Origin of the sequence: Rhizobium sp. WYCCWR 11146 (genome assembly GCF_013591995.1) — a bacterium.
Taxonomy (GTDB): domain Bacteria; phylum Pseudomonadota; class Alphaproteobacteria; order Rhizobiales; family Rhizobiaceae; genus Rhizobium; species Rhizobium indicum.
This window is the reverse complement of sequence record NZ_JACCEY010000007.1, coordinates 169570-227240: the sequence shown is the minus strand read 5'-3', so window position 1 is coordinate 227240 and position 57671 is coordinate 169570. Positions and strand designations below refer to the sequence as shown.

Annotated in this window: 50 protein-coding genes (2 of these 50 only partly in view); 15 read left to right on the top strand and 35 right to left on the bottom strand. The window is 61.3% G+C overall.

All coding sequences use genetic code 11. The features are described from left to right. From HX899_RS04105 to HX899_RS04085, 5 genes are all read right to left on the bottom strand, one after another. Positions 1–1166, bottom strand: the 5' portion of a protein-coding gene (locus tag HX899_RS04105) for an amidohydrolase (protein WP_181291680.1). 214 nt of this gene lie to the left of the window's left edge; 1166 of the gene's 1380 nt are visible here — the first part of the coding sequence; the start codon lies at positions 1164–1166; its stop codon lies beyond the left edge, outside the window. Position 1167: 1 nt separating this feature from the next. Further along, positions 1168–1827, bottom strand: a complete 660-nt coding sequence (locus HX899_RS04100) for a glutathione S-transferase family protein (protein WP_171600088.1) — start codon at positions 1825–1827, stop codon at positions 1168–1170. Next, the gene (locus tag HX899_RS04095; protein ID WP_171600089.1) at positions 1824–2669 is read right to left on the bottom strand and encodes an aromatic ring-hydroxylating dioxygenase subunit alpha; all 846 of its coding nucleotides are present in this window, start codon (positions 2667–2669) and stop codon (positions 1824–1826) included. Before HX899_RS04095 ends, HX899_RS04100 begins: the two co-directional genes overlap by 4 nt. After that, positions 2666–3319, bottom strand: a complete 654-nt coding sequence (locus tag HX899_RS04090; protein WP_171600090.1) for a Rieske (2Fe-2S) protein — start codon at positions 3317–3319, stop codon at positions 2666–2668. Before HX899_RS04090 ends, HX899_RS04095 begins: the two co-directional genes overlap by 4 nt. Positions 3320–3474: 155 nt before the next feature. Next, a complete protein-coding gene (locus tag HX899_RS04085; RefSeq protein ID WP_181291679.1) occupies positions 3475–3744 on the bottom strand; it encodes an acylphosphatase in 270 nt (89 codons plus the stop codon). A 468-nt stretch (positions 3745–4212) separates the two neighbouring features. Here HX899_RS04085 and HX899_RS04080 point away from each other — a divergent pair, with 468 nt between their 5' ends. Genes HX899_RS04080 through fhuB form a run of 3 tightly spaced genes read left to right on the top strand, consistent with a single transcriptional unit; the run spans position 4213 to position 7869 of the window. Then, on the top strand, positions 4213–5007 hold the full coding sequence (locus HX899_RS04080) for an ABC transporter ATP-binding protein (RefSeq protein ID WP_138334736.1): 795 nt from the start codon (positions 4213–4215) through the stop codon (positions 5005–5007). A gap of 13 nt (positions 5008–5020) precedes the next feature. Next, positions 5021–5899, top strand: coding sequence for an iron-siderophore ABC transporter substrate-binding protein (locus HX899_RS04075; protein WP_138334638.1), 879 nt, complete (start codon positions 5021–5023; stop codon positions 5897–5899). Further along, the gene (fhuB, locus tag HX899_RS04070) at positions 5899–7869 is read left to right on the top strand and encodes a Fe(3+)-hydroxamate ABC transporter permease FhuB (RefSeq protein ID WP_181291702.1); all 1971 of its coding nucleotides are present in this window, start codon (positions 5899–5901) and stop codon (positions 7867–7869) included. The genes HX899_RS04075 and fhuB overlap by 1 nt, the downstream gene beginning before the upstream one ends. A gap of 229 nt (positions 7870–8098) precedes the next feature. Here fhuB and HX899_RS04065 read toward each other — a convergent pair whose 3' ends face one another. The 8 genes from HX899_RS04065 to HX899_RS04030 form a co-directional block, all read right to left on the bottom strand. After that, the gene (locus HX899_RS04065; RefSeq protein WP_138334637.1) at positions 8099–10243 is read right to left on the bottom strand and encodes a TonB-dependent siderophore receptor; all 2145 of its coding nucleotides are present in this window, start codon (positions 10241–10243) and stop codon (positions 8099–8101) included. 278 nt (positions 10244–10521) lie between these two features. Then, positions 10522–11403 carry an alpha/beta hydrolase gene (locus HX899_RS04060; protein WP_181291678.1) on the bottom strand — a complete coding sequence of 294 codons (882 nt, stop codon included), beginning with the start codon at positions 11401–11403 and terminating at the stop codon, positions 10522–10524. A gap of 513 nt (positions 11404–11916) precedes the next feature. Further along, positions 11917–12789, bottom strand: a complete 873-nt coding sequence (locus HX899_RS04055; RefSeq protein ID WP_181291677.1) for a sugar phosphate isomerase/epimerase — start codon at positions 12787–12789, stop codon at positions 11917–11919. 75 nt (positions 12790–12864) lie between these two features. Then, complete coding sequence (locus HX899_RS04050) at positions 12865–13782, bottom strand: zinc-binding dehydrogenase (RefSeq protein WP_210273693.1); 918 nt, start codon at positions 13780–13782, stop codon at positions 12865–12867. Between the two features lie 151 nt (positions 13783–13933). Beyond that, complete coding sequence (locus tag HX899_RS04045) at positions 13934–14749, bottom strand: carbohydrate ABC transporter permease (protein ID WP_181291676.1); 816 nt, start codon at positions 14747–14749, stop codon at positions 13934–13936. 37 nt (positions 14750–14786) lie between these two features. Then, positions 14787–15851, bottom strand: a complete 1065-nt coding sequence (locus tag HX899_RS04040; RefSeq protein ID WP_210273692.1) for a carbohydrate ABC transporter permease — start codon at positions 15849–15851, stop codon at positions 14787–14789. Continuing rightward, complete coding sequence (locus HX899_RS04035) at positions 15793–17127, bottom strand: extracellular solute-binding protein (protein WP_181291674.1); 1335 nt, start codon at positions 17125–17127, stop codon at positions 15793–15795. Before HX899_RS04035 ends, HX899_RS04040 begins: the two co-directional genes overlap by 59 nt. 357 nt (positions 17128–17484) lie before the next feature. Next, on the bottom strand, positions 17485–18516 hold the full coding sequence (locus HX899_RS04030; RefSeq protein ID WP_138390076.1) for a substrate-binding domain-containing protein: 1032 nt from the start codon (positions 18514–18516) through the stop codon (positions 17485–17487). A gap of 243 nt (positions 18517–18759) precedes the next feature. Here HX899_RS04030 and HX899_RS34950 point away from each other — a divergent pair, with 243 nt between their 5' ends. The 4 genes from HX899_RS34950 (at position 18760) to rsgA (ending at position 22006) form a co-directional block, all read left to right on the top strand. Next, the gene (locus tag HX899_RS34950; protein ID WP_348647896.1) at positions 18760–19032 is read left to right on the top strand and encodes a hypothetical protein; all 273 of its coding nucleotides are present in this window, start codon (positions 18760–18762) and stop codon (positions 19030–19032) included. A gap of 59 nt (positions 19033–19091) precedes the next feature. Continuing rightward, positions 19092–20276, top strand: a complete 1185-nt coding sequence (locus tag HX899_RS04020) for an MFS transporter (RefSeq protein WP_173883720.1) — start codon at positions 19092–19094, stop codon at positions 20274–20276. A gap of 465 nt (positions 20277–20741) precedes the next feature. Beyond that, complete coding sequence (locus HX899_RS04015) at positions 20742–20918, top strand: hypothetical protein (RefSeq protein ID WP_018071841.1); 177 nt, start codon at positions 20742–20744, stop codon at positions 20916–20918. A 35-nt stretch (positions 20919–20953) separates the two neighbouring features. Then, on the top strand, positions 20954–22006 hold the full coding sequence (gene rsgA / locus HX899_RS04010; protein WP_181291673.1) for a ribosome small subunit-dependent GTPase A: 1053 nt from the start codon (positions 20954–20956) through the stop codon (positions 22004–22006). An 86-nt stretch (positions 22007–22092) separates the two neighbouring features. Here the strand turns inward: rsgA and HX899_RS04005 are convergent, their stop codons facing one another. The 9 genes from HX899_RS04005 to HX899_RS03965 all read right to left on the bottom strand — a co-directional run bounded on the left by HX899_RS04005 (position 22093) and on the right by HX899_RS03965 (position 31038). After that, positions 22093–22341, bottom strand: coding sequence for a hypothetical protein (locus HX899_RS04005; protein WP_173883718.1), 249 nt, complete (start codon positions 22339–22341; stop codon positions 22093–22095). 370 nt (positions 22342–22711) lie between these two features. Further along, positions 22712–22927 carry a hypothetical protein gene (locus tag HX899_RS04000; RefSeq protein WP_138390289.1) on the bottom strand — a complete coding sequence of 72 codons (216 nt, stop codon included), beginning with the start codon at positions 22925–22927 and terminating at the stop codon, positions 22712–22714. A gap of 46 nt (positions 22928–22973) precedes the next feature. Continuing rightward, the gene (gene lpdA, locus HX899_RS03995; RefSeq protein WP_181291672.1) at positions 22974–24371 is read right to left on the bottom strand and encodes a dihydrolipoyl dehydrogenase; all 1398 of its coding nucleotides are present in this window, start codon (positions 24369–24371) and stop codon (positions 22974–22976) included. Between the two features lie 3 nt (positions 24372–24374). Next, positions 24375–25604, bottom strand: a complete 1230-nt coding sequence (locus HX899_RS03990) for a dihydrolipoamide acetyltransferase family protein (protein ID WP_181291671.1) — start codon at positions 25602–25604, stop codon at positions 24375–24377. Between the two features lie 3 nt (positions 25605–25607). After that, positions 25608–26621 (bottom strand): alpha-ketoacid dehydrogenase subunit beta, encoded by a 1014-nt coding sequence (locus HX899_RS03985; RefSeq protein ID WP_017958371.1) that lies wholly within the window; start codon positions 26619–26621, stop codon positions 25608–25610. A 1-nt stretch (position 26622) separates the two neighbouring features. Then, positions 26623–27855 carry a 3-methyl-2-oxobutanoate dehydrogenase (2-methylpropanoyl-transferring) subunit alpha gene (locus HX899_RS03980; protein ID WP_138334633.1) on the bottom strand — a complete coding sequence of 411 codons (1233 nt, stop codon included), beginning with the start codon at positions 27853–27855 and terminating at the stop codon, positions 26623–26625. 63 nt (positions 27856–27918) lie between these two features. Further along, entirely contained in the window at positions 27919–29046 is a 1128-nt protein-coding gene (locus HX899_RS03975) for an acyl-CoA dehydrogenase family protein (RefSeq protein ID WP_138334632.1), read from the bottom strand. A 13-nt stretch (positions 29047–29059) separates the two neighbouring features. Continuing rightward, on the bottom strand, positions 29060–30247 hold the full coding sequence (locus tag HX899_RS03970; RefSeq protein WP_181291670.1) for an acetyl-CoA C-acyltransferase: 1188 nt from the start codon (positions 30245–30247) through the stop codon (positions 29060–29062). Between the two features lie 23 nt (positions 30248–30270). Next, positions 30271–31038 (bottom strand): 3-hydroxyacyl-CoA dehydrogenase, encoded by a 768-nt coding sequence (locus HX899_RS03965; RefSeq protein WP_138334630.1) that lies wholly within the window; start codon positions 31036–31038, stop codon positions 30271–30273. Positions 31039–31121: 83 nt separating this feature from the next. Here HX899_RS03965 and HX899_RS03960 point away from each other — a divergent pair, with 83 nt between their 5' ends. The 6 genes from HX899_RS03960 to HX899_RS03935 are packed head-to-tail and all read left to right on the top strand — an operon-like array spanning position 31122 to position 38161. After that, complete coding sequence (locus HX899_RS03960; RefSeq protein WP_138390281.1) at positions 31122–32207, top strand: AraC family transcriptional regulator; 1086 nt, start codon at positions 31122–31124, stop codon at positions 32205–32207. A gap of 43 nt (positions 32208–32250) precedes the next feature. Further along, entirely contained in the window at positions 32251–33396 is a 1146-nt protein-coding gene (locus tag HX899_RS03955; RefSeq protein WP_138334628.1) for an isovaleryl-CoA dehydrogenase, read from the top strand. Further along, positions 33393–35003 carry a carboxyl transferase domain-containing protein gene (locus HX899_RS03950; RefSeq protein ID WP_181291669.1) on the top strand — a complete coding sequence of 537 codons (1611 nt, stop codon included), beginning with the start codon at positions 33393–33395 and terminating at the stop codon, positions 35001–35003. Before HX899_RS03955 ends, HX899_RS03950 begins: the two co-directional genes overlap by 4 nt. A 7-nt stretch (positions 35004–35010) precedes the next feature. Then, positions 35011–36876 (top strand): acetyl/propionyl/methylcrotonyl-CoA carboxylase subunit alpha, encoded by a 1866-nt coding sequence (locus HX899_RS03945; protein ID WP_181291668.1) that lies wholly within the window; start codon positions 35011–35013, stop codon positions 36874–36876. After that, entirely contained in the window at positions 36876–37328 is a 453-nt protein-coding gene (locus HX899_RS03940; RefSeq protein ID WP_181291667.1) for a MaoC family dehydratase, read from the top strand. The genes HX899_RS03945 and HX899_RS03940 overlap by 1 nt, the downstream gene beginning before the upstream one ends. Then, positions 37325–38161 carry a CoA ester lyase gene (locus tag HX899_RS03935; protein WP_181291666.1) on the top strand — a complete coding sequence of 279 codons (837 nt, stop codon included), beginning with the start codon at positions 37325–37327 and terminating at the stop codon, positions 38159–38161. Before HX899_RS03940 ends, HX899_RS03935 begins: the two co-directional genes overlap by 4 nt. Positions 38162–38195: 34 nt before the next feature. On the opposite strand, the gene HX899_RS03930 is transcribed toward HX899_RS03935, so the two are convergent. The 3 genes from HX899_RS03930 to HX899_RS03920 all read right to left on the bottom strand — a co-directional run bounded on the left by HX899_RS03930 (position 38196) and on the right by HX899_RS03920 (position 41796). After that, positions 38196–39650: an efflux transporter outer membrane subunit gene (locus HX899_RS03930; protein WP_181291665.1), complete on the bottom strand. Its 1455-nt coding sequence runs from the start codon at positions 39648–39650 to the stop codon at positions 38196–38198. Between the two features lie 167 nt (positions 39651–39817). Further along, entirely contained in the window at positions 39818–41107 is a 1290-nt protein-coding gene (locus tag HX899_RS03925) for an ATP-binding protein (protein ID WP_181291664.1), read from the bottom strand. A 2-nt stretch (positions 41108–41109) separates the two neighbouring features. Beyond that, complete coding sequence (locus HX899_RS03920) at positions 41110–41796, bottom strand: response regulator (RefSeq protein WP_105010368.1); 687 nt, start codon at positions 41794–41796, stop codon at positions 41110–41112. Positions 41797–42004: 208 nt separating this feature from the next. Between HX899_RS03920 and HX899_RS03915 the strand changes: the two genes are divergently transcribed. Continuing rightward, positions 42005–43105 carry an efflux RND transporter periplasmic adaptor subunit gene (locus tag HX899_RS03915; protein ID WP_181291663.1) on the top strand — a complete coding sequence of 367 codons (1101 nt, stop codon included), beginning with the start codon at positions 42005–42007 and terminating at the stop codon, positions 43103–43105. Further along, positions 43105–46251, top strand: coding sequence for an efflux RND transporter permease subunit (locus HX899_RS03910; protein ID WP_181291662.1), 3147 nt, complete (start codon positions 43105–43107; stop codon positions 46249–46251). The genes HX899_RS03915 and HX899_RS03910 overlap by 1 nt, the downstream gene beginning before the upstream one ends. Positions 46252–46843: 592 nt before the next feature. Here the strand turns inward: HX899_RS03910 and HX899_RS03905 are convergent. The 10 genes from HX899_RS03905 to HX899_RS03860 form a co-directional block, all read right to left on the bottom strand. Then, positions 46844–48265 carry a mandelate racemase gene (locus HX899_RS03905; protein WP_181291661.1) on the bottom strand — a complete coding sequence of 474 codons (1422 nt, stop codon included), beginning with the start codon at positions 48263–48265 and terminating at the stop codon, positions 46844–46846. Next, positions 48262–49278 carry a hydroxyacid dehydrogenase gene (locus tag HX899_RS03900; protein ID WP_180195868.1) on the bottom strand — a complete coding sequence of 339 codons (1017 nt, stop codon included), beginning with the start codon at positions 49276–49278 and terminating at the stop codon, positions 48262–48264. Before HX899_RS03900 ends, HX899_RS03905 begins: the two co-directional genes overlap by 4 nt. A 4-nt stretch (positions 49279–49282) precedes the next feature. Beyond that, the gene (locus tag HX899_RS03895) at positions 49283–50101 is read right to left on the bottom strand and encodes a sugar phosphate isomerase/epimerase (protein ID WP_180195869.1); all 819 of its coding nucleotides are present in this window, start codon (positions 50099–50101) and stop codon (positions 49283–49285) included. 29 nt (positions 50102–50130) lie between these two features. Then, positions 50131–51996: a GH39 family glycosyl hydrolase gene (locus HX899_RS03890; RefSeq protein ID WP_180195870.1), complete on the bottom strand. Its 1866-nt coding sequence runs from the start codon at positions 51994–51996 to the stop codon at positions 50131–50133. Positions 51997–52065: 69 nt separating this feature from the next. Next, positions 52066–52899 carry a 5-deoxy-glucuronate isomerase gene (locus tag HX899_RS03885; RefSeq protein ID WP_180195871.1) on the bottom strand — a complete coding sequence of 278 codons (834 nt, stop codon included), beginning with the start codon at positions 52897–52899 and terminating at the stop codon, positions 52066–52068. Continuing rightward, the gene (locus HX899_RS03880) at positions 52899–53957 is read right to left on the bottom strand and encodes an ABC transporter ATP-binding protein (protein ID WP_181291660.1); all 1059 of its coding nucleotides are present in this window, start codon (positions 53955–53957) and stop codon (positions 52899–52901) included. Before HX899_RS03880 ends, HX899_RS03885 begins: the two co-directional genes overlap by 1 nt. Then, on the bottom strand, positions 53957–55006 hold the full coding sequence (locus tag HX899_RS03875; RefSeq protein WP_246697058.1) for an ABC transporter ATP-binding protein: 1050 nt from the start codon (positions 55004–55006) through the stop codon (positions 53957–53959). Before HX899_RS03875 ends, HX899_RS03880 begins: the two co-directional genes overlap by 1 nt. Next, positions 54996–56129, bottom strand: coding sequence for an ABC transporter permease (locus tag HX899_RS03870; protein ID WP_181291658.1), 1134 nt, complete (start codon positions 56127–56129; stop codon positions 54996–54998). The genes HX899_RS03875 and HX899_RS03870 overlap by 11 nt, the downstream gene beginning before the upstream one ends. A gap of 12 nt (positions 56130–56141) precedes the next feature. After that, positions 56142–57128, bottom strand: coding sequence for an ABC transporter permease (locus tag HX899_RS03865; RefSeq protein WP_138390265.1), 987 nt, complete (start codon positions 57126–57128; stop codon positions 56142–56144). A gap of 102 nt (positions 57129–57230) precedes the next feature. Further along, positions 57231–57671: the 3' end of an ABC transporter substrate-binding protein gene (locus HX899_RS03860; protein ID WP_180195874.1), read on the bottom strand. Its footprint extends 1485 nt past the window's final position; 441 of the gene's 1926 nt are visible here — the last part of the coding sequence; its start codon lies off the right edge, out of view; its stop codon occupies positions 57231–57233.

The window sequence follows — 57671 nt, the reverse complement described above, 5'->3', positions numbered from 1 at the left end:
GCCATGCCGGGCGCCAGCCGGCCGATATCGCGTCGGCCGAGCAGACTGGCACCCCCTGTCGTGCAGTAGCCGAGGAAATCGACCGGCGGCGGCACGGGATGGGCGCGGCCGGAGGCGACGAGGCATTGCAGCATGTAAGCGGAATGCAGGCAGTGCATCAGGTTGGAATTGTCGTTGGAGGCAGCACCGTCGCAGCCGAGGCCGACGCGCAGGCCGAAGGCTGCCATGGCGGGAATGTCGGTGACCTCAGCGCCGACCAGATAGACCGGTTCCGGGCAATGCGCGACACCGGTGCCGCTGGCCGCCATCTTCCTGAGCTCGTCGTGGGTCAGCTCCCAGCAATGGGCATAGAAGGTATCAGGCCCGGCAAAGCCAAGTTCTTCCAGATAGTCGACCGTGCGCATGCCGTGGCGCGCCTGAATGACCGGGCTTTCGCCTTCGCCGACATGGGTATGCATCATGACGCCGCGATCGCGCGCCAGTGCCACCGATTCCAGGAAAGTCTCGCGGTAGCAATTGACCGGCTGACAGGGGGCGACCACGACCTGGCGCATGCTGAAGGGGCTGGTATCGTGATAGGTGTCGATCAGCCGGGCGCAGTCAGCGATGAATTCGTCGGTCGTTTCCAGCATCTCGTCGGGAATGGTCGAGCCTTCCGACTTCGGCAGGGTATTGCCGCCGCGGCCGGCATGGAAACGCATGCCGAGCAGTTCGGCCGCTTCGAACTGGCGGTCGATCAACCGCTTTCCGGCGTGCCGGGGGAAATTGTACTGATGATCCAAGGCTGTGGTGCAGCCGTGCTTGACCATCTCGGCCATCGCCGTGACGGAGGAGTGGTAAAAGCATTCCTCGTTGAGCTGCGAAAAGATCGGGTAGATGCGGTCCAGCCACTCGATCACCGAGAGCTTCGTCCAGTCGAGATCGGCGCGGTTGCGCACGAAGCACTGGAAGAAGTGATGGTGGGTGTTGACGAGACCCGGATAGACAAACCAGCCCGCAGCATCCTGAACGGTCGTGCCGGCAGGCAGTGCGTCCGCCGCCAGATTTTCGCCGATCGCCAGGATCGCCGGACCGTTGGTAAGGAGATCGACATTGCGATGGACGGCCGGTCCCTTGCCCTCGTCGACAATCACGGCTGCGCAGTTCTTCAGGAGATAGCCAGCCATGTCACGCCTCGCCCGGTTCGATATGAGGTTCGGGCTTCAACTCGTGCAGCCGGTGGATACCAGGCATTTCGATAAATTTGTCGAGGGCGCGCAGCGCCCGCGACCAGAGCCGGATCGCGGGATAAGCATCCAGCGTAACGCCGCCATCGGGAGCCAGTGCCACATAGGGAAAGCAGGCGATGTCGGCAATTGTCGCCCGGTCGGCGGCGAGGAAGCGCATGCCGCGAAGGCCCTGCTCGACAAGCCCAGCTTCAAGCTCGCGAAGCGCGGCGATGCCCTGGGCCTGCAGCGCGCCGATATCGCCCGGCCGCAACAGCATTTCATGGAGTCGCGCTGCCCCGAGGCTTGCCGTCAGCCGGCCGGAGAACGACAGCCATTGCTGCACCCGCGCCGCTTCCTCGGCCTTACCACTGCCGAGCCATTCGGGTGCTGCCTTGGCGGCGAGATAGACGAGGATCGCCGACGATTCCGTCAGGATCAGATCCCCATCTTCCAGGATCGGAATGGAGCCTGCCGGGTTGAGCGCAAGCAGCTCGGGGCCGCGATGCTCGGCGCCGGGATGGAAATCCACCGGGCGCAGGTCAAGCTTCACGCCGGTCAGCGCCGCCATCAGGCGCACCTTGTAGCAACTGGGCGAGAGAATGTAGTCGTAGAGCTTCATTGCGCCACCAGCTGTGCGCCGTAGGTATAGTTGTGGCGCTTCAGCCAGCGCCGGTAAGCGATCGATGTCAGATCGGCCCGCGTCGGAATTTCCATGCCGGGGTCGAGCGGCAGCAGCCGCGGGATCTGGTTTTCGAGGATCGAACGGTCCTGCAGAAAGATCGTCTGCTGGAAATGAATGAGGTCGGTCATCGCGGTTTCGTCGTCGAAGAGCGCCATCCACGGCCAGACGTCGCAGAGGTCTTCGGCCAGCGGCTGCACGAAGAGCGTGATGACATCCCATTCGCTCGGGCGCGGCGGGCAGGTCTTGTAAAGTACGGAGCAGGTGGGCGCCGGCACGCGGTACATGTATTCCGTCGTGATCCCGCCGCTTGCCGACTTGGCGGCCTGCGGCTGGTAGAATTTCACCTGCGTTGCCCAGACCTCGTCTTCCTCCTCGCGGATCTCGACCTTGTAGTTCTGGACCTCTGTATGCGGCTCCGCGCCGAGAATATCGGTGTGGACGAAGGGGAAATGGGCGATATCGAGGAAGTTCTCGACGGCGCGCAGCGGCGAGCAGCGCACCCGCACCACGCCGACATCGACGAAGCGGCGACCGGGCTGATCTGCCTCGGGAATGGGGAAAAGGTCCTTCTTCGGCTGGCCGAGGGAGGACCAGACATGACCGTAACGCACACGCACCGGCAGAACGCGGCCATCGCCGCCCGTCACCCTCGCATTGCCATCGGCATCGCGCGCCACGTCGATCGGCTCGCCCATCAGCGCCGTCTTGCGGCTGGCGCTGTCGAGCTGGCTGAAAAGCCCGACCGGATACCATTCATCGATCATCGCCTGCATGGTCATTGCGCGATCTCCTTTTTCTGAAGACCCTCAGCCCGGCGGCGCAGGCTTTCGGCGGCCCGTGAAGCGCCGATGCCCGCAGCAAGGCCGGTGTCACCCTTCAGCAGCACATGGATCAGCGTCTGTCCGTCTTCTTGGGCGGATAATAGCAGACAGATGGTCCCGGTGGATGCATCGAACTCGACAAGACCATCAGGGCTCGCCTTGCCGCCGGCCGCCGCCTCGATCGCGGCGATGCCGGCGAACGCCGTCAGCGAGCGCAGGGGAATGAGGCCCTCGAGCCCCGGCGGCTTCGATGCGGGCGTGCCCACGGCCACCCAGATCACGCTGTCCGCTTCCTCGACATCATGGGTGGCGACGCGGATGGTTTCCGGTGGTGTCAGCCCCGGATGGGCGGGGATGCGGAGACAGTTTCCGGCCTGGCCATAGCTCCACCCGTGATAGATGCAGGAGAGCGCCTCGCCGCGCACGAAGCCGTGAGACAGGCGCATGCCGCGATGCGGACAGCGATCCGCCGATGCCGATATGCGCCCCGAAGCGCTGCGCCACAGGGCAATCGATCCGGCTGCCGTCCGCACCGGCATGACGGTTCCGGCCGGCAAATCCCGGGAGAGGGCGACTGGCGTCCAAAAGCCCGTCGTATCGGAAGGCATGACTAGAATTCCCAAACAAAACCAAATGCTTGCCGATCAAGTCCCACGTCGGCGCCGAGGCAATTCCGCCGCAACCTTATCAGGTTTGCATAATTATTTCGCATTGGCAACATTGAGTAAATAATATGCACGGGTGAAATACGCCACAGCCCGGACTAGGTCCTTTCGCCGCTGATCGTCGTTCGATCTATCCTCTCGACCCACACGTCGATAGGCCCGAGAGAGCATCCCATCTCCATCATGTCGATCAGCTCCTCCGGCCCAGCAACCTCAAGTTCGATCCGCATGGAACTCGTATGAGATATGGTGTGCGAGAGCCCAAGCTTGGCAGCGTGGCGCCGGATCCAGGGAACGAAGGAGGCAGCCTCCAGTTCACCGACAATCGTCATCCGCTCCAGAAGGTGGCTTGTCTCTTGTTCTGTCATGAGGATTGTTCGACCTCGCCTCGCCTCGCCTTGCCTTGCCGCACCATAGCGCCTGATTGAACTTACGAAAGAAGTTATCGCAAGGCGAGGATATGCGCCGCGGCAGATCCTGAGAATTCAAGTAGCGAGTAAGTTCCATAATTCAGATTATGCCATATTGCGCAATCTAGAGTTGATAGACCTCGTTCGGACGAGTCGCGATGAGTATGTCAACAAACTGATAAATAACGATAATCACGAAATTTTCTCGGAAACATGCACGCCGGAGAGGATTCTTGCTTCCTCATTTCCTCAATCGCTTTTAACGCAAGGCGGCACAGGAGCCAGCCTTGTTGGCCGAAAGGTTGGCCGCTTGCAAGAGCATGACGAGGACCTAGGCGGAGGACTAACGAAAATAGTTGATTGCCGCTCTCATCTTTAGTACCGACCTATCACCCGGTTAAAGGATGTCACGTGGCTATACTCCCGATGCAAGATCCACCTCGCACGGCTGAAACTTTTGTCGCCGAAAATATAGGTCTTCTGATAGAGCGGAACGAAATTCTCTGCGACGTCAGTCTTAAATTTCCGGCAGGAGAAGTTGTCGCGTTGGTCGGCCACAACGGCTCCGGAAAATCCAGTCTTCTCAAAATGTTAGCTCGCCAGCTTGCGCCGAGCACTGGATCGATCTCTTACGGGAACCAGGATCTGAGGATGTATAGCGAACGCGCCTTTGCGCGTTCGGTCGCATATCTGCCCCAGGATGTCACGACCGGATCGGAAATGACGGTCCGCGAGCTTGTGGGATGCGGTCGTTATCCGTGGCACGGAGCGCTCGGCCGGTTCACCAAGAACGATGAAGAGAAAGTCGAGGAAGCCCTTCGAGCCACGCATATCGAAACGTTCGCCGACCGTATCATGGGAACACTATCGGGCGGTGAGCGGCAACGGGCCTGGATTGCGATGCTGATCGCTCAGGATGCTCGCTGCCTGTTGCTCGACGAACCGACTGCGGCACTCGACGTTGCTCATCAGGTCGAGGTGCTCTCACTTGTGCGACGCTTGGCGCATGAGGGTGGAAGGAGTGTCGTCATCGTTCTCCACGACATCAACATGGCCGCCCGCTTCTGCGATCGGATCCATGCATTGAAACGCGGTCGCGTGGTTGCCAGCGGAACGCCGAGCGCGATCCTCGCGCCGAACACGCTGCAAGAGATCTATGGGATCGACATGGATGTGATCTCCGCGCCCAACCTGCCCTATCCGCTCGCCTATGTTTGCTGAGGCCGGCCGATCAATGGGGGTTTCGCGGCGCACCTTTTTGCATTTCGCGGCGGCCTCACTCATTCCAGCTCCGCTGTTTGCACAGTCGATGGGCCCAAGGATCGTCAGTCTCGACTACGGCCTTGCGTCCACTCTTTTATCCCTCGGATTGCCTCCGGTCGGGATTTCAGACCTCGCCGATTGGGACAGATGGGTTGTCGAGCCGCCGATGCCAAAATCCGTCGTCGATATCGGCAGTGCGTTCGAGGTCAATTTTGAAATTCTCGTCACGCTGAAGCCCGACATTATCTTGACCACACCCTACCTGGATGAGCTGTTGCCCAAGCTGCAGTCGGTGGCGAAAGTCGTTCGGCTGGAAATCTTTACGCCAGGCATTGGACCTATTCTTACCGCTGCCATCGCGGCGACGCGTAAATTGGCCGTTGAGCTTGGCCGTGAGAATGAAGCAGAGCAGTTTCTCGCGCGCGCCGACGTCTTCTTTGCGCAATGCCGCAGTCGCCTGGAGGGCAAGAACCTGCCGCCGGTCGCCCTAGTGAATTTCATGGATGCCCGCCATGCCCGCATCTACTCGAGTCCCGGACTGTTCCACAATGTGCTCGAGCGCATCGGTGTCCGGAACGCCTGGACCAGAGAGTCGAATTACTGGGGCTTTGAAACGATCGGGATTGAAGATCTCTCCAAGGTCACCGATCCGGACGCGCGTCTAATCGCCTTTGAGCCAATTCCTCCGGACGTTCTTCCAAAGCTCGCTCAGAGCCCGCTGTGGAACAGGCTTTCGTTTGCGCGTCCAGGCCATCTGTCAATTCTGCCGCCAGCCCTGATGTTCGGGATGGTGAACGAGGCCATGCGCTTCGCGGGCCTTTTGACAGATCTTCTGGAAAAGGACGCTTGATGGTATCCCGCCGCGACAATATCGGGCCAGCAATTGTCCTCCTCCTCCTGATGTGCGGTGGAGGCGTGGCATCGTGGTTTCTTGCCGCTCCTGCGATGTCAGAAATGGCTCGACCGGATTACGATGTCACGCGAATGGTGTTCACCTATTCGACGCTTCCCCGTCTTGCGACAGCGCTGATTGCTGGAGCCGCGCTTGCCTTGTCCGGTGCGCTGTTTCAGCAAGTTTTGCGAAACCCGCTCGCCGATCCTACCACCCTTGGCGTGTCGGCCGGAGCAAACCTGGCGCTGGTGGTAACATCGCTGTTTCTTCCCGACTTGCTTGGCGCCGGCCGCGATCTTGTCGCTCTGATCGGCAGTGCGACCGCTGCCGCGATCGTCGTCAGCCTGGGCGCGCGCCGCGGTTTTTCGCCTTATTCGCTTGTTTTGTCGGGGCTGGTTCTCAGTCTTTGGTGCGGCGGCCTCGCTGCCATCCTGACCTATTTGAACCAGCGCTACCTCTCGAGCCTGTTCATCTGGGGCGCCGGCTCGCTGGCACAGCAAAGCTGGGTCATTCCCCTGTCGCTTCTTTGGAAGTTAGCTGTCATCGCCATCGGCTGCGCGTTCGTAATGAGACCGCTTTCGCTGCTCGATCTTGGCGAGAGCAGTTCCACGGCACTCGGCGTCAGATTGGTCCGCCTGCGTTTCGTTGTCGTCGCCCTTGCCGTAGTACTTGCTGCATTTGTCACCAGCGCCGTTGGGGTCATCGGTTTCATTGGACTGGTCGCGCCGACGATTGCGCGATTGTCCGGAGCACGGCGTCCCGCGCAGCTCATCCTCTGGTCTCCCCTGATCGGCGCCGGACTGCTGTTCTTCGCCGACTCCATCCTGCAACTCGTCGCCGGCGGCCTTGGTGATTTTTTGCCGACGGGGGCGGTGACAGCCATCTTCGGTTCGCCGCTGCTTCTCGCCCTCCTGCCGCGGCTGAAGATCCGTCATAGACTACAGCAATCGTCGGCGTTCAGACGGCCACGTCGATGGGAGGGAACCCGACCGGTCATCATCGCGGCCGCCGGCCTGCTCGTCCTGTTGATGGTCAGCGCTTTTCTCGGACGCGACGTCAATGGCGGCTGGGCCTTTACATCAGGCGAATTTTCGGTCGATGTCCTCGCGATCAGGATACCTAAAATCCTCGCCGCCCTGACATCGGGCGCCATGCTTGCGGTCGCGGGCTCGATCCTTCAGCGACTGACCGGAAACGAAATGGCAAGTCCCGAAGTTCTGGGAATCAGTGCCGGTGCGACCTTCGGTGTTGCTATTGCCCTGTTTGCCGTCGCTCCAGGATTTTCCGGACAATTTGCATTTGCCGTGGCCGGTGCGATCAGCGTTCTTTTTGTCATCTTCGCCAGTTCCCGGCGATCGGCGTTCGCGCCTGAACGAGTCCTGCTGGCGGGCATTGCCTTAAGCGCGATGGTCGATGCTGTCGTCGGCGTGTTGAGCTCGACGGGAGATCCGAGAGCAGTTCTGCTGATGCGGTGGATGAGCGGGTCCACCTATCTTATCGAGGGGTCGACCGCCGCAATGGAGGTGGCGCTCGGCGCCGTGCTGATTGCCGTCTCTCTCGCCGCTCGCCGCTGGCTTGACATCCTTCCTCTTGGGCCATCGCCTTCGGCGGCGCTCGGCATACCCTTGGCAAAATCGCGATTTGCGCTCTTTGGCCTCGCAGGATTGTTGACGGCTGCCGCGACGCTCACGGTTGGCCCGTTGTCGTTCATCGGCCTCATGGGACCTCACCTTGCGCGCGAGGCGGGATTGGCGCGCGCGCTGCCGCAAATGGTTGGCGCCGCTCTGATCGGAGGGGGGCTTATGGTTGCGGCTGATTTCGTCGGCCGCACGATCGTATCGCCCTACCAGATCCCGGCCGGTCTTGTTTCCGCACTCATCGGAGCGCCGTTCTTAATGCTGATGATGCGGAAGCGCGGCGCCAGCTGAGGGTTGCGCGCAGGGCGGTGGGCGTCATCGCGGTGATGAAAGTCCGCCATGAATAGGAGCGTTTTTGCTCCGTCAGCGAAGATCCGCAGACAAGCGGTCATCCACGACGCCGACTACAGCGCCGCGCGTCTTTTCAGAGGCGCGGCGCTGAAACAGTCGGAATTACAGCATATTTCGACGCTCAGATTGCGGACGCCGCTTTGATCGGACAAAGGCGGCGTCCGGCACTTTACCAGGAATACTTCAGCGTGCCGACGACCTTACGCCGATCGCCGTAGAACTCAGTTCCGAAATAGCTGGTGGCGACATACTTATGGTCAAAGAGGTTCGTCGCATTGACGGCCAGCGTCACGTCCTCGGTCGCCTTGTAGCTGACCGCGGCATCAACCAGCGTATAGCTGGCAAGCGACACCGTATTTGCATCGTCACCGTAGGTCTGACCGATATAGCGGACACCTCCCCCGATCGTCAGGTCACCGCGCCATCCATCTCCCGGAATCTTGTAATCGAGCCAGGCCGATGCCAGATGTCGCGGCACGCGGGAAGGCCGGTTACCGACATTGCCGCCTGTCCCGTCTTCACGGATTTCAGCATCCCAATAGGAATAAGCAAGCGTCAGATTGAGCCTGTCGTTGATTGCGGCTTTCCCTTCAAGTTCGATGCCGCGCACACCGACCTTGCCAATCTGCTCCTGCACCAGAGGGCTGACATAGCTCGGCACATTCGTTTGGGTAAGATCAAACAGCGCCAAGGTGAAGAGACCGTCAAACCCATCCGGCTGATATTTGAGGCCAACCTCGTATTGTTCACCCTGCTGTGGTTTCAACGATCCTGTCACAGCGTAGCCGTTTGCGGTCTGCGCGACGAGCGGCTGGAAGCTTTCCGAATAGTTCGCATAAGCTGCGAGATTCGGCGTAAATTTATACGTCAGTCCGGCACGCTTGGTGAAAGCTGACGCCGTGTCGTCGTCGCTTGTCCCGCTATCGAGGTAATCCGCAGTCGTGTGAACCTGGTCCCATCGTCCGCCCAGGGTAACGATCCATCGGTCGTCGAACGTCAATTGCTCCTGAGCATAGATCCCGAGCGCCTGCTGCTTGACGCGCCAGTTCACGTAAGGGCCAAGGTTAATGCAGGAAAGACCGCAATAGACCGGATTATCAATATCGATCGGCCCGGCCGTGCCGAACAGGATGTTTTCGCGCGTATTGTCACTGGTGTAATCGACGCCGACCAGCGTCTTGCTGTCGATCCCGTCCCATCCAGTATCGTACTGGAGCTGATTGTCGAAGGCATAGCGGTTGGACATGCCGTCAACCGAGAACGCCGTTCGATTGGCCGTCGGATCCAGCGATGCGCCATAAACTTCAGCATAGTCGAGCTCGAGATGCGTATAGCGGGCATTCGAGCGGAAGGTCAGGTTGTCGTTGATCTCGTGCTCGAACTGATATCCGATGTCGACCTGCTCCGTATTGAAGCGATTGAAGTCTGGTTCGCCGAGGAAGGTGTCGATATCGATATTTGCGCCGGTCGGAACGCCCCGTGCGCCCGTTCCATCGCGTTTATAATAATCGGTCAGAATGGTGAGCGAGGTCCCCTCTTCCGGCTTGATCGTCAATGCCGGTGCAATGTAGGTGCGGTCGTCGTTCGAATAATCCAAGCCCTGGTCACCGTCCTTGGCAAGTCCGGTAAGCCGGTAGGTCCATACGCCATCGGCATCGATTGGGCCGCCGAAATCCGCACCCACTTCCTTGGTGCCATCCCCATAAGACGTGTAAACTTCGCCATGCTTCTCATCCAAGGGACGCTTGGTGATCGCATTGACGAGTCCTCCCGGACCGTTGAGGCCAAAGAGGGTCGACGTCGATCCCTTCAGGACCTCGACGCGCTGAAGACCATAGGGTTCGAGGCGGCTGGCCGTGAACCAAGCGGGAATACGCGCCGCCAGTCCATCCCGATAGGTGCCGAGCGCCGTCTGATCAAAGCCGCGAATTCTGATATAGTCGTACCGGTCGTCGTTGCCGAACTCATCTGAAAAGACGCCGGCGGTATAAGCGACCGCCTGCTGAAGATTGTCCACATGACGCTCTTCCAACTCTTTTTGCGTCACCACCGACACGGACGCCGGTACATCGACGACCGGAGTATCTGTTTTGGTGCCTGTGGCGGTATCCTTGGCAACGATGGTGCGATCAGGGCCAACCACACGATCCGACTTGCCGGTTATGACGATCGGAGCCAATTGCGTTGCCTCTTCGGCCGAATTGTCTTGTGCCCAGCCGATACCTGCCGATCCGAACGACACCGTTATTAAAGCGCTGCTCGCAACCAATCGGCTTGTGAACACGCGCAATTTTCCCTGTAGTCCCACTGTCATACTATCCCCTGTCAGACCAATATCGGGCAGTGTGCCGGCCGCCCCCTCCGGCCACTGCTAAAAGTCGTTTACTCAAACAGGAGAATTGGAGTCAACTTAATAATCACGCTTTTGTGACCATCTTTGCACCCGGTCGGGACCATGAGGTTTCGGGGCAACACGGAGAGACGATGTAATCCTGAACGCCCCATGTGGGCATTGACGTTACGAGTGCACGCCACGAGGATGTTCGTTTCAAATACGATCGTCTAACCGCCGGATCGTACCTGCAGAGAGCGTCACCTGTCGGTCAAATCCTGGACGGCGAACGCAATGCTCACCGCGCGATTGACGGCCGCCGCAAGAACGGACATGTGGGTCTCACCGGCATAAAGCTCAAATTCGGTACGCAATCCGTCGGCAGTGCCGTTTAATCGCTCCGCCATCTCCCGCGCCAGGAGGACGGTCCGTTCCGTCTTCCTCTTCTCCAGGCGTGCAGTGGCATCCTCGTTCCGGTACTGGAAGGGTGCCAGCTCATCGCCTTCGTATTCTCCGGCGGACAAATGCAGGAAAGGTGCATTCCCCGGTGCGTCTTGACGCTGCGCCTCATTCTTGAGGATTTCACTGTTCTCCCAATAAATGGTTGGGCTGGCCGCAATCCAATTGGCAAACAGACCTGGACGCTCGAACAGGGCATAGAGAGTAAAGAGGCCGCCGAAGGAATGTCCGAAAAGCGATCGGCGCATCGGATCCAGGATCACCATCTCCGCAATCCGCGGTATAAGCTCGTTCTCGATGAAATCCACCAGCTTGCCGGTCCCTCCGATCACCACCGGCGGACCGCCCTCAACGAAGGGCGGATAGGATTTGACCGGCGGAGGCCCCAGGTCCCAAGACCGGCGGAGCGGATCATAGGGCTCGTCGGAGGGGTAGCCGATCGCCGCAATCACCCCCCAACTGACATTCGTCCCCGTCGGATAAGGTGCCTGCGTGACCAAGCTGGCGACCGCGAAAGGGATAGTGGCGTTGCCGTCGGTCATGATGAGAAGCGGCCATCCACCCGCCGGCGGTTTCTCCGCCGGAATGGAAAGGAATATGCGATAGGGCTCGCCGCCCACAGCAGGAGCCAGATCGAAAAAACACGTTCCGGGCATCGAATAGACGCTGATAGGATTGGTCATGAGAAAATTTTCTGATGGTTGAGACGATAGGGGAAGGGAAATTGATGGCGGTGCTGTTCACCAGCAGGTTTCGAAGCTTTCCAAGGTCGGTGCAACTCTTTGCTGATATCCCGGCTTCCACGAAAGCGCATCATGGCAGTCACGGTTCGAAAAACGTTTGCAGAGGCTGATCTAACCTCGTTCCGGCATGATTTGAAGACCCGGAGCTAGCGACCCGCATTTCGATCCCACAGATGAATTCAAAGGGGGCCTCAATTTCAATCATCTCCGAACACCGCTAAGCCGACGTCTGTTTCGCAATTTCCCCGAGTTTGCAACCTTCCGCAAGCGGGCACGATGCAGTCGCTGGCGTCGTTATCCCAGTGGACCGGCTGCGAACCACTGGCGGGTGTCACATGTTGGGTATCGGCATACATAGGCTTTGCCGTGGCTTCTCTGCCGCTTGGCCTTCCCGGCTGCTGATCCGCTTAGAACAGCGCTTTGTTACGATTGCTTGCGCCGCCGTGACGGCCTCTAAACAACCCCTGCGCTGCGTGCGACCCTCCTGATGTGTGCAAGGCCGCGCCGATAGCCGGGCACATCGAAGTGCTCGAGCATGAGCGGAACTTCGCGCCCGAGTTTTGCAATCTCGGTGACATAAGCCGTGTAGTCGAGATTCCCTTCGCCAGGCACGACTTCATCCAAATGGAAAGAGATCGTTCCAGGTCCGCCTTTCATCACCAGATCCTTCGCGTGGCACGAAACGATCCAGGGTCCGAGAAGGGCGAAACAATCTTGGATCATCTTTCCTGTATTGAAATAGAGCCGCGGCGAGATGATCATATTTGCCGCGTCGATATGGGCTCCGAACTGCGGCCGATCTATCGCCTTTAGCAATTTGAGATAGTTTTCCGGCGTATCGGTCACCAGCCACGGCACCATCTCCAACGAGAACTTAGTGCGCTTGGGCTTTACCATATCGATGATATAGCGGGCTGTATCGACCGCACGTTGGAATCCAGCCTCGCTTTGATTGTCTGGATGCGGGCCATAGTCGTAATTGTCGCTCAGCTGCCACGGGTCGGCTGGATGACCGACGGTTCCGTGGTAGGCGACGATGGCGCCTGCTCCCAGCTCGTCCGCCAGAGCCAGTTGATGCACGGCATGTTCGAGATTGGCTTTCCGCGTCACGTCATCATGGGCAATGAGGTTTTTCCAGGCCCCTCCTTCAGCAAAAACGAGATCGGCGGCAGCGAAGCTTTTCACCAGATCGGCGATTTCTTGGCGGTTCTCGAGCTTGATGTTCGGCATGTAGGCCGCGTTGTACCCGAATTCGACATGTGCGCGTGCATAAGCTTCGGGATCACCCCCGTATTCGATCCCATAGCCACCGAGTCTGAACGTCATGAATAGTCTCCCAAATTGATTCTGTTGGCGGGCGGCGGCCACCGCGTCCCCGGCCGCATCTTGTCTCTGAGGCCCTCAAGCCTGAGCAGTTTTGCCCGGATAGAGCAGCACTTTTCCGCAATTGCCGGTTTCCTGAAGAGCAAAGGCAGACGCGACCTCCGACATGGCGAAGCGATGCGTGGTCAATCTGTCGAGAAGCGGCCTGGCATCGCGCACGCGCTGCAACAACTCTTCGGCGAAGACGTCATGGTTCCAGTGCCAAGCGCCGAAGATGTCGATACCCTTGCCGGTGATGCGGTTGACCGGTAGCGAACCGCTCCAGGTGACGAAGGCCAGCCTTCCCCGCGCCCGCAGCAACTCCAGGACAACCGCTGGAGCGCCCTCATTGTTACTGGTGTCAAGGGCGGCGTCCACACCATAACCGCCGCTTGCGGCCCGCACCTGCTCGATAAGGTCCGGCGCACGGGGGTCGATGACCAGCTCTGCTCCCAACTCCTGTGCCAGCGCAGCGCGATATGGGTTCAATTCGAGCGCGATGACGCGCGCGCCAATTGTTCGCGCATTGATGATCGCCCCAAGACCGACGGCGCCGCAGCCGGAAATCAGCATGGTATCCTGTGGGCTTACCTGCATGCGGTGCATCGCCGTGAAGCTCGGACCGAGGGCACAAATCGCCATTGCGGCGTGATGCGTCTCAATGTCGTCAGGGACAGGTTGCAGCAGGTAATCCGGCTTCAACAAAAATTCGGCGTAACAGCCGATGCCGGACGATGAACCCGTCTCGTCCAAAAGATCGCGCTGCGAGGTGCAGTGGATATGTTCCCCCGAGCGGCAAGCCGGGCAGACGCCACAACCGGCATGCGGCATGACGATGACGCGGTCGCCGACCTTCAGGCGCTTTGATTGTGCGGCATCGACAACAACGCCGACCGCCTCATGACCGAGCTCACACGAAAGCTTGCCAGAACGCCAGGATTGCCATTCCGTGCACATGGGCGCGACCAGGATCTGGATCTTGACGATGTCGCCGGACGCTTGCGGATCCGGCCGTTGGGAGACCTGCGCCTGACGCGGTCCAAGGATTTCTACACAAAGAATGTTCGTTACTCCCGCTTTTGAAAATTAGTGACGACACGGGCTGGGCCTAGCCCTTGACCGCGCCCATGGAGAACCCGGCCTGAAGGTGTTTTCTGAACAGAAGGTAGAGGACGAGCAGCGGCAGGCTGGAGATCACGACCGCCGCAAAAAGAAAGCCGAAATTGAATGAGAGCTGCCCCTTGAGGAGACTCAACCCGACCTGCACGGTGCGGATCGTTGCGTCCGAAGACAGCATGTAGACGAGTACATATTCCACCCAGCAGGCATGGAACGTAAAAATGGCGATCGTCGTGATGATCGGTCGCGCCATCGGCAGCACGATCGCCGTGTAAATTCTGAGATAGCCGGCGCCATCCATCTTGGCAGCCTCGATCAACTCATTCGGAATCGAACGGACGAACGCCGCCGCTAGATAGACGGCAAACGAGATGTTGAAGGCGACGTAGGGAATGATGATCCCGAGATGTGTGTTGGTAAGTCCAAGGAAATTTTCGGCGATAAATAGCGGTACGATCGACGACGAGATCGTCACCAGAAGCCCCATGACGATAAACGAGAATATGATCGGGGTCAGCTTGGAAGGAATCTTGGTAAAGGCGAATGCTGCCGAAACAGAGAACAAGACGACGATGACGGTCGTCATCACGCAGAAGATCAGACTATTGACGAACAGATGAGAAAACTCGCCCAATTTCCAGGCCTGAATATAGTTATTCAGCGTCCAGTTGACCGGCAGGGCCACCATGTTGGAAACGATCTCCGTCTCCGGCTTGAACGACGTATAGGTAAGCCAGATAAGCGGAAACGTCGTGAATATGGTGAAGAAGCCGAGCGCCGCGTAGGCCGCAACTCGAAACGGCATAGGAACCATCGCCTGGCTAGATGTGAACCTCGACATCCTAGTGGGTCCCTTCTTCGTAGACGCGCGTGAACCGCGCGGCGATGGCCGACAGTATCAAGATGAGAAATACGCTGAGCAGGATGAGGACCACCGAAATGGCGCTGCCGAAGCCGTATTTGTAGAATGAGAAGGTATTCTGGATCATATAGAGGCCGAGTACGCTGCTGTAGTAACTCGGACCGCCATTTGTCATGATCCAGAGGATCTCGAAGCTTTTGAGGCTTCCGGCGACTGCATAGATCGCTGAGGTCAGGAATACAGGGACCTGCTGCGGCAGGATAAGGGACTTCAGGATGTGCCACTCGTTTGCGCCGTCAAGCACGGCTGCCTCCAGCATCTCTGGGCTCGTCTTCTGGAGGTTGGCAAGAAAGATAATGAAATAGATGCCCGTATACATCCAAAGCAGCACGATCAGATAAGGCAGAATTGCCGTGTTCTTCGAGTTGAATATGGTCAGCGAGAACATTGGGTCATTGATCGCACGGCCGATGATCTGCGAGACTAGGCCCGTCGGGGCGAAGACGACCCCGAACAGCAAAGCCACCACCACGGGGCTAAGCAGCGCCGGAAAAAATATGACCGCTTCGAAGAAACCCGCACCTCTGACCAGACGCCGATAAATGACATAGGCGAGAAAGAAGCCCAGCGGGATCTGGCCGATCAGCGACACGAGTATGACAAGGCCGTTGTTGCGCAGGCCCCACCAGAAGATGGGATCGGAAAACATCACGACGTAATTGGTAAAGCCGATGAAGTTCGGAATGCCCGCGCCCGCCCAGTCAGTGAAGCTGAGCACGAGACTGTAGACGACCGGGATGACGATCACGAGCCCGTAAATGAGCAGGGCCGGTGCGGTCAGTATCGCATAGCTGATGCGATCAGATTTTGCTGCGGAAGCCACGTCAGGCTCTTTCTCATCGATGCGGATAGGTTTTGTGGAATACTCCCGCCAATTGTCTTGGCGGGAGTATTCCCCGCGGCTGCTTGGGAGTTCACTCGGGTGACTACTTGGTCTTTCGGTTGCTGTCGTTCGCAGCGACCCAAGCTTCGTATTTCGCAGCAAGTTCCTCTGGCGTGACTGAACCCAGAACAAGCTCCTGCAATCCGGCATTGACGACCTGCATCACCCCTTCGGCGTCCAGGCGATCATCAAGAACCGGTAGCACATGGACGATGGACGACGAAAAGGCGTAACTCTTCTTCGCCAACGGATCGCTCAGCATGTCGCCGACACCCACGTCTTGCGCGTAGATCGGCAGCATCCCGTATTTGACATCAATATCCTTATTCGATGGATCGAGATTGAACTTGACCCACTTCCATGCCGCTTCACTCTTCTCGTCGTCGAGTTTGGCCGACATGCCGAATCCTGTAGAGGGCTGACCGGAGGAAGAGTCGGAATTGGCCAGCGCCGCGCCTTCGATTTCTGGAAGCGAACGGATTTCGACGTCCGTCTTCATTTCGGGCGGCAAGGCCGAAGTGAGGTTCACGACCTCCCAAATGCCGCCGATAAAGTAGACGCTGCGTCCGCTCACGAACGCAGAGAGCGCCTGTTCGCGTGTCGTAGACGGCTCACTGGGATCAATGAAACCGGCGTCGACCATTTCGCGAATTTTCTTGAGCGCGCCAACGAAAGGCGCATCCGTGAAGGCCGCACCATCGGTGCCTTTAAGGACATTGGCAAACCATTCAGGTGTGCCCATGCGACCGACCATGACCGACAGCAGGCAGGACTGCAGCACCCAACTCGATTGATCGCCGAAGACGGCCGGACGATATCCCGCAGCGCGGATGGCCTTCGATTGCCCGATCATTTCGCCGAGCGTCTTCGGATAGTCGAGCTTGACCTCGTTCAACAGCCTGCGGTTCACGTAGACCACATTGGTAAAGTTTACGAAGGGTACGCCGATCTCGTAAACTTCGCCCGTGGCCGCCTGTGCCTGGGTAGACACAGGGCGCAAGAGCTTGTCAACGCCATCGCGCTTGATCAGGTCGCGAAGATCCTTGGCGTAGCCGCGGCCCGTGAGGTAGCCGGTGCGCTTTCCGGGCCAAAGCGTGAGAATGTCAGGCAAGTTACCCGAGATCGCAAGGGCCTGCATCTTGTTATGATATGCATCGTGATCGAGATAGTCGAAATTGATCGTGATGTCAGGATTTGCAGCGTGAAACCGTTCATAGGTTTCCTGAAGCCGAGCGTAATCCGGGTCCACCTTGGTGAAGGGGAACATCGCCGTCAAGGTTACGTCCGCATGGGCGATCGCAGTGGTAGCAAGGCTTATTGCCGTAGCAAGCAGTAGCGACGATGCGCTGCGGGCCAAATTGTTCATTGTGTAGTTCATAAGGTCCTCCTCTCAAGCCGACGGGTGATCCCGCACGGCAGTCGATTTCTCCTTCCCGAAACGAGGCCGTATCGGCTCGCTGCGGGATCCCAATTCATAAATTTTGTTCGATGCTCCGCTGCGTCCAGCAACACTGCGGCACCAATTCCCACGGCTCAGACACCGGTAGCAGGCGGCACGTTCTCCTCAAGACAATTGCCGCCGACCTTTTGGCCATTTTCGGCTAGCGTCGAAGTGGCTCGACGTTATCCGTAACGTTACGAATAGCGATCATCAGTTGTTTGTCAACCGAAAAGGCTTTGTTTGGAGCCATTTCATGTTCGACCATGAAAGCTCCATCCATAACGTTACGGAAGATCAGGGATTGAGGATATGGCTGCCGTGATCAACAAATTCGCCAGGGACCACGCGGCGTAGTTGCGCGTAATCTTCGCCATCGATCGCGCGGGCCAGCATTTCGGAAAGCAGGTCTGCAATGCCAGCATGCGGGTAATAGAATGCACTCGTCGGCGGGCTCAGAAAGTCATGTAACCTCGCGCCGCCGTACGTGATAAGGCCGAAATCCTTACCGATCTGCCGGCCCGCCTGCTGCATGGCGGTGATGAATCCAAGCCCTGCCTCGTCAGACGCGACAAAGGCGCCTGTCGACTCTGGATGACGGAGCAATACCTCCCGCGCCATATCGACGCCGCTCTGCGGCGTCGTCGCCGAAAAATGGATCAATTCATCGGGCACGGTCAGGTTGCGGGCGTTGAAGGTCTTCGTCCAGCCTTTCACGAATTGCAGGCTGTAGCTGAATTGGCTCGACGGCGCGAAAAGCAAGGGGTTCGGATGTCCGTTGTCTAGCAGTAATCTTGCCGCGTCGGCGCCGATCTGCTCGTGGTCGAGGTCGACATACGGGTGGGCGCTCAGGAGTTCGGTCCGGCCAAACGTGACAAAGGGCATCCCGATCTCGAGCAAATATTTTACCCGCTCATCCTGGGGACGCGTATGCGTGATGATCACTCCATCAACCGAACCCTCGCGGGCCAGATTGCGGACGATGTCAAGCGGATCGTCGTGTTGCAGATGAGGAACGATACCGGTGCGATAGCCTCTCGCTTTCATGGCCGTGGAGATGCCAACGAGCAGTGACGCCGTCACGATATTAAGCTGCTCCTGTCGTTCGAATGAAAGCACCATTGCGATCGATTGGGAGCGCCCTGTGCGAAGATTGACCCCACCTGTGTTGGGTCTATACCCGAGCTTGTCAGCCGCGCGCTTGACGCGATCGATCGTCTCCTGATTCACTTCAGGCCCGTCTTTGAGCGCTCGGCTCACGGTGGTAACGGAAATGCCGAGGTGCTGGGCAACGGTTCGTAGCGTTGCTCTAGGCTTTTGCTGGTTCATTCGGTGACATCGCTACCTTTTTATTGCAAGTCGTCATCGGACTCGTAATCGGAGCTGGCTGTCCAATCAAGAATTAGCTCCGCTACCGTTGCCGTGCTGAGACACTTGTGGAGCTTGGCTTAACCGACGACTGGCAGCACGTGATCGATAGCACGCTCATACCGGGCCATTCTCAGGCTGCTGGCGCAAAAGGGGACTGATAAGGAGGCTGTTGGTTGATCACGCGGCGGCTTTACGACAAAAATCCATGCCCGCGCAGACGGTCAAGGTCGCCCTCTTGGCTTCATCCGAACAGGTGGCGAGGTTTCTGATTACAAGGCAGTCCCTCAACTTCTTGCTATTCCCGTCACCCGTCCGCGAAAGATGCTTGCGGACAAAGGATATGATGCAGACGCCGTTCACGGCGGCAAGCTCGATCAAACGGCACGCGCACGTCACCGCGCTAGGCAAATCGCGCCGGTTCCCAAGATCACTTTCCCTCAGAAACAAGTTTCGATCTTGGGCCCTGTGAGATAGACATCACAGGTCCATACGCGCGTGCTCTGCTTCGACGCGTCAATCCCCGGAGTTGCATCATGAAAATCGCGCCGCAGCAGCGGATCTATGCCTGCTTCTTTCTCTTCGCTGTGTCGCTGGGGGCGCTGCTGTCGAGGATGCCGGATTTGCAGGTTGCGCTTGGCGTCAATAAGTCCGAGCTTGGGTTAACGCTGATAGGGGCTGCAATCGGCGCCTTGATTTCGTTGACTTTATCTTCGCCCTTGATCGCCCGGCTCGGCGCGCGTACGACGGCATTCATTACTGTTCTCGGCACGTCTGCGCTGCTGTCGCTGGTGCCGTGGATCGGTGCGGCGCCGGTCGTGTTCTGTGTGCTCTTCGTTGAGGGGCTGCTCGCCGGGGCGCTGGAGATCAATCTCAATGTTGAGATCGACCGCATCGAAGCGCAGCTAGGACGCGGCGTGATGAACAGGGCGCATGGTTTCTGGAGCCTCGGCTTCTTCGTCACGGCGCTTGTCTCATCGGTCGTCCGCCAAGCGGGCATTTCGATGGAACTCCATCTCGCCGCCACCTTTGTCACGGTTCTTGTCATCGGCATCTGGGCGATTTCCGGCATGCGGAATGCGCCGGCGCGGATCGCGTTGCATGAAGGCAAGGCACCGCTGGTAGCGCTTCCCACCTGGGGCCTAATGCCGCTCTGCGTGATCGGCATCGCGGCCTTTCTCGTCGAAGGTGCCGGGATCGACTGGTCGGCGATCTATATGCGCGATGTGTTTTCGGTCGAGCCCTTCATTGGCGGATTGGGATTGACGCTCTTTACCTTCTGCATGGCGCTGGCGCGCCTGTTCGTCGATCCGCTGGTCGATCGGTTTGGCGCGCGGGCCGTCGCCACGATGTTGCTTGTTCTTTCGGCGATCGGCATCTGCGCCGTGTCGGGGGCGCCGCATCCCTATGTCGCGCTGGCGGGCTTTGCCTTGATGGGCGCCGGCTGCAGCGCGGTCTATCCTCTCGCCGTTTCGGCGGCGGCCCAACGCACAGATCGCGCGGCGTATCTCAACGTCGCCGCCCTCGGCCAGATGAGCTTTGTCGTCTTCTTCCTGGCGCCGCCGCTGCTCGGTTTCATTGCCGAACATGCTGGCATCCGGACATCCTATCTCGTCTGTCTTCCGCTGATCATTTACGCGCTCTTCTCGGCCAAGGCGCTTGCTACGCTCCGGGCTGCCGGCGGCGGTAGCGCTGCGACTGCTCGGAGCGTCAACGGGTAACGGATTGTGCTGCCGGTTTTTGGCCGCGCGATTGGTTCGGCGAAACTCCGAACGAGCACGTATTAACGGCCTGCTCGGTGCTCTCCCTAAGCAATACGGCTGGCACTGCAGGTCGAAGTAGATCGCCTTGCGAGATTGAAGGTCAGTCGCGCGTCTGGTCGAGGGAATTGCGGTCGCAGGCGCGAGGCCACTTGCTTGCCGTCGAGTTTGTTGACGGCAAAGCTATCTGAGCCGGCGGGCTCGACCACGTCGGTCAGGCGATCGCCCTCACCATTGTGCCCCATTGATCACCTATAAACCAGCCTGGCGATGACTCTTCGCCGAATTTGCAGACGAACGGTGGTCTTGAACGGGATCGAACCGGCGTTGGCTAATCGTGAAGCACCTGATAGGTCATAGACCGCTGTGTATGAGGTCTTGGCACCATGTCAGAGACAACCCTCGGACCGGAATGGAGAGCTTTTGATGGGCTGGAAAACACCGAAGATCGAATACGTGAATGGCTATAAGATCGTTGAAGTTGAGGGGCCTAGCTTCAAAGTCTACGATGGCGACCGTCAGCTCGGGGACGATTTCCCCTACCCCGGCGAAGCTGCTGCTTACGCAACCTCGTTGCCAAAACGGGATCATCCACGCAGCTAGGCGAAACGCCGCGGAAGATCATTCAAAAACCCCTTATGGCAGCCTTACTGAAAGTGGAACAAGATTTGACCAGCTCCCAACTTTCTTCACCGCTGGAACTGCTTGGGTGGTCTGAATTCTTCGCGGACCAGGTCCAGCCCAGCGAAGCGGGCGTGATCCCCAGACGCATCGCTTCAGTTCACCGGGCACGCATCGAGGCGATCGATGTCACCGGGCCGGTCGGACTGGAATTTCCAGCCAATACCAGTACTGGTGACTACGCGGTGGGCGACTGGGTTCTTGCCGATCCACTGACTGACATGCTTATCAGACGTCTCGACCGAAAAAGCGTCTTTCAACGACGCCCGGAAGGCGGACGTGGCCAACAACTTGTTGCCGCCAACGTCGACACCCTGTTGATCGTGACCTCGTGCAATGCCGATTTTAATCTTGCTCGGCTGGAACGTTACCTGATCATGGCCAACCAGGCCGGGAGCAATCCGGTGATTGTACTGACGAAGGCCGACACCGCGGAAGATGCCGGCATGTTCCAGGCGCAAGCCGAGGCTTTGCAGCGTGACCTGCCTGTCGTTGCCTTGAATGGGCGCTCCGCGGACGCCGTTTCCCTGTTGAGGCCCTGGTGCGGCGTTGGCCAAACGGTTGCGTTGGTGGGGTCTTCTGGTGTCGGAAAATCAACACTGGTGAACACCATGACTGGGCCAGAATCTGACATAAAGCAAAAGACGGGCACCATCCGCGAATACGACGCGCAGGGCCGACACACCACCACGGCGCGATCCCTGCATGCAATTTCAGGCGGTGGCTGGGTCATCGATACGCCGGGAATAAGAACGCTTTACGTGAGTGATGTTGCCGACGGTATAGACACCCTCTTTGCTGAAATAACTGAACTGGCGCCGCTTTGCCGCTTTCGCGATTGCACCCATGCCCATGAACCGGGATGCGCGGTTCAGGCCGCCGTCGCAAGCGGCGCCCTGCTCGCCGATCGCCTGGAACGCTGGCGGAACCTGCTTGCAGAAAACCGCGACCGAACACCGGTCGTGAGCGGACCCCGCGGCAACAAGATCGTTCGCAAGAAGAAATATTGAAAGTGTTGAACGTTTGCGACGCTGCTGATCGGCGTCAGCCACAATCCGCCACCTGATTGGCTGGCCTGTGGTGACAGCGTCAGCGCTCAATGAGTGGGATTGCGGTCAAGAAGAAGACCCTGCAAGCGATCGCTCCCGCTTGTGAGGGATATGTCTTTGAACAACCGCGATATGAGGCGCGGTCGCAATCCTTGCCTCTCATCGATGAGGAGGAATGACATCCTCTTTATCTCGATCGTGATCACGCCTGCATTGTCATGGCGACGATAATTCCCGGAATCCATCGCATGGAATCCATTTTCCACCGCCCAGGCGGCTATCATATCCGCGTTCATCAAGGTCCTGCTTTAGGAGATGCGGACGTGCTGTCTCTAGCTGTCCCGCTCGCGCAAATCGCTTCGCAGTCCTACGGATACCGCAACTGAATCGCTCTAATCCAGCCAAATCCGTCCAAGATCACAGTTCCCGCTTAGGTGTTGCGAGAAAGACTCGAAGCGATCGTTGTCAATCGCTCGACTCAGCCGAGGCCGGGCCGCCCGTTTAGCGCTCTTGATGGGATAAGAACTCTTGGCCCACCCAGTAAATTGAGAGGTGAAACGAGCCAATTTCTCATGATGGTTATCAAGACGCAGATTCCCAGAAGCCTGCTTCCTGAAACCGCTATGATCTGTCACGAAGCTCGCTCCCGTGCATTCCCCACATCTGCTATTTCAGCGGCCATGCCGACATCCCGAGGTCGATGACGCGCCGCAGCACGAGGCCGCTCGCGCCTGCCTGTGGCAGGTTCATTGCAGCCTGCAAAACGCCGAGAAAATGCCAAGCCAAGCCATCGATATCCGCCGCTGATGGCAACTCGCCATTGCCACACAGACTTCCTTGCTGCGCCGGCAAGGAAGCCGGAAAGAGACGCGCTGCAATCATCCCGGAGCGCCTCACCTTTCGGATGGCCACGGTCTCAGGCTTCGGCTCAGATATGCAGGGCGCTTCCCAGAGCTTTCAGCGCCGCCTCCATCACCGCTTCGCTGCGGGTCGGATGCGCATGGATGGTGCCGGCGATGTCTTCCAGGCGCGCACCCATCTCGATGGCCAAAGCAAAAGCCGCCGAGAGCTCGGAGACCCCGGCTCCCACCGCCTGCAGGCCGAGCACGAGATTGGTATCGGCGCGGGCCACGACGCGCACGAAGCCTTCTTCGGACAGCATCGTCATTGCCCGTCCGTTGGCGCTGAACGGAAACTGGCCGGTGCGGATTTCATAGCCTTGCGCCTTCGCCTCGGCCGGCGACAGCCCGGCGCTAACGATCTCCGGATCGGTGAAGCAGATGGCGGGAATGCATCGTTTGTCCCAGGCCCGCTTCTTCCCGGCGATGATTTCCGCCACCATCTCGCCTTGGGCCATGGCCCGATGGGCCAGCATCGGCTCGCCGGTCACGTCGCCGATTGCATAGATGCCGCGCATCGAGGTGCGGCAACGATCGTCGATCCTCAGATAAGGACCGGCACGATCGAGATCGAGCTCTTCAAGACCGGATCCTGCCGTCCTCGGGCGGCGGCCGACGGTGACGAGGATACGGTCCGCCGCCAGGGTCTGCTGCCGGCCATCCGACGTTTCGACGATCAATGCCTCGCCATTGTCGGCAAGGCCGATCGCCTTGGCGCCGGTCAACACCCGGATGCCGCCTTCAGTCAGCTTGCGCATGACGGGCCGCACCAGTTCGGCATCATAGAGCGGCAGCACCTGCGGCGTCGCCTCGACGACCGTCACCTCAGATCCCATTTTGGCAAAGGCGGTCCCGAGCTCCAGCCCGATATAACCGCCGCCGACCACGACGAGTTTTTTCGGCAGCTCCGTCAGCGACAGCGCCTCCGTCGAGGAAATGACCCGGCCGCCGAAAGGCAGATTGGCAAGCTCCACCGGGTCGGAACCGGTGGCGATCACCACGGTCTCGGCGCGGATGATCTGCTGGCCGGTTTCCGTCTCCACCTCCACCGTCTTGCCGTCGCGGAAGTGGGCTCGCCCGTGGACGATCTTGACGCGCGCCTTCTGCAACAGACCCGAAACGCCGCTGGTCAGCCGGCCGACGATGCCGTCTTTCCAGGCAATCGTTCTGCCGAGATCGATCGAGGCGCCTTCGACGCGGATGCCCATCGGGTTTTTGCCGGCAAGCATCTTTTGCGTCGCGTCGAATTCCTCGGCTGCATGGATCAGCGCCTTGGAGGGAATGCAGCCGACCGTCAGGCAGGTGCCGCCCGGCTTGCCGGCCTCGACGATGACGGTATCGATGCCGAGCTGTCCGGCGCGGATGGCGCAGACATAACCGGCCGGACCGGCGCCGATGACGAGGAGCTTGCAGACAATCTCTTTCATGGATCAGCCTTCGATGAAAATGAGCGCCGGTGTTTCGAGGAGCGTGCGGATGCGCTGGACGAAGGTCGCCGCATCCCAGCCGTCGATGATGCGGTGATCGAAACTGGAGGAGAGGTTCATCATCTTGCGCGGCACGAACTGCGCGCCGTCCCAGGCCGGCCGCGTGGCGATCTTGTTGACGCCGATGATCGCCACCTCGGGATGATTGATGATGGGTGTCGAGACGATGCCACCGAGCGCGCCGAGCGAGCTGATGGTGATGGTCGAGCCGGAAAGCTCATCGCGTGTCGCAGTACCTGATCGCGCCGCTTCCGCCAGCCGGTTCATCTCGGCGGCGCAATCCCAGATGCCGCGTGCTTCCGCGTGCCGCACCACCGGCACGGTCAGACCGGCCGGCGTCTGCGTGGCGATGCCGATATGCACGGCACTATAGCGCGTGATGATGCCGGCATCGTCGTCGAAAGTGGCGTTGACCTCAGGCTGCTCGGAAATGGCCTTGACCAGCGCCCGCATCAGGAAGGGGAGAACCGTCAGCTTCGGATGATCCGGCCTGCGATCGCCGTTCATCGTGGCGCGCAACTCCTCGAGCGCCGTCATATCCACTTCCTCCACATAGGTGATGTGGGGGATGCGCGAGGCGGAAAGCACCATCTTCTCGGCGATGCGGCGGCGCAGGCCGGTCAGCTTGATCACCTCGGTCGCTGTCTTCTTGGCAAAACCGTTCTTGACCGCCGCGGGAGCGGTTCCAGGGGTCAGGAATTGCTCGATATCCTCGCGCAGGATACGCCCGGCCGGTCCGGTCGCCTGCACCTGCCTGAGATCGACACCGCTTTCCCTGGCGAAGAGCCGCACCGAGGGAGCGGCAAGCGGCTTTTCCGCCGGCGCCGGCGCAGGAGTTGGCGTTGCCGGAGCAGGTTTTGCAATCTCGGCCGTGAGCGTTTCGGCAATCGGCGTCTGCGAAATCCCAACGGACTGAGGCTCGCCGACATCTCCCGCCGTCTCGATCCGTACCAGCGGGGCCTTGACCGCGATGCGGTCTCCGACCTCGCCGGCAAGCCAGGTGACGGTGCCACTGACGGGAGACGGAATTTCCACGGTGGCCTTGTCGGTCATGACGGCGGCGATCACCATGTCCTCGCGGACGGGATCTCCCGTCTTCACGTGCCATTCTACGATCTCGGCCTCGGCGACCCCTTCCCCGACATCGGGCATCTTGATGATGAATTCGCCCATGGCTCAGGCCTCCATGACTTCGGCAAGCGCCCGCCCGACACGGCCGGGACCGGGGAAATAGTCCCACTCCTGCGCATGCGGATAGGGCGTGTCCCAGCCCGCGACACGCACGACCGGCGCTTCGAGATGATAGAAGCAATGCTCCTGCACCAGCGCCGCGACTTCGGCGCCGAAGCCGGATGTCAGGGTTGCCTCATGCACGACGACGCAGCGTCCCGTCTTCGAGACCGATTTGACGATCGTATCGAGATCGAGCGGCAGCAGGCTTCTGAGATCAATCACCTCGGCATCGATGCCGGCATCCTCGGCCGCAGCAAGCGCCACATGCACCATGGTGCCGTAGGCAACGACCGTCACCGCCGATCCTGCGCGCCGCACTTCGGCCTTGCCGATCGGGATGGTGTAGTGGCCATCGGGCACCTCGCCGAGATCATGCTTGGACCAGGGCGTCACCGGCCGCTCGTGGTGGCCGTCGAAGGGACCGTTATAGAGCCGCTTCGGCTCCAGGAACATGACGGGATCAGGATCCTCGATCGCCGCGATCAGCAGGCCCTTGGCGTCATAGGGATTGGAAGGAACGATCACTTTCAGGCCGCAGACATGGGTAAAAAGCGCCTCTGGACTCTGGCTGTGCGTCTGGCCGCCGAAGATGCCGCCACCTGTGGGCATGCGCACGACGATCGGGCAGGTGAAATCGCCGTTGGAACGGTAGCGGATGCGCGCCGCCTCCTGCGTCAGCTGATCATAGGCCGGGTACATGTAGTCGGCGAACTGGATTTCGACACAGGGCTTCAGCCCATAGGCGGCCATGCCGATCGCCGTGCCGACGATGCCGGATTCGCTGATCGGCGTATCGAAGCAGCGCGTTCTGCCGTATTTTGCCTGCAGACCCTGCGTCGAGCGGAAGACGCCGCCGAAATAACCGACGTCCTCGCCGAAAACCACGACATTGTCGTCGCGTGCCATCGACACGTCCATGGCGCTGCGCACGGCCTCGATCATCGTCATCCTGGCCATGTCAGTACCCCGCCTTCTGCCGCTGGCGGCGGATATGCGGCGGCATCTCGGCATAGACGCCCTCGAAAATGTCGCGCACCGAAGGCCTGCCGCCGGCATGCAGCGTGCCATGCGCCTCTGCCTGGCGCTGCGCCTCGATCACCTCGTCCATGATTTCGGCTTCGGCCTGCACATGCCGCTCCTCCGACCATGCGCCCTTGACGATCAGATGTTTCTTCAGCCGCAGCACGGGATCGCCGAGCGGCCAGACCTCCGATTCCGTCTTGGGCCGATAGGCGCTCGGATCGTCGGAGGTCGAATGGGCGCCGACGCGATAGGTCACATATTCGATCAGCGTCGGGCCGAGATTGCGCCGCGCGCGCTCGGCCGCCCAGCGGGCGACGGCATGGACGGCGAGATAGTCGTTTCCGTCGACACGCAGCGCCGGAATACCGAAGCCAAGGCCCCTCGCCGCGAAGGTGCCGGAGCCGCCGCGGGCGATGCCCTGAAAAGTGGAGATCGCCCACTGATTGTTGACGATGTTGAGAATGACCGGCGCCTTGTAGGTCGAGGCAAAAACGAGCGCCGAGTGGAAATCCGATTCCGCCGTCGATCCGTCACCGATCCAGGCCGCGGCAATGCGGCTGTCATTCTTGATCGCCGAGGCCATCGCCCAGCCGACAGCCTGCACATATTGGGTGGCGAGATTGCCCGAGATGGTGAAGAAACCGTGTTCCTTGGAGGAATACATGATCGGCAATTGCCGGCCGCGCAGGGGATCGCTCTCGTTCGAGTAGATCTGGTTCATCATCTCGACCATCGGATAGTCGTCGGCAATCAAAAGGCCCGCCTGGCGATAGGTCGGGAAATTCATGTCTCCCTTCTCGAGCGCCTTGCGGAAGGCGCAGCTGACGGCTTCCTCGCCGAGATGCTGCATGTAGAAGGAGGTCTTGCCCTGCCGCTGCGCCATCAGCATGCGGGCGTCGAAGGCCCGCAACTTCATCATGTTGCGAAGCCCGGTCAGCAATTCCTCGTCAGAAAGCGAGCCTGCCCAGGGGCCGACCGCCTCGCCGTCGCGGTTCAAAACACGGATGATCGAATAGGCGAGATCGCGGATGTCTTCCGACGCGACATCCACCTCCGGCCGCGGCACCGAGCCGGCCTTGGCAATCTTGACATTGGAAAAATCAGGCTGGCCGCCCGGGCGGACGGCGGGTTCGGGGACGTGCAGGCTCAAACGAGCGGAATCCACCATGTTTTTTCTTTCCTCCCTGTGCCAGCCGTGCTCCCCTCCCGGAAGCAGGGCCGGATGTGGCGATTAGAGATTGCGGGCGATCACCATGCGCTGCACGTCGCTCGTTCCCTCATAGATCTGGCAGATGCGCACATCGCGGTAGATGCGCTCGACCGGATAATCGGCCATGTAGCCATAACCCCCATGGATCTGGATCGCGTCTGAGCAGACACGCTCGGCCATCTCGGAGGCAAAGAGCTTCGCCATCGAGGCTTCCGACAGGCAGGGAAGCTCCGCCTCCCTGAGGGAAGCCGCGTGAAAGACGAGCTGCCGCGCCGCCTCGATCCGCACCGCCATATCGGCAAGGCGGAAGGCAACGGCCTGATGTTCGAAAATCGGCTTGCCGAAGGCCGTACGCTCGCGGGCGTAGTCACGCGCCGCCTCGAAGGCCGCCCGCGCCATGCCGACCGCCTGCGCGGCAATGCCGATCCGTCCGCCCTCAAGATTGGCGAGCGCGATACGGTAGCCTTCGCCTTCCGCACCCAGCCTCAAATCCGCGGGAATGCGCATGTTGTTGAAGGCGATCTGGCAGGTATCGGTGGAATGCAGTCCGAGCTTTTCCTCGACGCGGATCACCTCGTAGCCCGGCGTATTCGTCGGCACGATGAAGGCGGTGATGCCCTTCTTGCCGGCGTCGGGATCGGTGACGGCGAAGACGATGATGACATTGCCGTTCTTTCCCGAGGTGATGAACTGTTTGGCGCCGTCGAGCACGTAGTGGTCACTGTTACGCCGCGCCCGGGTCTTCAGGTTCGAGGCATCGGAACCGGCCTGCGGCTCGGTCAGCGCAAAGCCGCCAATCCATTCGCCGCTGGCAAGTTTCGGCAGGAAGCGCTGCCGCTGCTCCTCGGTACCGAATTTCAGGATCGGCGCACAGCCGACGGAACTATGCACGCTCATGATCGTCGAACACGGTCCGTCGCCCGCGGCAATTTCCTCCAGTGCGGCGGCATAGGCGACCACACCGGTATCCGAGCCGCCATAGGTTTCCGGCACCAGCATGCCGAGCAGCCCAAGTTCGCCCATCTCCTTCAGTTCCTCGCGTGGGAAGAGATGCTCCCGGTCGCGTTTGGCCGCCCCCGGTGCCAGCCGGTCGCGGGCAAAGTCGCGGGCGAGATCTGAGATTTGCTGCTGGAGGTCGGAAAGGATCATCTGTTCTCTCCTCCTATTGCCGTTCGATGGCGACGGCGGTCGCTTCGCCGCCGCCGATGCAGAGCGCCGCCATGCCGCGCTTCAGGTCGTATCGTTCCAGTGCGGCAAGCAGCGTCACCAGGATGCGAGCCCCCGAAGCGCCGATCGGATGGCCGAGCGCGCAGGCGCCACCATGCACATTGACCTTTTCATGCGGCAGATTGAGATCGCGCATCGCCGCCATGGCGACGACAGCGAAAGCCTCATTGATTTCGAAAAGATCAATCTCAGAAAGCGGCAGACCGGTGCGATCGGATAGTTTCTGCAACGCACCGATCGGTGCGGTGGCGAAAAGATTGGGCGCCTGCGAATGCGTGGCATGGCCAAGGATGGTGGCAAGCGGCTTGAGGCCGCGATGCTCCGCCTCGGAGCGGCGCATCAGCACCAGGGCTGCCGCGCCATCGGAAATCGAGCTGGAATTGGCAGCCGTCACCGTGCCGCCGTCACGGAAGGCGGGCCTCAGCGTCGGGATTTTGTCGAGCTTCGCCTTGCCGGGCTGTTCGTCCCGGCTCGCCACCTGCTCGGCTTTGCCTGATTTTACCGTGACCGGCACGATCTCGCTTTCGAAACAGCCTTCGGCAATCGCCTTCTGCGCCCGCGTCAGCGAGGCAATGGCGTAATTATCCTGCGCCTCGCGTGTGAACTGATAGGCCTCGGCGCAATCCTCCGCGAAGCTGCCCATCAAGCGCCCCTTGTCATAAGCATCCTCCAGCCCGTCGAGGAACATGTGATCCACGACACGCCCATGGCCAAGCCTGTAGCCGCCGCGGGCCTTGTCAAGGAGATAGGGCGCATTCGTCATGCTTTCCATGCCACCTGCAATCGCCACAGAAGCGCTGCCGGCGGCGATCAGGTCATGCGCCATCATGACGGCCTTCATGCCTGAGCCGCACATCTTGTTGACGGTGCTTGCCGCGGTGGCGAAGGGCAGACCGGCATGGATCGCCGCCTGGCGCGCCGGCGCCTGCCCCTGCCCCGCCGGCAGCACGCAGCCGAAGACGACCTCTTCGATCACCTCGGCCTCGACGCCACTGCGCTGCAGTGCCGCGCGGATCGCCGTTGCTCCGAGCTCCGGCGCTGTCGCCTCCTTCAGTTCTCCCTGAAAGCTGCCGATCGGGGTGCGCGCTGCACCCACGATGACGATGGGATCCTGCAAAACCATCTTTCCTCCTTCGGGCGAAGCGCTCAGCGCGCGCCCATCCGCAATGCGCCGTCGAGGCGGATGACCTCGCCGTTCAGCATGTTGTTTTCCAAGATATGGCGTACCAGCCCGGCAAATTCCGCCGGCCGACCGAGCCGCGGTGGAAAGGGCACGCTCTTGCCGAGTGCTGCCTGAACCTCGGCCGGCATATCAGCCATCATCGGCGTCTCGAAAATACCGGGTGCGATCGCGACGACGCGAATGCCGTGGCGTGCAAGCTCGCGGGCGATCGGCAAGGTCATTGCCGCCACCCCACCCTTGGAAGCGGCATAGGCCGCCTGGCCGATCTGGCCGTCAAAGGCGGCAACCGAGGCCGTATTGACGATCACGCCGCGTTCACCTTCCGCATCCGGCTCGGTCTTCTGGATTGCCGCGGCGGCAAGCCGGATCATGTTGAATGTGCCGATGAGATTGATGCTCACCGTACGGGCAAAACTCTCCAGCCGGTGCGGCCCGTCGCGGCCGATCACCTTTTCGGCCGGCGCCACGCCCGCGCAATTCACCAATCCGCGCAAGCCGCCGAAGGCTTCGACGGCAGCGGCAACCACTGCTGTTCCCTGCTCCTCATCGGCCACGTCGGCCTTGACGAACTGCACATCGCTCCCGAACTCCCGGGCGATATGTTCGCCCGCTTCGGCATTGAGATCGGCGATCGTCACGCGCCCGCCTGCCTCGACAAGCGCGCGCACCGTTGCAGCACCGAGGCCGGAGCCGCCGCCGGTTACGATGAAGCTTGCTCCATGGACCAACATGAACCTGTTCCTCCCTGCCGGCCGCGACCTCCTCCAAGCGCAACCGACGGGTACGATTCTATTCCCTCCACCTATTGCAAGCGATGACAGAACTGCTCCATTATTTCGGACAGTTTTGCCACAAAGAGGGCGCGATGGCGGAAATCGAGCGACGCATGATTGCACCGGCCTTTGTCGAGGAGGCCCTCGACAGCCTGCGGCGGCTGGATAAGCCGACAGAGCCTATTCTTGCGCGTGTGGGACTGCCGCCGCTGGTCGATCAACCGGTGTCGGCCGAGACCTATGGCGCGCTCTGGCTGGTAATCGCCGCCGAACTCGACGACGAATTCTTCGGCATGGGCGGCCGACCGATGCGCGGCGGCAGCTTCACGCTGCTCTGCCACTCTGTGCTGCATGCGCCGACGCTGGGTCACGCCCTGCGCCGGGCGCTGCGCTTCCTTGATGTCGTGCTCGACGATCCCAGAGGACGGCTCGTCATCCGCGACGGTCTGGCAGAGGTCGAGCTCACGGATGCCAACGGCCCGCGTTCAGCCTTCGCCTATCGCACCTATTGGATCATCCTGCACGGCATCACCTGCTGGCTGGTCGGCCGGCGCATTCCGATCCGGCTCGTCGATTTCCGCTGCGCGGAGCCCAAACAAGGCGCCGACTATCGGCTCTTCTTCGGCGCGCCAGTGCGTTTCTCGCAAACCATCAGCCGGCTCGGCTTCGACAGCGCCCTGCTCGACCTGCCGGTGGCACGTAGCGAACAGGCGCTCAAACAGTTCCTGCGCGGCGCGCCCGCCAATATTCTGTTGCGCTATCGCTATGATGCCGGTATCGCCGCCGCCGTCCGCCGGCGCCTGAATCTGGCCACGCCGGCTGCCTGGTCGCGCTTTACCGAGCTTGCAGCCGATATGCGAATGCCGCCCTCCACGCTCCGCCACCGCCTGCACGACGAGGGACAAAGCTATGCCGCCATCAAGGACGATATTCGCCGCGACCTCGCCGTCGATCTGCTGCTGAACACATCGATGACCATCGGTGAGATTGCCGTGCAGCTCGGCTATTCCGAGCCGAGCGCCTTCTTCCGGGCCTTCCGGAAATGGATGGATAAGAGTCCCGAAGCCTTTCGCCGGGAGGAAGCTCTCTCGCAATTGAATGAGCCATCACAATCAAGGGCACTTTGACCCCGCCGCAACCCGCGCTACATATTTCAGCGGGAGGAGTGCCATGTTTGATTTTTCGCTCGGCGAAACCGCGGACGCGATCCGTGAAACGACGGCGCGGTTTGCCGCCGATCATATTGCTCCGCTGGCTGCGGAGATCGACGAAAGCAACACGTTTCCACGCCAGCTCTGGCCTGAGATGGGCGCGCTCGGCCTGCATGGGATCACCGTCGAGGAAGAATTCGGCGGCGCCGGTCTCGGTTATCTCGATCATGTCGTCGCCATGGAGGAAGTTTCGCGCGCCTCGGCCTCCGTGGGGCTCAGTTACGGCGCCCATTCCAATCTCTGCGTCAACCAGATCCGCCGCTGGGCCTCGCCGGAACAAAAGCGCCGCTATCTGCCGAAGCTGATCTCAGGCGAACATGTCGGCTCGCTCGCCATGTCGGAGGTCGGCGCCGGTTCCGATGTCGTCTCCATGCGGTTGCGTGCCGAGAAAAAGGGCGACCGCTATATTCTGAACGGCACCAAGTTCTGGATCACCAACGCGCCGCATGCCGATGTGCTTGTTGTCTATGCCAAGACCGATCCCGCAGCCGGCCCGAAAGGCATTTCCGCCTTGATCATCGAAAAGGGCCTGCCCGGTTTCAGCGTCTCCAAGAAGCTCTCCAAGCTCGGCATGCGCGGCAGCGACACGGCCGAACTGGTCTTCGAGGATTGCGCGGTGCCGGCCGAGGCGCTGATGGGCCGGGAGGGAGAAGGCGTGAAGATCCTGATGTCCGGCCTCGACTACGAGCGCGCCGTGCTTGCCGCCGGACCGCTCGGCATCATGCAGGCCTGCCTCGACGTCGTGCTGCCCTATGTGCGCGATCGCAAACAGTTCGGCAAAGCGATCGGCGATTTCCAGCTGATGCAGGGCAAGATCGCCGACATGTATGTCGCGCTGAATTCGGCGCGCGCCTATGTCTATTCCGTCGCCCGCGCCTGCGATGCCGGCCGCGCGACGCGCACGGATGCAGCTGCTGCGATCCTCTTTGCCAGCGAAAATGCCGTGAAGGTCTCGCTGGAGGCGATCCAAGCGCTCGGCGGCGCCGGCTATACCAAGGAATGGCCGGTCGAACGCTTTTTGCGCGACGCCAAGCTTTACGATATCGGCGCCGGCACCAATGAGATCCGCCGTTACCTCATCGGCCGGGAGCTCATCGCATCATGACGGTGATTTCGACTGCGATCGACCGCGACAGCGACAGCTTCAAGGCCAGTGCCAGCAAGAACAAGGCGCTTATCGACGAGCTCCACGACCGTTCGGCGAAAGCGCGCGAGGGTGGATCGCAGACAGCGCGCGAGCGCCATACCGGCAAGGGCAAGCTCTTGCCGCGCGATCGCATCCAGTTGCTCATCGATGCCGGCAGCCCGTTCCTGGAGATCGGCACGCTTGCGGCCAACGGCATGTATGATGACGAGGCGCCCGGCGCCGGTATCATCGCCGGCGTCGGCCGCGTTTCCGGCCGCGAGGTGATGATCGTCGCCAATGACGCGACGGTGAAGGGCGGCGCCTATTTCCCGATGACAGTGAAGAAACATCTGCGGGCGCAGGAGATCGCCATGCAGAACCGGCTGCCCTGCCTCTACCTGGTCGATAGCGGCGGCGCCAATCTTCCGCATCAGGCCGAAGTTTTTCCCGACCGCGACCATTTCGGCGCAATCTTCTACAACCAGGCCCAGATGTCGGCCGAAGGCATTCCGCAGATCGCCTGCGTCATGGGAAGCTGCACTGCAGGCGGCGCCTATGTGCCCGCCATGTCCGACGAAACGGTCATCGTGCGCAATCAGGGCACGATCTTCCTGGCCGGCCCGCCGCTGGTCAAAGCCGCGACCGGCGAGATCATCTCGGCCGAAGAGCTCGGCGGCGCCGAGACCCATGGCCGCCGCTCCGGCGTCGTCGATCATGTCGCCGAGAATGATGAACATGCACTGCTGCTCGTTCGCGATATCGCAGCCACCCTCAACAGCGTGAAATCGGTCGATATCGACCTCCAGCCGCCGCGACCGCCGAAACTCGATGCCGAGGATCTCTGCGGCCTCATCCCGGAGGATGTGCGCTCGCCCTATGATGTGCGGGAGGTCATCGGCCGGATCGTCGATGGCTCGGAACTGCATGAGTTCAAGCCGCTCTACGGCACCACGCTGGTCTGCGGCTTCGCCCGCATCTGGGGCATGCCCGTCGCCGTCATCGCCAATAACGGCGTGCTGTTTTCCGAAAGCGCGCTGAAGGGCGCGCATTTCATCGAGCTTGCCTGCCAGCGCCGCGTGCCTTTGCTTTTCCTGCAAAACATCTCCGGCTTCATGGTCGGCGGCCGTTATGAGGCCGGCGGCATCGCAAAGGATGGGGCAAAGCTGGTGACGGCGGTTGCGACCGCCACCGTGCCGAAGGTCACGGTCATCATCGGCGGCAGCTTCGGCGCCGGCAATTACGGCATGTGCGGCCGCGCCTATCGCCCGCGCTTCCTCTTCACCTGGCCGAACAGCCGCATCAGTGTGATGGGCGGCGAACAGGCGGCCTCGGTGCTTGCCACCATCCGCCGAGACTCCATGGAGGCGCGCGGTGAGAATTGGCCTATTGAACAGGAGGAAGCCTTCAAGGCGCCGATCCGCGCCGGCTACGAGGCCGAGGGCAATCCCTATTATGCCACCGCCCGCCTCTGGGACGACGGCATTATCGATCCGCGCCAGACCCGGGATGTGCTGGGCCTTGCCTTCTCCGCCTGCCTGAATGCGCCGATCCCCAAAGGGCCGCACTTCGGCCTGTTCCGGATGTGAGGCGGCGATGATGGAAAGCCTTCTCATTGCCAACAGGGGTGAAATCGCCCGCCGCATCATCCGCACCGCCAAGTCGCTCGGCATCCGCACCATCGCCGTCTATTCCGAGGCCGATGCCGGCCTGCCCTTCGTAACGGAGGCGGACGAGGCGATCGCCATCGGCCCCTCGCCGGCCCGCGAAAGCTATCTCTCGCAGGAACGCATCCTGGAGGCCGCCCGACAAACCGGCGCTGCGGCGGTCCACCCCGGTTACGGCTTCCTTTCGGAAAACGCCGGATTTGCCGAAGCGGTGGAAAAGGCCGGCATCCTCTGGGTCGGTGCGCCGCCCGCCGCCATCCGTGCGATGGGCCTCAAGGATGCCGCCAAGGAATTGATGCAGGCGGCCGGCGTGCCTGTGACCCCCGGTTATCTCGGACCGGACCAAAGCGAAGAGAGGTTGGCGGCCGAGGCGGACACTATCGGTTATCCCGTGCTTATCAAGGCCGTCGCCGGCGGCGGCGGCAAGGGCATGCGCCGCGTCGAGCGCGCGCAAGATTTCGCCGAACTTCTCGCCTCCTGTCGCCGGGAGGCGGCTGCCTCCTTCGGCGACGACCGTGTTCTGATCGAACGCTATATCGCCAATCCGCGCCATATCGAGGTGCAGGTTTTCGCCGATCAGCTCGGAAATTGCGTGCATCTGTTCGAACGCGATTGCTCACTGCAGCGCCGGCACCAGAAGGTCATCGAGGAGGCTCCCGCCCCTGGTCTCGATGCCGCCACCCGCGCTGCGATCTGCGATGCGGCAGTGAAGGCAGCAAGAGCGGTCAATTATGTCGGCGCCGGCACCATCGAATTCATCGCCGATGCCTCGGAGGGCCTGCATCCCGACCGGATCTGGTTCATGGAGATGAATACCCGGCTGCAGGTGGAACACCCTGTCACCGAAGCGATATCAGGCGAAGATCTGGTGCTGTGGCAGCTGAAGGTCGCAAGCGGCGAGCCACTGCCGAAAACGCAGGACGAGATCGTCATGAACGGCTGGGCGTTCGAAGCCCGGCTCTATGCCGAAAACCCCGCCGCCGGCTATCTGCCCTCGACCGGCCGGCTCGACCATCTCAGACTGCCGCAAACGGTCCGCGTCGATAGCGGCGTCGAACAAGGCGATGAAATCACCGCCTTCTACGATCCGATGATTGCCAAGATCATCGCCCATGGGCCGAACCGCGAGGCCGCACTCTCGAAGCTCGCAGCCGCCTGCGCCGGCATCGAGGTCTGGCCGGTCAGATCCAATGCCGGCCTGCTCGCCCGCATCGCCGTCGATCCGGATTTTCGCGCAGCTCGGATCGATACCGGCTTTCTCGACCGCCATGGCGATAGCCTGGTGGCGACGGAGCCGAGCGAAATCGCGATCGACACCGCGGCCACGTTGCTTTCAAGAAAAAAGGATGGTGATCCCTGGTCCGCGCTTGCCGGGTTCCGCATCGCCGGCGCGGATGACAGGAGGGTGCGCATCCGGATCGGCGATCACCTCCATTGGGGGCAATCACGTCCGGAGCTTGAGGCCAATACCGTCACGATCGGTGAAACCACGGTGCTTTTCGAGGCCGGCAATGCCTGGCCGATCAGCCTGCCCGTCGCGAGCGAAGTCGAAGCAAGTCAGGGTGCCGGCGATGGCGCGATCCTTTCGCCCATGCCCGGCCTCGTCATTTCGGTGGAGGTCGCCGACGGCGATCGTGTCGCCAAGGGGGACCGCCTACTGACGGTTGAAGCGATGAAGATGGAGCATTCTCTGCGTGCGCCCTTCGACGGCATCGTCGAAAAACTGCAGGTTTCCTCGGGGATCAGGGTCTCGGAGAACCAGCTGGTCGTCAGCATTGTGAAGGAGGAGATTTGATGGCCGGCCGTTATTTCGACGAATGGACAGTCGGCGACCGCATCGCCCACGACATCCGCCGCACGGTCACCGAGACCGACAACCTGCTGTTCACGACGCTCTCCCACAATCCGCAGCCGCTGCATCTCGATGCCGACTATGCGGCCGGCACCGAATTCGGCCGGATCGTCGTCAACGGCACCTTCACCTTTGCGCTCACCGTCGGCCTTTCGGTCGGCGACACCACGCTCGGCACGCTCGTCGCCAATCTCGGCTATGACAAGGTGACGATGCCAAAACCGGTCTTCATCGGCGATACGCTGCGAGTGGAAACGGAAGTGATAGAACTGCGCCGCTCGAACTCCCGCCCCGACGCCGGCATCGTCACCTTCCGGCATATCACGCTGAACCAGCGCGGCGAGATCGTCTGCCAGTGCCTGCGCACGGCAATGCTGAAGGTGAAGCCGTCATGAGGCTGCGCTCGCTGCTCTTTGCGCCCGGTGACCGGCCGGAACGTTTCGAAAAAGCGCTCGCCTCGGGCGCCGATGCCATCATTCTCGACCTGGAAGATTCGGTTGCGCCCTTAAACAAGGCGAAAGCGCGCGAGAGCGTGCACGAGTTCGTCCTGCATCATGCCGGCGAGACCCCTCTTCTGATCCGCATCAATCCCCTCGCCTCGCCAGAATTCGAAGACGACCTTGCCGCTTTGAGCGGCCTTCATCCTTTCGCGATCGTGCTGCCGAAGGCCGAGGGTGCCGCCTCCGTGCTGAAACTCGCAGGCTCTCTTGCATCTGAAATCCCCATTTTGCCGATCGCAACCGAAACACCATCCGCGATCTTCGAAATCGGCAGCTACCGAGAGGTCTCGGCGAGCCTTTGCGGCCTGACCTGGGGTGCCGAGGATCTGCCCGCCGCGATGGGGGCTGCGACCGCGCGCAGGACGGATGGCCGTTATACGCCGCCTTTCGAGCTTGCCCGCTCGCTGACGCTATTTGCGGCGCACGCCGCCGCCATTCCGGCCATCGACACCGTCTATCCCGATTTCCGCGATCTCAACGGTCTCAGGGCCTATGTCGGCCGCGCCCGGCGCGACGGCTTTTCCGGCATGATGGCCATCCATCCAAGCCAGGTCGAAGTGATCAATCACGCCTTCACGCCGGATGCATCCGAAATCGCCTGGGCGGAGAAAGTTGCCGCCGCCTTTGCCGCCAGGCCCGACGCAGGCGTCATTCAGCTCGACGGACGCATGCTGGACCTGCCGCATCTCAAGCTGGCGATCCGCATCCTGGAGATATCAGGCCGATAGCCAGCGCGCCGCTCGCTTGACCGTCTTCGGCCAATTAGTCTGACTTCGCTGTTCGCTCGGAGGCGATTGGCTCTTGTCGGGAGAGGTAACCGGCACCGACGGCGACGTAGAGATCTACATAATCCTTGGCAACCTGCTGCACAGTCGCTGCGAGACTTGCCTGGGCATCGGAGACGGAACGCTGAGCGTCCAGGACATCAAGCAGCGACGAAGCGCCCTGCTTGTAGCTCGTCGTTGAAAGCGCGAGCGATTCCTGCGCCGTTTTTACCTGTCTGCGCAACGGCTCCAACGTCTGCGTGTCATTGCGAACGGCCGACAGGGCGTTTTCCACTTCTTCGACCCCATTCAGCACTGCCTCTTTCCAGGCGAGATATTGGGTCTTGGCATCGGATTTTTCGATATCGACATTCGCACGCAATTTGCCGCCATCGAAGATCGGCAGGTTGAGCGTCGGTCCGAAGGACCAGTTGGTCAGGGTTCCGCCGCTGGCACCGGATGATTTGACCCAGCTCGGTGAGATCGAACCGGATAGCGAGATCGACGGGTAGAGCTGGGCTTCGGCAGCACCGATATCGGCGACCGCCGCCGCTAGCTCGCGTTCGGCCTTGCGGATATCGGGACGGTTGCGGATGAGATCGGCCGGAATGCCGGCGCGGATGTCGCCACGGAAAACCGGCTGGCCGGCGCTTTTCTGCAGCTCGTCCATCAGCGAGGCCGCCGGCATCCCGAGCAGAGTGGCAATGTGATGGGCCGATTCGGTGAAGCTCTGTTCGAGGCCGGGGATATCTGACTTCGTCGACTGAACAAGGCCTTCGGCCTGAACGACGTCAAGGCGAGAGGCCGCACCTGCCTTAAGCTGCAGCTGCGCGAGTTCGTAGGTCTCCTGACGGGACTTCAAATTCGCCTGCGAAAGCGCGATGCGCTGCTGATAATAGCGGGCGTCGACATAGCTGGAGACGAGGTCCTTCAGAAAGGAGAGCTTCGCATCGTCGGCCGTTGCGTAGGCGGCCCCAAGCGAGGCGATGGCGCTTTCCCTCGAGCGACGGTACTGGCCAAAGATGTCGAGTAGCCAGGAAAGGCTGGCCTCGCCGCCTGTCGTGTTCGTGGTGCCGATCGTCGTACGCTGCGAACCCTTTTCGCCGGATACCGTGTGCGATGCGTCGACATCGAGGCTCGGCAGGCCACCGGCACCGGCAACCGTGACATTGGCAGAAGCCGAATTGATACGCTCGAGCGCCTGCAGGACATCAAGGTTCTCGCTGAGGCCATGAACCACTAGGCCGTCGAGCCGCTTGTCACGATAGGCCGTCCACCACTGCGCCGTCACGACATTGCCGTTGTTTTTGCTACCGCCGTCTGCGAATTTAGCAGGAAGCGGCATCTGTGGGGGAACGTGATCCGGGCCGCTAACGCAGCCTGCCAGCAGAAGTGTGATCGCCGATGCGGCGTAGCGCAGGGATGATATTTTCGTGCAGAGCGACGGACTCACTGGCGAGCTTTCTGAACCGGGATCGTAGGTTCAGGCTTAGCGGCACCAACGTTAATGGCGGTAAAGACACTGTAAAGTTAGGTAAAATCCGGGTCCCGTCGCACATCTCGGTTCCACAGAGCTGCGCGGCCTCGTCCACCGCCGCCTCAAGCTTCGTCGATTGGTCCTCAGACGTGTTCGTCCGCCAAGCCATAGGGCATCGGCCGCCTCGGAAGCTCCAGGGTGATTGCCAGGCCACCGGCATCAGGCAATGACGCATGCACACGCCCGCCATGGCGTTCGATGGCCTGCCTGGTGATTGCCAGACCCAGGCCGTATCCGCCTCTTGGCACGGCCTCTGTCCCGCGTGAGAACGGCTGGAAGATCCGTTCGAGTTCGTCTCGCCTGACACCTGGCCCCTGATCCGTAACGCAGATTTTGAGGCGGTCGGTCGTCGCCTCGCAAGCTACTGATATGTGCGAATGCTCGGCCGTGTATTTGACGGCGTTGCGGACGACGTTTTCGAGCGCCCGGTAGATCAGCTCACCTTCGACCTCGGCGCGGAAGGTGCCCTCGACACTGGTTGTGATCGACACCTCCCGTGCCTGGGCTTCGAATGCCGCGTCGCCGAGGATTTCGTTCAGGAGTTCGATGACATCAAGAGTGTGCGTTTTCAGCGGAAGGCCGGATCCCGCAGTCAGCCTCGCAAGCGTCAGAACTTCGCCAACCAGCGCATCGAGCCGTTCGACCTCCCGGTCCATGCGGTCCAGCATGGCGCCGAGTTTCGCCGGGCTCTGCCGGAGGACGCCGACAGCGGCCTGCAGGCGGGACAAAGGCGAACGTAGCTCGTGGGAGACATCATGGAACAACCTCTGTTGCGCATCCTGCAGCTCCTGAAGCCGGGCGGCGCTGGAATCGAAGTCATGCGCAAGCGCGGTGACCTCGTCCTTTCGGCCGGCCATTTTGTCACCGATGCGGAAGTCGAAGCGGCCATGGGCGAGCGCGCTCAAACCATCACGCAGATGCACGACGGGACGAATGAGGTACCGGGCAAGTGCGCCTGCCGATATCGTGCTCGAAATCAGGATCGCCAGCCACGGTATGAACGGACCAATGGCGTCGAAGGTGAAAGTAGCCCGAACCGGCAGGGAAATCTGATAGCAAATCCCGTCCTTCTCGACGGATCTTGTATCGACGGTCTTTGGAACCGCACAGGCATCGGCTTTCGCAGTTTTGGAAATCGTCAGACCAGGCGGTAGCGTCTCTTCGTTTGTGCGTACGAAATACGTGGCGGCATCTTCGCCATCTCTTGAGAGCACGTTTGCGGTCAGGTTCAGGGTGATCGCTCGCCGCTCTTCATCCAGTTCGCGCGCAAAAGGAACCCCCTGGAGAAAATTGACGAGCAGGAAGATCACGCCAACTGTCGCCGCCATCGTCAGCCAGATCGTCGTGAAGAATTTCCAGAAAAGCCGGGGCATGGTCAGTCCACGAGAAGTTGATAGCCCTGGCCGCGAACGGACTGGATCCAGGATTGTCCGTCCTCCCTCAGTCCGAGCTTCTGACGAACGCTGCTGATATGGACGTCGATACGGCGATCGAACGGGGTCAGCGGCTTGCCGAAGGCCCGCTTCGAAATGTCCTGCTTCGACACGAGCTGGCCGGCGCTGCGAGCGAGGACCTCGAGCAGGCTGAATTCCGTGCCCGTCAGTTCCAAGCTTTCGCCGCGCCATTCGGCGATCCTGCTGCTCGGATGAATCACGAGTTTTCCCGCCCTTATCGTGTCGGTCGTCGCCCCGGCGGCCGGCTGACCTGCCCGACGGAGGATGGCGCGCAACCTCGCCGCAAGTTCGCCCGGTGAGCATGGCTTCGGCACATAGTCGTCGGCGCCGAGATTGAGACCCGATATCCTGTCGACGTCATCGCCCCGTGCGGTCAGCATCAGGACCGGGACCTGGCTGAGCTTCCTGATCCTCTGCAGAACCTCGATCCCGTTCATCCGAGGCATCATGATGTCGAGCACGATAATATCGACCGTATTGCCGGCAGCAGCGGCAATCGCGGCGCGACCGTCCGTATCGGTGACGACCTCATATCCTTCTTCGACCAGATATTCCTGCAGAAGCGTCGTCAGCTCGGCATCGTCGTCGATGAGGAGAACCTTGTTCATTCACTTCGTCCGTCATTGATCCTTGTCAGCCATACAGCACAAACACAGTCGCGCGACCGAGTTTTACCTAACTTAACACTAACTTGACCGCACTTAACGTTCACCCCGTTACTTATCCTTCCATGACATCGCCGCGAGCCAGGATCGGGTTGCCTCAACATGAGCCGCAATCCTTCATCGAGTTGGCACGGATCGGGAAAAGGCACCCATGCCTTTGACCACAAGGAGTGCATCGTTGAGAAAACCGCCCAGAATAGTCGCTGCCGCTCTTGTTGCAGCAGCGCTCCTGCTTCCCCTGCGCAGTGCCATGGCGGATCAATCCGCCGCACCCGCCCTTACCGTCTCGCTGGTGACGCCCGCTGAGCGGGACTGGCCGGAAACCGTTCCCGCAAGCGGCTGGCTGAAGCCCTGGCAGGAAGCCATCATCGCTTCCGAGACGAGTGGTCAGCGCGTAACCGAAATCCTGGCCGACGTCGGCTCCGTGGTTAAGAAGGGGCAGACCCTCGTCCTGATGTCGCAGGACAGCGTGCAGGCCGACCTTCGCAAGCAGGAGGCGGCCGTCGTGACCGCTAAGGCAAACCTGACAAAGGCGAAGGCCAATGCCGATCGGGCTCGCCAGCTTCGCTCTTCGGGCGCCCTCTCGGATGAAAAGATCGTCGAATATTTCGCCGACGAACAGACGGCGACGGCAAGTCTTGCGTCTGAAGAGGCGGCGCTCGACAGCCAGAAGATCAAGCTCGACCAGACAACCGTCACGGCCGTCGACGACGGTCTGATAACCTCGCGATCGGCCGAACTCGGCGCGGTCGTCTCGTCGGGCACCGAACTGTTTCGCCTGGTCCGCCAGCAGCGCGTCGAATGGCAGGCCGAGGTTTCGGCTCGTTACCTCTCACGCATCTCGGAAGGATTGAGCGTCGACATCGACGGGCCGGACGGACGTCCCATTCAGGGCAAGGTAAGGCTCGTCGGACCTTCGATCGACACCAATACAAGCCGGGCGATCGTCTATGTCGCGCTTCCCCAGGATGTTCAGCCGCGCACCGGCCTTTATGTCACCGGCACTATCGAACTGAGGACCACGCCGGCGCTGACGGTTCCGGAGACGGCGATCGTTTTCCGTGACGGCATAAACTACGTCTTCACCGCCGGCGAGGACAAGCGGGTAAGGCGGGTGCGGGTGGAGACCGGCCGCCGCAACGACGGCGAAGTCGAGATCGTCTCCGGCATAGATAAGTCGGCGAGAGTGGTGACGTCGGGCGGAGCGTTTCTGTCGGACAACGATCTCGTGAAGACTGCGGGAGAAGGTTGATGAACTTTTCTGCATTTTCGATCCGCAATCCCGTACCGGCAATCCTGCTCTTTGCGATGCTTGCCGTCGGCGGCTTCCTGGCGTTCAAGCATCTGCCGGTCCAGAACTTCCCCGATATGGACCTCCCGACCATCAAAATTACCGCGACGCTCGATGGCGCCGCGCCGGCGCAGCTCGAAACGGAGGTCGCCCGCACGATCGAGGACAATCTTGCCTCGCTGAGCTATCTCGACCACGTCACGACGACGATCACCGATGGCACGGTGTCGATCAGCGTGTCCTTCAAACTGGAGAAGGACAGCGAAACGGCCCTGAACGAGGTCCGCAACGCCGTCGACAGCGCACAGGCCGATCTGCCGGCGCAGATGCAAACGCCAAGCGTCACCAAAGTCACCGTGCAGAGTTCGGCGCTGGTCACCTATGCCATCCAGTCTACCGCCCTTAATGAAACCGAGCTCTCCTGGTTCATCGACAACGATCTGACCAAGGCGCTCCTGTCGGTATCGGGCGTCGGACAGGTCAACCGCATCGGCGGTGTCGACCGCGAGGTTCACGTCGACCTCGATCCGACAACGATGGCGGCATTCGGTGTGACGGCGACCACTGTGTCGGCGCAATTGAAGTCGGTTCAGGCCGATACGTCAGGTGGCCTTGGAGAGATTGGCGGCACTCGTCAAACATTGCGCACGCTCGGCGCCGTGGCGTCGGTCGATGCTCTGAAGGAGCTCAGAATTCCTCTGGCCAACGGGCAGCAGGTTCGTCTCGACGATGTCGCATCCGTCACGGACAGCTTCGCCGAGCGGTCCTCGATGGCCTATCTCGACGGCAAACCGGTGGTCGCGGTCGAGATCAAGCGCTCGAACGGATTTTCGGACAGCGGTGTCGCTGCCGACGTCGACACGGCAATGAAAGCGTTCGCAGCCAAGCATTCCAACGTGCAGATCGAGGAGGCCTACAGCACCATCGGGCCGATCCTCGACAATTACGACGGCTCGATGCACATGCTGTACGAAGGAGCGATCCTGGCGATCGTCGTCGTCTGGCTCTTCCTTCGGGACTGGCGTGCGACGGTCCTGTCGGCGGTGGCGCTGCCATTGTCGGTCATACCGACCTTCCTCGTTATGTATCTCGCCGGCTTCAGCCTGAACATCGTCACTCTGCTTGCGCTGTCGCTCGTGGTTGGCATCCTCGTCGACGATGCCATCGTCGAAGTCGAGAACATCGCCCGTCACCTGCAGATGGGCAAGCGGCCGATCGACGCCGCTCTGGAGGCAGCCGACGAGATCGGGCTCGCCGTCATCGCAACCACCTTCACGCTGGTCGCGGTCTTCCTGCCGACGGCCTTCATGAGCGGCATACCGGGACTGATATTCCGCCAGTTCGGTATCACCGCCGCCGTTGCCGTCCTTGTCTCACTCGTCGTCGCACGCCTGCTGACGCCGATGATGGCCGCCTATTTCATGAAGGCCCATCCGACTGAGGAAAAGGACGGCCGCATCATGCGCGCCTATCTGGCAATCGTGAAAGCCGCCATGCACCGCAGGAAAACCACGGTGGCAGTGACTGCCGCCGTCGTCGCACTTTCGCTTGCCACCATCCCACTCCTGAAATCCGGCTTCCTGCCCGCTTCCGACGACGCGCGAGCTCAGATCACGCTCACCATGCAGCCGGGTGCCACTATCGAGCAGACGGACGCCACGACCACGAAGGCCGCCGATATCGTCGGCAAGCTCCAGGACGTGACACATGTCTTTTCCTCGGTCGGTTCCGCATCCTCGGGCGGTGGCCCCGACTCCAGCACCACGAGCAGCGTCGGATCTGCGACGATCGTCGCTGTGCTGTCGCCCATCGGCGAGCGCGATCGCAAACAGTCGGAAATCGAAAACGACATCCGGCAGGCGCTCTCGGTCCTTCCCGGTGTGCGGGTCGCGGTCGGCGGCGGCGGCAACGGCACGAAGCTGGAGATCACCCTTGCCAGTGACGATGCCAACGCGCTTGACAGTGCAAGCACGGCGCTCGAAGAGCAGCTCCGCACGCTGCAGGGCATCGGCGCGGTGACATCGACCGCAGCCAGGCAGGCGCCCGAGATCCAGATCACGCCCGACTTCGCCCGCGCAGCAGCGCTCGGGGTGACGTCGAGCGCCATCGCCGAGGCGGTGCGCGTAGCGACGAACGGGGAATATTCCGCCGATCTGCCAAAACTCAACCTGCCGCAGCGCCAGGTTCCGATCGTTGTCCGCTTCAGCCCCGAGACACGTACGAAGCTCGACGACATCAAGAACATGCGGGTGGCTGGAACGAACGGCAATGTCGATCTCGGGTCGATTGCCGATATCCGGATCGGCGGCAGTCCGTCGGAGATCGACCGCATCGACCGGATGCGCAATGTCACTCTTTCCGTCGAGCTCAACGGCCGCATCCTGGGCGACGTCAACCGCGAGGCGCAGGCTCTGCCGGCACTCCGACGCCTGCCGCCGGGGGTCACCCTTGTCGAACAGGGCGAACTGCAGCGCAGTTCGGAGCTGTTCCAGAGCTTTGGCCTTGCAATGGCGATCGGTGTGTTCTGCATCTACGCAGTCCTCGTCCTGCTCTTCCACGACTTCCTGCAGCCACTCACCCTTCTGATGGCTCTGCCGCTCTCGCTCGGCGGTGCGCTGGTGCCGCTGGTGGTGACCGGAACCAGCTTCTCGATGTCGGCCGTCATCGGGCTGCTCATGCTCATGGGCGTGGTGACGAAGAACTCCATCCTTCTCATCGAATACGCGATCATGTCGCGTCGCCAGGGCATGTCGCGGTTCGATGCCCTTGTGGATGCCTGCCACAAGCGCGCGCGACCGATCATCATGACCACCATCGCCATGGCATTCGGCATGCTTCCGGTGGCTCTCAGCCTGACAGGCGGCGATTCCAGCTTCCGGCAGCCGATGGCGATCGTGGTGATCGGCGGTGTCATGATGTCGACGCTGCTCAGCCTCATCGTCATCCCTGTCATCTTCACTTTTGTCGACGACCTCAACGAGGCGCTCAAGCGCCTCGTGCGCCCGACCGGGCCTGATACTGCCGACTCGGAACCGCTTGCATCCAACGATCGTGCGGCGATCACCTTCAAGCCCGAGCTTTCGAAGCGAGGGCAAGGTCCGAGATGACCATCTGCGCCATTGGCCGGATGGTTCCGTAGCCGATACGGGCCGCACCGGCGGCTTTCATGGCAACCTCTTCGGTCGAATTCCCTCCCCCGGGACGAGACCGCGGGACGTGTTCCCCCGCAGGCGGCCTCGCGCCGCCTGCGCGTCCTGCATCTTCTCTGCCAACAGCCTACCTCGCCTGCGTCGCAGAAAGAACCTTTACCAAACTTTACACTTCCTTAACCGCGCTTAACATCCACACAGCTATTAGAGTTCGACCTCAGTTCAATCCGGAGTGTCGTGTGTCCAAGGCACATCGAAATATTCTGCATTGCCGCTTCGCGGAGCGAAAAGTCATATTTGCCGAGATTTGGCGGTGGTTGCTGAAGCTTGATTCAAAAAATTATATCTCAATTGCTGCTCTCTTAAGTCCCGGGATCCAATCAGGCCGCGCTGAAAACGTTCGAATAGAGCGTCATGCTCTACTGGAAGACATTTCAATTGGAGGAACGGGGTGATCGATGCTCCGGGTGATCAGGGCGTGTTTGCCGGACAGATCGAACAGTTCAACGAGGCAGCACTCCCTATCTCTCATGCTGACCATTGTCGGCCGTCATGACAATGGCGTCATCGCTTCGAAATCGGGCAAGGCGCCGCTCGCGTAGCCGACCGCCCCGAGCGAGCCGATGGCGATCCGGCCGTCGCGGATCGACAGCAGCGGTCCGTCGGCACCCTGCTCGTAGAGATCGGGATGGGCCGCGGCAAAGCGCGCCTTCTCCGCCTGCGACGCTCCCTGCATGCCGGCCACATAGTGATGGCCGTTGCGCTCGACGTGGGAGAGACCGAGCAGCGAGACCAGCGCCAGATCCTGTTGCACGGCAAGCCCAGCCTGGCAGGTCAGATCCTCGCCGGAGAGGAACAATCCCGGCACCGTTCCGGTTCTGATGCGGATCGCCTTCAGCAGCGAACGGTAAATGCCCTTGCAGGTTTTCGAGGAGACGCCGGTATAGCCGAGCCGCCTGGCGGAGGCGAAGGCGCCATCGCCGTCATCGCTCTCATCGATCAGGAAGGGCAATTGCGCCGCCAAAGCCCCCAGCGGCGTTTCCATGGTGATTGCGCGCGAGAACGGCTGTTCGACAAAGGCAATGGCCGCACGCAGCCTCGCCAGCCGGGGCGTCGCCTTGATTTGCGCCAGCAAGGCGGCGAGCTGTTCGGGTCCGCCAAACTGTTCGTTGCCGTCGACCGTCACCCGGTAGTCGGTCACGCTGTCCAGCACGGCGGCGATCCGCGTCAGCCGGTCGATATCGGCATCGATCGCGCCTGAAAGCTTGATCTTGAACCAGCGGTTGCCATAGCGCGTAATCACCGCCTCGAGGCTTTCCGGCAGGCCGTCATCGACGGGATGGACGACATCGCCCTCGCTGATCGGATCGACAAGCCCGATCGTATGCCGGGCCGAGATCGAGCCGGCAGGACGGAGATCGGACAGCACCGCCGAAGCTGCATCCGCGTCGATATCGTCGGGCAGCATGGGGCCGCCGATGCCGACGAGATTGCCCCGCACCGCCTCGAAGAAGGAAATGCCGGCAAGGCGGCAATAGGCATCGAGCGCGGCGCGGGCGATGAGCGACGGACCAAAACCGGCGGCCAACGGATTTCCAGGCAAACGCCGCACGGTTTCCATTTCGTTCAGACGGGCGGCGGCAAACAATGTCGTCGGCGCCGACGGTTCGAGCGAAGCGGCCGCAGCAGTGCGGATCGAGGTGCGCAACTGATCGACATTCTGCGCCGGCGTGAGCGCCGGGTTCTTGTCGAACCATTTCGGCACCATCATCTCGGCGGCGGCGCCAAGGGCGGTTCGCCCCTCTTCATCCTCGACGCGGACCCTGAAAAAGGCTTGCGGCGCCTTTTCGAGAGTTGCCGCGCCAAAACGGAACGGCAGGCGCAGCCTGATGTCGCGCTCGAAAGCGGCGATCTCGATGATTCTGATGCGCGGCGCCGTCACGGAACCTCCAATGCTTCTATCCATGGTCATGCCATGCGGTCGAGCATGGCACGGGACACTTCGTGATGGAGAGGTTCCCGGCGAAGCAGCCGGCCGATCTCATCCACCATGGCCTGTCCTTGGGCGAGATGCGCCTCTTCGGTGTGACCGGCAGCGTGCGGCGAAATGGTGACATTGGCCAGTGCGGGATCGCGGAACGGACTATCTGCAGGCAGCGGCTCGTCGTCAAAGACGTCCAGAGCCGCCTCGATGCGGCCGGAGCGGATCTCGGCGAGCAGAGCCGCCTCGTCGACCAGCTGCGAGCGCGCCGTATTGATGAACAGCGCGCCGGGGCGCAGCAGCGCCAGTTCGCGGGCGCCGATCATGCGGCGCGTTTCGGGCAGGACAGGCGCATGCAGAGAGATCACGTCGCTCTGAGCCAGCATATCGTTCAACCCGGCATTGAAAACGCCGAGCGCAGCGGCCTCGCTATCGTGGAGAAAGGGATCGACGACCAGCACGCGGCAGCCGAATGGAACGAGCAGCCGCATGACCGCCCGCCCGACATATCCGGCGCCGACGATGCCAACCGTTCTGGCGCCCAGCAATCTTTGCGGCACGGCTGCGCGGACGTCGAGCCATTCGCCGCCGTTGCGCAATTGATGATGCAGCCGATGAATGCCGCGCATGGCGAGCAGCGCTTCGGCGACGACGAACTCGGCAACCGAGGCGGCAATTTTCGAGGCGGCATGGGTGACGCGAATGCCATCGTCGAACAGACGGGGGGGAACGAGTGTTCGGACGCTGCCTGCCGAATGGGCGACAAGGGCGAGTTGCGGATGGCGCTGGCGCGCGGCGGGATCGAAGGGCGGCGTGCCCCATCCGGTGAGACATGCCGTGGCGTCTTGCAGCAGGTGGTCGACATCGGTGGCGTCGATTGTGGCGCCGGTCGGCCAACGCACCTCGCCAAGAGCGTTCAACTGGGCAATCGCCGCGTCGTCCAGCATCATCCGGCGGGTTTTTTCGGTCAGCAATACGGCGATAACGGGAGCCTGTTCGATCATGGTTCTACTCTTTCGCTACGGCGACCAGGCGCCTGAGATGGGCAAGATCGGCGCGGACCTTGTCGAGCGCCCGCTCTCGAGAGACGCGGTATTGGGATTGCATCGAGAGCACGCCGGCAAAGCCGGTGGCCACCAGATGCGGGACTATTTCGTTCCAGGGCACCATGCCTTCATCGAGCCCGTACCAGTCCGAATGCCATGCGCGTTGGCCATGAGCTCCGTAAGCGCCGGGGAACCAACCGCTGTTCTTGACGCCCATGCAGCAGAACCACGGTTCGAGAATATCGAGGGTTAGACGCCAGTCCTCGCTCCCCTCGCGAATGATCTGATTGGCCGGATCGGGATAAGCGCCAATTCTGATGGGATCACGCCCGGCCAGCAATCGCACCGCCAGCGCGCCCGAGCTGTGCAGGGTGCCGCCGTGAAGCTGGATCGTCAGCTTGACGCCGAAGCGTTCGGCCAGGCGCTCGAAGCCGTCGAGATCGCGCCGCGCCTCATCAAGCTGGGCCTGCCAGCGCCGCGACGGGTCGTAGCGCCAGAAGCCAAGCCGGACCTGCCCGATGCCAGCCTCGCCGCAACAACCGAGAAGCCGGGATGCGGCATCGTCGGGCCGGGTGGAATCGATGGTCGCCATCGGGGTGCGCAGGCCGGCCGCGGCAAAGAGCTTTACCGCATTGACGATTTCCTCCGGCCTGTCAGGGGAAACGGCGTGACCGTCGCGAATAAGAAGATCAGCGCAGTCGAATCCCAAACCGGCAGTGATCCCGGCCGCCTTCTCGAGCGACAGGCCCTCCAGGGTCTTGGTGAAATAGGCGATATCCATCGATCAGATCCCAGGCAGAAAGGCATTGTTCATGAGAGGGAGACACAAAGCTCGCTGCGGCGGCCGAATGCATCACGGGCGCACACCGCATAACGCACGCCCTCCGGCGGCGACATGTGCAGAAATGCCGTCGAGATCAGCGGGACGGAACTGACCTTTTCAAAAGTCCCGCCATCGGTGCTGACCAGGACATCGTAGAAGATGGCCGGCCGGATATCGCCGGCAGCCCAGAACAGCATGCGCTCCTCCCGGCCGCCAAGGCCAAGGTAGCGTTCGACGACAAGGCCGGTCGGTGCCGCCGGGTGCGTGCCAGTATCAGGAACGACAAGCACCTGCGTCAGCGACGGCAATGGCACATCGAGGTCGACACTGATCCGGCCTTCGTCGCAGTCGACGACGCTGATCGGATGCAGCAAGGCGGGCTCCTGCGCCCGGCGCAGTTCGGCAAACTGCGCCTCGGTCGGTGCGGGCGGTGCGCCGACCGGCTCGAAGGGGCCACGCGGATCGCTTTCGTCGCGCTGGGCCTCCCAGACCTCCATCGGATTGGTGAATTCCTCGTCGATGCGCAGCAGGCAAAGGGCGTGGCGGCTGGGAACCAAGCCGCTCACCTCGAGGCGGACGGCGGTCCGGCCCGAACGGTTGATGGCATCGACGCTATGGATGAGGCTGATGGAAACACCGCCGCCCGGCAGCCGCGTCGGCAGGATCGCCAGGCCATCCTGGTCGGGAGCAAGCGGCGGTTCGGCCGTCACCTTGCAAACGGTATCGCCAAGCGTTGCCAGCAGTTCCATCGATGTGAGGCCGGGCTTCTTGATGATGTCGAAGGGCGGCGCCCTGTCGACATCCGTGACCAGCATATCCAGATTGGTCTTGTGCTCCCACTGCGCCTTGGTGAAATTGCGCGAACCGAAATAGGCAAAGATCGTGCGCTGGCTCCAGCCGCCGATAAAGGCGTGGTCATTGCTGAGGAAGGTGAAATTCGCCGCTTTCGGGGCGATGATGCGCCGGTCGTGTTGTTCGACGATGCGGGCGATGATGCCGGCGTAATAGGCTTTGCCGTGCCAGCTATGATGATCGCTCCAGCCGAGCTGCGGATCGCATTCATCATTGATGATGGGCAGGCCCGCGAGGCGCGGGTGATGCTCTTTGAGATAGTCGACGACGAGCAACGTGCGGTCGACGATGGCGTTGGTTTTCGGGGTCAGGTCTTCCTTGCTGCCGTTGACGCCCTTTTCATGGATCGAGATGTAATCGATCCGCGGCGGGCCATCGCCGGTGAGGCAGCTCGTGCCGCTGTCGCAATGAGCCATGAGGGCGCGAAAGATCGGCGAGAGCGTACGGGCGGTGCCAGGCCCGCCCATCGGCAGGTTGGGATCGATGGCATCGAGCCCCACGACGCAGGCGTCGTAGTAGTTGGTGTAACCCTTGATCCCGTAGGTCCACCAGCCGGAATCGGCCTCGTTCGTCGTTTCGAAATACCATGTGCGCAATTCGTCCATGCCGTAACGCGCGCCATAACGGTCGACCGTCGCCGTCACGAGATCCCGCCAGCGCCTGACCTGATCCATGTCCTCATAGTCGGTGAACAGGCCGGACGGGTTGCCCATCAGCTCGAAGAACGGCTTCAGCCGGTGTTCGATCATCACGTCGAGCGCGCGGTCGAGCAGGGACCAGTCATAGCCGGCCCCGCCCTTTGCGCTCAGCAGATTGTAGAGATAATGCACCCGCAGGAACTTGATGCCCTCATTCGGCAGGCCGCCGATATAGGCGAGCATCTGGCGCATCTCGGGCTCGAGCAGCAGCTCGGCGGGTGAAAAGCCGGTGCCGCGCCAGAACCGGTTGAACGGGCGCACCGCTTCACTGGCATCAACGTTTATTCGCGTACGTTCACGCATGGGTCGTCTCTCCTTGGGCGGACGTTTGGCAGTGCGCCGCAATGTCGGCGCACGAAGCCAGGAGCCGGATTATTTGAACTTGTCGCGCATCGCATCGATGCCGGGGATGGTTTTGGTCAGATGCTGATGGGCGGGATCGAAGCGCTGGATCAGCCCCCGGCGATGCTTGCCGACGAGAATGGTGAAGATATAGCCCCGGTGCCCCGGCGAGGTGACCGTCGGGTGGTAACCCCGGTCGACCAGGACGGTGTCGCCGTTGCGGGTCATGAGGATCTTGACCGGACCGTCTTCGTCATAGGTGATCTGGCTGCCGAAGCCGGTCTCTGGCTGGAAGCGGTAGTGATAGAGTTCTTCGTGCCGGGTTTCGACATCGCCGTCTTCGGTATCGTGCTTGTGAGGGGGATAGCCGGACCAGCAGCCCTCGCCGGCATAGAGTTCGCTCACCAGCAGGTTGCCGCAGCGTCCGTTCTGTCGTTGGCCGAGCAGGTGGACGATCCGCCGCTGGCTGTGCGTGTCCGACGAGCCGACATTGACCGCGTCGACCTCATCCGGCGTGATGCGAAACGCGGCGTAACGCGTGTCGCAGAGGCCGCCGGCAATGGCGACTTCCGCCGCCGCGCCACGAGCCGATATCCGGACATTGGCTCCGACGGGCGCGTAAACCGAGTCCGCATCGCCTCCCCAGATATCGGCTCGCCGGCCCACCGCTTCGAACATGATGTCATCGACCTCGATATCCACCTGCCCCGACAGCACGACGTAGAGGCTTTCGTGCATGGGCAGCCGCCGCGTGTTCTGGCCATCGGCCGAAAGCGTGACGAGGTCGAAGTAGATGAGATCGAGCGTCGTGGAGGAGATATCCACGATGGGACGCTGCTCGGAGCGTGGAATGAATTCGGGCATCAATTGAACTCCGGAACGGTACGGTCGGCGAAGGGATTAAGCGACAAGGATTCGGCGTAGTGACAGGCCACTGCGTGCCCATCGGCGGTGACGGTGCGTAAGCCCGGCACCTCCTGCTTGCAAAGCTCGGTGGCGTAGCGGCAGCGCGGATGAAATGCGCAGCCGGGGGGCGGATGGGCGGGATCGGCGACCTCGCCCGCCAGCCGGATGCGCTGGCCGTGGCGGCGCATCCTCGGATCGGCAATCGGCACGGCCGAGAGCAGCGCTTCGGTGTAGGGGTGGAGCGGGCGCGAAAAGATCTGCTCCGTCGGCGCCTTTTCGACCACCCGACCGACATACATGACGGCAATATTGTCCGAGATGTGCCGGACGACCGAGAGGTCGTGGGCGACGAAGAGATAGGTCAGACCGAACTGCTCCTGCAGGTCCTGCAAGAGGTTGATGGTTTGTGCCTGCACGCTGACATCGAGCGCCGAAACGGCCTCATCGGCGATCACCAGCCGCGGATTGGAGGCCAGCGCCCGGGCGATGCCGATGCGCTGGCGCTCGCCGCCGGAGAAAGCATGGGGATAGCGGTGCATGTATTCGGGCCGCAGGCCGACGCTCTGCATAAGGTCGGCGACCCGGTGCTCCAGCTCCCGGCCCTTGGCGAGGCCGTTGACGCTTAGCACCTCGCCGATGATGTCGATGACAGGAAGGCGCGGATTGAGCGAAGATTGCGGGTCCTGAAACACGATGCGCAGGTCGCGATGGATTTCGTCGAGGGCAGAACCCGACAACGCCGCGAGATCGACCGTGCCGCCACTGCGGCTGCGATAGCGGATTTCGCCGCTCGTCGGCTGATAGATGCGCAGCACCGTGCGGGCAAGCGTGGACTTGCCGCAGCCGGACTCCCCGACGATACCAAGTGTTTCGCCATCCTCGACGCGAAGCGAAACACCGTCGACCGCCTTGACGTGTCCGACCACACGCCGGAATGCGCCCTTGCGAATGGGGAAATGCATCCTGAGATCGGTCAGCTCGAGCAGCGGGCTTGGTTGGGTTATGGGGTCGGCCATCATTGTCTTCCTTCGTAAAGCAGACAGCTGGCGACTTGCCCGTCGCCGATGGCGATGGGCTGCGGATCCTTTTGATCGCACAGGCCCGCCCTCGCCTCTTTGCATCGGGGATGAAAGCTGCAGCCCTGGGGCCGGTTGAAACGCGAGGGCACCATGCCATCGATGATCGCAAGCCGTTCGGTGGGTTGCCCATGCATGCGCGGCACCGATTGCAGCAGCGCCTTGGTGTAGGGATGAACAGGTGCGTGGAAGATCGTGTCGACATTGCCTGCCTCCACGACCCGGCCGACATACATGACGACGACCTCGTCGGCGATTTCGGCCACCACGCCGAGATCATGGGTCACGAAAAGGACCGAGAGCCCGAATTCGGCCTGCAGCGAGGCCAGGAGATCGAGGATATTGGCCTGAGTGGTGACATCGAGCGCCGTGGTCGGCTCGTCGGCGATCAGCAGTCTGGGGCGGCAGGCGAGCGCGAGCGCGATGCAGACGCGCTGGCGCATGCCGCCGGAAAACTGGAAGGCATAGCTTTCCATGCGCTCGGCCGGCCGCGGGATGCCGACCAGAGCCAATGTCTCGATGGCATGTTCGCGCGCCTCCTTCTTTCCCATCTTCAGATGCAAGCGGATCACCTCGACCATCTGATTGCCGATCGTATGAACGGGGGAAAGTGCGGCCATCGGCTCCTGGCTGATCAGGCCGATCTGAGCACCGCGGATCGCCCGCATGTCGTGGCCGCGCGGATCGAGCGCCGCCAGGTCGACGGGGGGTGCAGCGGGATCGGGCCGGTAGCGGATTGCGCCGGAGACGATCCTGCCTCCGCGCGGAACCTGGTTGAGGATCGAGCGGCCGGTGATGCTCTTGCCCGAACCGGATTCGCCGACGACGCAGACCGTCTTGCCGCGCGGGATGGAAAAGGAGACGCCGTCGACCGCCTTGATCGTGCCCGCACCCCCGAAGAAATGGGTCCTGAGATCATCGACCTCGATCAGCGGGTCGCGATCCCCGTGCCGGCCGCCGGCTGCGGCAAAATTGGGATCAGTATTCATAGGGATCTGCAGCATCGCGTAATCCATCACCGAGGAAATTGAGGGCGAGCACGGTGACGATCACCGCGAGACCGGGAAGAAACAGCCAGGGTGCGCTCGAGACGGCAAGAATGTTCTGCGCCTCCTGAAGCAGCACGCCCCAGCTCACCACCGGCGGGCGCAGGCCGATGCCGAGGAAGGAGAGCGCGGTTTCTGCGAGGATCATCGTCGGAATGGCAAGCGTCACCGAGGCGATGATGTGGCTCATGAAGGACGGCACCATGTGCCGCCAGATGATGCGCATCTGCGAGCAGCCGTCGAGACGGGCGGCGATGACGAAGTCTTCCGTCTTGAGCGACAGGAAGCGCCCGCGCACCACCCGCGCCAGGTCGGTCCAGCCGATCAGCGACAGGATGATCGTGATCCAGAGATAGACGAGGATCGGATCGGCGCTGATCGGAACGGCAGCCGCAAGGCCCATCCATAGCGGGATGGTCGGGATAGAGTTGATGAGTTCGATGGAGCGCTGGATCACATCGTCCACCCAGCCGCCGTAGAGCCCCGAGATGCCGCCCAGGATGATGCCGAGGATGAGGCTGATTGCCACCCCGATCAGTCCGACGGACATCGAAACGCGGGTGCCGTGGACCGTCCGGCTGAAGACGTCGCGACCCAGCCGGTCGGCGCCGAACAGGTAGAAGGGTTTGCCCATCTCGATCGGGCCGATCAGGTGCCGATCGAAATCGAACAACCCCCAGAGCCGGTAGGGTTCGCCCTTGACGAAGAAGCCGAGGGGGATGACGACGGCCGGATCGGGCACGTAATTGCGGCTGAGCGCGATGGGGTCAACCTTCATCGAATAACCGTTGACGTAGAGCGGATGAAACTGCCCGGCCGCGTCGTAGCCGGCGAACTTGATCTGCTGCGGCGGCGCATAGGTGTAGCGGGAATCATAGGTCTGCGACGAAACCGGGGCGAGAACCTCGGCAAACAGGGCGACCAGGTAGATCAAAAAGATGACGACGCCGGCCGCCAGCGCCAGCCGATGGCGGCGGAACCGCCGCCAGATGAGCTTCCACTGCCCGGCGACCGCGTCGGAATTCTGGATCCGTTCAGGTTGTAGCGCGATGGCTTGATCGGTCATTGGTCTCGTCCTTCAGCCGTTGCGAATGCGTGGATCGAGCCAGGCGAGCAGCAGATCCGAAATCAGTGTGCCGATCAACGTCAGCATGCTCATCAGCAGAATGAACGTGCCGGCCAGATACATGTCCTGGGCAAAGAGAGCGTTGAGCAGCAGCGGCCCGGTGATCGGTAGGCTGAGAACGATGGAGACCACCACCGAGCCGGAGACGAGGTGCGGCAGCACCCAGCCGACGGTCGAGACAAAGGGGTTGAGCGCCACCCGCACCGGATATTTCAACAGCAGCCGGATTTCGCTCAAGCCCCGGGCACGGGCCATGTCGACATAGGGCTTGTTGAGCTCGTCGAGGAGGTTGGCGCGCATGATGCGGATCAGCGCTGCGGTGGCGCCGGTGCCGAGAACGACGACCGGGATCCACATATGCGACATGAGATCGCCGAGCTTGGCCCAGCTCCAGACGGCATTGATATAGGCGGGCGAAAACAGCCCGCCGGTGCTTTGTCCGAAATATTGTGCCGAAACATACATCAGCACCAGCGCTAGCAGGAAGTTCGGGATGGCAAGGCCGAGGAAGCCGAAGAAGGTGGCGACGTAATCTCCCACCGAATATTGCCGCACGGCCGAATAGATGCCGATCGGAAAGGCCACCGCCCAGACGAAGAACAGTGTGGTGACCGAGACCACCATCGTCAGGCCCATGCGGCCCCAGATCAGCTCGCTGACCGGCTTGTTCCAATCGAGGGACTGGCCGAAATCGCCGCGCAGCAGGATGCCGCTGATCCATTTCCAGTATTGGACCGCCCAGGGCTGATCGAGGCCGTAACGTTCACGCAGGCCGGCGATGACGCCGGGATCGATCGTTTCGTTCTGGGAGGCCAGACGCGCCGTCATCGCGGTCAAGAAGTCGCCGGGCGGCAGCTGGATGATGATGAAGGTCACGACTGATATCGCGAACATCATCGGGATCATGTAAAGCAGACGTCTGATGATGAAGCCGGCCATGGTCTAGCTCCTTCAATCGGCGATCGCCGATCGGATGATTGGGACTGGGCTGGTGTTGATGGGGTGGCGCCCGTAGACGCCAGCCCTGTCGGTCGCGTTCCGTTATTGCTGGTAGTAGAAGGTCTCGGGCTTTGCCGGTCCCGGCGTCATGTAGAACGATGTGCTGGGAATGACCTTCGGGACATTGCGCATATTGGTCTTGACGATGCCGACGCGATCCGGCTCCAGGTTGGTGCCGATGACGTAGAATTCGTCACGGGTGATCGCCAGCAGTTCCTTCATCTCGGCCAACTGCTTTTCGAGCGTCGGCGCTTCCTGCACCTGCCGGTAGAGATCCATCTGCTTCTTGGCAGCGGGGCTCGGTTCTTGCGCGTTCGGATCCTTGGGGTTCTGGTAATAGAGGCCCCAGGCCGTCGCGAAGCTCGATTCATATTCGTGCGGGAAATACCATTTGGGATCCAGCAGGCCGAGGAAGTCGTAGCCACCGCCGCCAACCCATCCAAGGCCGTCATTCTCGTTGTTCTGCAGGCGGGAGAAGATCAG

Coding starts and splice junctions, on each gene's coding strand:
- lpdA (WP_181291672.1), bottom strand. CDS start 24,371: ATGAAAGAGATTGTCTGCAAGCTCCTCGTCATCGGCGCCGGTCCGGCC.
- HX899_RS03910 (WP_181291662.1), top strand. CDS start 43,105: ATGAACTTTTCTGCATTTTCGATCCGCAATCCCGTACCGGCAATCCTG.
- HX899_RS03975 (WP_138334632.1), bottom strand. CDS start 29,046: ATGATCCTTTCCGACCTCCAGCAGCAAATCTCAGATCTCGCCCGCGAC.
- HX899_RS04080 (WP_138334736.1), top strand. CDS start 4,213: ATGCAAGATCCACCTCGCACGGCTGAAACTTTTGTCGCCGAAAATATA.
- HX899_RS04005 (WP_173883718.1), bottom strand. CDS start 22,341: ATGAACGCGGATATGATAGCCGCCTGGGCGGTGGAAAATGGATTCCAT.
- HX899_RS04000 (WP_138390289.1), bottom strand. CDS start 22,927: ATGATTGCAGCGCGTCTCTTTCCGGCTTCCTTGCCGGCGCAGCAAGGA.
- HX899_RS03915 (WP_181291663.1), top strand. CDS start 42,005: ATGCCTTTGACCACAAGGAGTGCATCGTTGAGAAAACCGCCCAGAATA.
- HX899_RS03900 (WP_180195868.1), bottom strand. CDS start 49,278: ATGATCGAACAGGCTCCCGTTATCGCCGTATTGCTGACCGAAAAAACC.
- fhuB (WP_181291702.1), top strand. CDS start 5,899: ATGGTATCCCGCCGCGACAATATCGGGCCAGCAATTGTCCTCCTCCTC.
- rsgA (WP_181291673.1), top strand. CDS start 20,954: ATGGCAGCCTTACTGAAAGTGGAACAAGATTTGACCAGCTCCCAACTT.
- HX899_RS04055 (WP_181291677.1), bottom strand. CDS start 12,789: ATGACGTTCAGACTCGGTGGCTATGGGATCGAATACGGGGGTGATCCC.
- HX899_RS04095 (WP_171600089.1), bottom strand. CDS start 2,669: ATGACCATGCAGGCGATGATCGATGAATGGTATCCGGTCGGGCTTTTC.
- HX899_RS03925 (WP_181291664.1), bottom strand. CDS start 41,107: ATGCCCCGGCTTTTCTGGAAATTCTTCACGACGATCTGGCTGACGATG.
- HX899_RS04020 (WP_173883720.1), top strand. CDS start 19,092: ATGAAAATCGCGCCGCAGCAGCGGATCTATGCCTGCTTCTTTCTCTTC.
- HX899_RS03870 (WP_181291658.1), bottom strand. CDS start 56,129: ATGACCGATCAAGCCATCGCGCTACAACCTGAACGGATCCAGAATTCC.
- HX899_RS03950 (WP_181291669.1), top strand. CDS start 33,393: ATGACGGTGATTTCGACTGCGATCGACCGCGACAGCGACAGCTTCAAG.
- HX899_RS03935 (WP_181291666.1), top strand. CDS start 37,325: ATGAGGCTGCGCTCGCTGCTCTTTGCGCCCGGTGACCGGCCGGAACGT.
- HX899_RS04030 (WP_138390076.1), bottom strand. CDS start 18,516: ATGAACCAGCAAAAGCCTAGAGCAACGCTACGAACCGTTGCCCAGCAC.
- HX899_RS03960 (WP_138390281.1), top strand. CDS start 31,122: ATGACAGAACTGCTCCATTATTTCGGACAGTTTTGCCACAAAGAGGGC.
- HX899_RS04075 (WP_138334638.1), top strand. CDS start 5,021: ATGGGGGTTTCGCGGCGCACCTTTTTGCATTTCGCGGCGGCCTCACTC.
- HX899_RS03865 (WP_138390265.1), bottom strand. CDS start 57,128: ATGGCCGGCTTCATCATCAGACGTCTGCTTTACATGATCCCGATGATG.
- HX899_RS03895 (WP_180195869.1), bottom strand. CDS start 50,101: ATGGATATCGCCTATTTCACCAAGACCCTGGAGGGCCTGTCGCTCGAG.
- HX899_RS03985 (WP_017958371.1), bottom strand. CDS start 26,621: ATGGCCAGGATGACGATGATCGAGGCCGTGCGCAGCGCCATGGACGTG.
- HX899_RS03880 (WP_181291660.1), bottom strand. CDS start 53,957: ATGGCCGACCCCATAACCCAACCAAGCCCGCTGCTCGAGCTGACCGAT.
- HX899_RS04065 (WP_138334637.1), bottom strand. CDS start 10,243: ATGACAGTGGGACTACAGGGAAAATTGCGCGTGTTCACAAGCCGATTG.
- HX899_RS03940 (WP_181291667.1), top strand. CDS start 36,876: ATGGCCGGCCGTTATTTCGACGAATGGACAGTCGGCGACCGCATCGCC.
- HX899_RS03965 (WP_138334630.1), bottom strand. CDS start 31,038: ATGTTGGTCCATGGAGCAAGCTTCATCGTAACCGGCGGCGGCTCCGGC.
- HX899_RS03990 (WP_181291671.1), bottom strand. CDS start 25,604: ATGGGCGAATTCATCATCAAGATGCCCGATGTCGGGGAAGGGGTCGCC.
- HX899_RS03905 (WP_181291661.1), bottom strand. CDS start 48,265: ATGACCATGGATAGAAGCATTGGAGGTTCCGTGACGGCGCCGCGCATC.
- HX899_RS04100 (WP_171600088.1), bottom strand. CDS start 1,827: ATGAAGCTCTACGACTACATTCTCTCGCCCAGTTGCTACAAGGTGCGC.
- HX899_RS04015 (WP_018071841.1), top strand. CDS start 20,742: ATGGGCTGGAAAACACCGAAGATCGAATACGTGAATGGCTATAAGATC.
- HX899_RS03945 (WP_181291668.1), top strand. CDS start 35,011: ATGATGGAAAGCCTTCTCATTGCCAACAGGGGTGAAATCGCCCGCCGC.
- HX899_RS04090 (WP_171600090.1), bottom strand. CDS start 3,319: ATGCCTTCCGATACGACGGGCTTTTGGACGCCAGTCGCCCTCTCCCGG.
- HX899_RS03955 (WP_138334628.1), top strand. CDS start 32,251: ATGTTTGATTTTTCGCTCGGCGAAACCGCGGACGCGATCCGTGAAACG.
- HX899_RS03980 (WP_138334633.1), bottom strand. CDS start 27,855: ATGGTGGATTCCGCTCGTTTGAGCCTGCACGTCCCCGAACCCGCCGTC.
- HX899_RS04035 (WP_181291674.1), bottom strand. CDS start 17,127: ATGAACTACACAATGAACAATTTGGCCCGCAGCGCATCGTCGCTACTG.
- HX899_RS03890 (WP_180195870.1), bottom strand. CDS start 51,996: ATGCGTGAACGTACGCGAATAAACGTTGATGCCAGTGAAGCGGTGCGC.
- HX899_RS03885 (WP_180195871.1), bottom strand. CDS start 52,899: ATGCCCGAATTCATTCCACGCTCCGAGCAGCGTCCCATCGTGGATATC.
- HX899_RS03875 (WP_246697058.1), bottom strand. CDS start 55,006: ATGAATACTGATCCCAATTTTGCCGCAGCCGGCGGCCGGCACGGGGAT.
- HX899_RS03920 (WP_105010368.1), bottom strand. CDS start 41,796: ATGAACAAGGTTCTCCTCATCGACGACGATGCCGAGCTGACGACGCTT.
- HX899_RS04060 (WP_181291678.1), bottom strand. CDS start 11,403: ATGACCAATCCTATCAGCGTCTATTCGATGCCCGGAACGTGTTTTTTC.
- HX899_RS04085 (WP_181291679.1), bottom strand. CDS start 3,744: ATGACAGAACAAGAGACAAGCCACCTTCTGGAGCGGATGACGATTGTC.
- HX899_RS03970 (WP_181291670.1), bottom strand. CDS start 30,247: ATGGTTTTGCAGGATCCCATCGTCATCGTGGGTGCAGCGCGCACCCCG.
- HX899_RS04050 (WP_210273693.1), bottom strand. CDS start 13,782: ATGTGCACGGAATGGCAATCCTGGCGTTCTGGCAAGCTTTCGTGTGAG.
- HX899_RS04045 (WP_181291676.1), bottom strand. CDS start 14,749: ATGCCGTTTCGAGTTGCGGCCTACGCGGCGCTCGGCTTCTTCACCATA.